Here is a 55,781-nt window from a genome sequence, read left to right on the forward strand (position 1 = left end):
CTTTGCCATTGATGCATTCGACGAGGTATTAACGTCGTCCATTCGAACCGACTGGGAGGCCATGCCGAAAATCCTACTAAGAGCGATTCGTAAGTGCTGGGCAGACGGGCACTCCATTCCCGGCGATCTAGTATTTAGCTATCGAATTATTCAGCTTGCCAAAAATTCAACGGAGATGGAAATGAGAGGTGATTCGAGCGATCCAATGCGACTCGAATTTCGTGTTATTTGATGACAGGCAATCATGAAAAGTAATCCACGCCGCTGGATCGGTGCAACGTTGGCCGTCATCGTGCCGATTCTGCTTACCGCGCTCTACAAGCTGTTTTTTTCGGGCAGCGAAGGCCCGCAATACCTGAGCGCCACCGTCTCCCGCGCCGACCTGGAAGACGCCGTCCTAGCCTCCGGCACGCTGCAGGCCTTCAAGCAAGTCGATGTCGGCGCGCAGGTGTCCGGCCAGTTGAAGTCACTCAAGGTGCAGCTCGGCGACACAGTCAAGAAGGACCAATGGCTCGCCGAGATCGATCCGGTCATCTCCGAGAACGCGCTGCGCCAAGCGGTGGCCAACGAAGCCGATCTCGCCGCGCAACGGCGCGCCACGGCCGCCCAGCTCACGCAGGCCGAGCTCGCCTTCAAGCGCCAGCAGCAGATGCTCCGCGACGACGCCGCCTCGCGGCAGGACTTCGAAGCCGCTCAGGCGCAGCTCGACGTGCAGCGCGCAACGCTCGCGTCGCTCGACGCGCAGATCCGCTCCGCCCGCATCCAGATCGAGACGGCGCGGGCGAACCTTGGCTACACGCGCATCGCCGCGCCGATGGAGGGCGTTGTGGTCGCGATCGTCACCCAGGAAGGCCAGACCGTGATCGCGCAACAGCAGGCCCCGGTGATCCTCAAGCTCGCCGATCTCGAAACGATGACCGTCAAGGCGCAGGTTTCCGAAGCGGACGTGATCCGCATTCATCCAGGCCAGAGCGCCTACTTCACGATCCTCGGCGACGCCGACAAGCGCTACTACGGCAAGCTGCGCGCGATCGAGCCCGCGCCGCAGAACTTCCTCGACATGCAGGGCGGCGCAGGCGGCATGGGCGGCGGCGCCTCGAAACCGAACACCGCTGTCTTCTACAACGCGCTTTTCGAGGTGCCGAACCCGGGACACCGGCTCCGCATCTCGATGACGGCGCAGGTCGGCATCGTGCTCGGCGCCGCGCAGCATGCGCTTGTCATCCCCGTGGCCGCGCTCGGGCCGAAGGACAAGAACGGCGCCTATCCCGTGCGCGTGCTCGGCAAGGACAACCGAGTCGATACGCGCAGGGTTCGCACGGGAATCAACAACAGTGTGAAAGTGGAAGTGCTGTCGGGCCTGAACGAAGGGGAAAGCGCAATCATCGGCGAGGCCGCGGACCACCCCGATGTCGATCCCGGCGCACCCGGCTCGGGAGCTTGACGATGCCGGAACCGCTCTTGCAACTGACGAACGTCACGCGCCGCTTTCCGGCGGGCGACAAGGACGTCGTCGTGCTCAAAAGTGTCGATCTGACGATTGAAGCGGGCGAGATCGTCGCAATCGTCGGCGCGTCCGGTTCGGGCAAATCGACGCTCATGAACATCCTCGGCTGCCTCGACCATCCGAGCTGGGGCAGCTACCGGATCGGAGGCCGCGAAACCAGTGAGCTTTCGAACGACGAACTCGCGCAACTGCGCCGCGAGCATTTCGGCTTCATCTTCCAGCGCTATCACCTGCTGCCGCACCTGAACGCGGCGGCCAATGTCGAAATGCCGGCCGTCTATGCGGGGAGCTCGCACGCCGAGCGGCACGAGCGTGCGGAGCGACTGCTCGCGAGCCTCGGGCTCGCCGAGCGCGCCGGGCATCGGCCGAGCCAGCTCTCCGGCGGCCAGCAGCAGCGCGTGAGTATCGCGCGGGCGCTCATGAACGGCGGCGAAGTGATCCTCGCCGATGAACCGACGGGCGCACTCGATACGAAAAGCGGCCAGGATGTGATCCGCGTTCTGCGCGAGCTGAACGCACTCGGCCACACCATCATCATCGTCACGCACGACAAGCACGTCGCAGCGCACGCGCACCGCATCGTCGAGATCAGCGACGGCGAAATCGTCGGCGACCATCGCAATCGCCAATACGGCGAAAGCGCCGCCAGCTTCGACAACGCCGGCAATGGCGCCCTGCCGCCCCGCGCGCCGCGCCTCGCCGCCGGAATCGGACGGTTTGCCGAGGCGTTCAAGATGGCGTGGGCCGCGCTGGTCTCGCACCGGCTGCGCACGCTGCTGACGATGCTCGGCATCATCATCGGCATCACGTCGGTGGTGTCGATCGTCGCGATCGGCGAAGGCGCCAAGCGCTACATGCTGAACGAGATCAGCAGCATCGGCACCAACACCATCGACGTCTATCCCGGCCGCGGCTGGGGAGACAGCCGCGCCGGCGATATTCAGACACTGGTGCCGGCCGATGTGACGGCGTTGAGCGAACAACTTTACGTCGACAGCGTCACGCCGATCACGGCCCGCAGCCTCATGCTTCGATACCGCAACGTCGACTTGAATGCGATGGTCAACGGCGTCGGCGAACGCTTCTTCCAGGTCACCGATCTCCCGCTCGGCGCCGGGATTGCCTTCAGCGCCGAAGACGTGCGCCGTCAGGCGCAAGTCGCCGTGATCGACCGGAACACACGGCGCAAGCTGTTCGGCGCGTCCGTCAATCCGCTCGGCCAGATCATCCTGATCGACAACCAGCCCTGCGTCGTGATCGGCGTCACGTCAGAGAAGAAAACGATGTTCGGCCCGACGAAAGACCTCAACGTCTGGGTGCCCTTCACCACCGCGAGCACCCGCTTATTCGGGCAGCCGTTTCTCGACAGTGTCCGAGTGAGGGTTCGCGACGGCCAGCCCAGCGCCGCAGCCGAGCGCAGCCTGACAACGCTTCTGCTTCAGCGGCATGGCCGCCAGGATTTCTATACGGACAACATGGACAGCGTCGTCAAGACCGTCGAGAACACGGGCCGGTCGCTGACGCTTCTGCTCTCGCTGATCGCGGTGATTTCTCTCGTCGTCGGCGGGATCGGCGTGATGAACATCATGCTCGTCTCCGTCAACGAGCGCACCCGCGAGATCGGCATCCGCATGGCAGTCGGCGCGCGCCGGGCCGACATCCTGCAGCAGTTCCTCGTCGAAGCCGTGATGGTGTGCCTGATAGGCGGCGCGATCGGAATCGTGTTGTCGTTTGCGATCAGTTTCGTGTTCTCCTTCTTTGTCGACCCATGGAAAATGGTGTTCTCGGCCAGCTCGATCGTCTCGGCGTTCCTGTGCTCGACGCTGATCGGCATCGTGTTCGGCTTCATGCCCGCGCTCAACGCATCGCGGCTCAATCCGATCGACGCGCTCGCGCGCGATTGACGGGGGGCCGGCCATGACTTCGATTGCACGTGTTCGTCGCCATGCCGTCGCATTGGTTACGGCCATCCTTCTGACCGGCTGCGCGAAATCGGGCAAGCCGCCGCTGCCCGCCGTCGACATGCCCGCGCACTGGGTCTCGCCCGCCGACGCGCAAGCCGAGCCCGTGCCAGCCCGGTGGTGGCAAGCCTTCAACGATCCGGTGCTGGACCGGCTGATCGGCGATGCCTTGCGCACGAACAACGATCTCGCTGCCGCGGCGATCCGCGTCTATCGCGCGCAACTGCAAGCCGGGCTTGCCGACACGACTCTCACGCCGGCCATTACGCTCGGGGCGAACGGCAGCATCACACGCGCGCTCGACACGCATCAGATGAGCCGAACTAGCGGCATCACCGGCTCGCTCGCGTACGAACTGGACCTCTGGGGCAAGCTGGCCGCCGAACGCGACGCTGCGCGCTGGGAAGCCGAAGCGACGCAAGCCGATCGTGACGCCGCGCAGCTGGCGCTGATCGGCACCACGGCCGCGCTTTACTGGCAAGTGAGCTACCTGAACCAGCAGATCGCACTCGGCGATGCCGACATCGCCTATGCCAACCAGACGCTCGCGCTCGTCAAATCGCGCTACGCAGCCGGAGCCGTCTCGGGCCTCGACGTCGCGCAGGCGGAGCAGAGCCTGTCCGAGCAGCGCGCGGCGCAAACGCAGTTGATCCAGCAGCGCACCGAGAACCGCAACGCGCTTGCGATTCTCTTCGACCGCCCGCCGCAGGCGCAGGCGCCCGAGCGCGATGTATTGCCGGATATGCCGCTGCCCGACGTGAGGGCCGGCGTGCCTGCCGAGCTGCTCGGGCGGCGCCCCGATCTGCGCGCGGCCGAGTTTCGTCTGCGCGAATCGCTCGCGAACGTCGACGTGACGCGCACGAGCTTCTACCCGGCGTTCACGCTGACCGGCAATCTCGGCACGACGAGCCAGAGCCTTGCGCGCGTCCTGCAGAACCCGGCGGCGACGCTCGGCGTCGGGCTCGCGCTGCCGTTCATTCAATGGAACGCGATGCAGTTGCGGATCAAGGTCTCGAAGAGCGAGTACGAGGAAGCCGTCGTGAACTTCCGGCAAACGCTCTATGGCGCGCTGGGTGAGGTCGAAAACGCGTTGTCGGCGCGGGTTCAGCTCGATAGCGAGGCGACGCAGCGCAGCTTGTCGCTCGCACAGGCGCAACGCGCGCAAACGCTAGCGAAAGCGCGCTTCCGAGCAGGCGCAACAGACGTCCAGCCCTGGCTCGACCAGCAGCAGCGCCTGCGGGACGCGCAAAGCGCTCAGGCGTTGAATCAATTGAGCCGCCTCAACAACCTGATGAACCTGTACAAGGCGCTCGGCGGCAGCGATGCCGCCTCATTCCCGCTGGCCGGCCCCGCTGTGGATTCCGTCGCGCTCGGCGAGCGGTAGTCGGCGGGCAACTGCCCTACTGCCCGAGATACCGCTCCACAAGCCGCGCCCAAAACGCCGCGCCGACCGGCAGATTGCGATCGTTGAAGTCGTAGTTCGGATTGTGGACCATGCACCCGTCCTCGCCCACGCCGTTGCCCAGCCGCAAGAACGTGCCAGGCCGCTTTTGCAGCATGAATGCGAAGTCCTCGCTGCCCATCAGGGTGTCCGCGCTCGCCACGACGTTCTCGCTGCCCACCAGCTCGCGCGCAACCTCGATGGCGAACTCCGTCTCCGCATCCGAGTTGACGACGACCGGATAGCCTTCGATGTACTCGACCAGGGCCTTCGCGCCGTAGCTCGCCGCCTGCGCCGCTACGAGTTCGTGCACACGGCGCTTGAGCAGTTCGCGCACCTCGGGGCTGAACGAGCGGATGCTCAGCTCCAGCTTCGCCGTGCTCGAAATCACGTTGTTCGCGGTGCCCGCATGCATCGAGCCGATCGTGACCACGGCTGGCTGCGCCGGGTCGACGTTGCGCGCGACGATGGTCTGCAGCGCCATCACGATGCTTGCGGCCACAACGACCGGGTCCACCGTCAGATGCGGCCGCGCCGCATGTCCGCCGACGCCTTCGATCGTGATGATCGCCTTGTCTCCCGCCGACATGAACGGGCCCTTGCGGAACAGGAACACGCCCGGCTCGGCGCCCGGGTGATTGTGCACGCCGAACACGGCGTCGCACGGAAAGCGCTCGAAGAGGCCGTCTTCGATCATCTTTTTCGCGCCGCTATCGACGCCGCTCTCCTCCGCCGGCTGGAAATACAGATGCACGGTGCCGGAAAAGCGCTTGGTTGCGGCGAGGTGCTGTGCGGCGCCGAGCAGCATCGTCGTGTGGCCGTCGTGGCCGCACGCGTGCATCTTGCCGTGCGTCGCGCTCGCGTACGGCAGGCCGGTTTGCTCGACGATCGGCAGGGCATCCATGTCGGCGCGAATGCCGATGCGGCGCGTGCCGTCGCCGGCCTTCAGCGTGCCGACCACGCCGGTTCGGCCGACGCCGCGCGTGACTTCCCAGCCCCATGCTTCCAGCTTGCTCGCGACGAGCGCGGCCGTATCGACTTCTTCGTAGGCGAGTTCGGGATGCTGGTGGATGTGGTGGCGGATGTCGCGCAGGCCGGGCGCTGCGGCTTCGAGATCTTCGACTTGTGTCAAACGGATGTGGCTCATGATTCGCTCCGGTGTTGTCGGAAGCACGCTGCGGCGCGGGCGGCTGCGATGGCCCTTCGCTACGCCTGCAAAAAGCGAGTCCGCAGCCCAAGGCCTTGCCGTCGTCCGCGCCTCGCGGCCTAGCCGCGCATCATGCCACGCAGCTCGCCGTTTGCGCGATTCCGCGCAGCACGTCGACGAACCGCTGCCCAGCCGTTTCGAGCGTTCCCGAATTGTCGATCGAAGCCAGCCGCACGCCTTCGGGCACCTGGAACGGCGCGTGCCGGGCAAGGCGCGCCGCGACCTGCTCGGCCGTCTCGCGCGCCCGCGCGCCGAGCCGCGCGGCGAGGATGTGCGGCGCCGCGTCGACATGGACGAGCTGTGCGAGCGGATAGCGCGCCAACACGTCGCGCAAATGCTGCCGCGAACCGTTGACGACCACCGCGCACCCGCGCGCGAGCCAAGCGTCGAGTTCGATGCCGATCCCGTAGCGCAATTCGTGGCTCGCCCATTCGAGCGCGAAGAGGCCGAGCTTCGAGCGGCCGGCGAATTCGCCGGCCGTCAGCGCGATGTGGTTTTCTCCATGGCCCACGGGCCGCGTGATGTAGCGATGCGCGAAGACGATCGGCTCGCCCGCGAGCGCGTTGCGCGCGTAGGCGAGCAGCGAGTCCTTGCCCGCGCCCGACGGTCCCATCACGTAGACGAGGCGGTTGCTCATCGTGCGCGCCTCGCCATTTCAGCGGCCTGCGCGCCATCGCTCGCCTGAGCCCCGCCTGCCGGGAACGGGAGCCGATGCCAGAGCACGAACGGCGCGCCCGGCGACGGCTCGACGAACAGCGCCGCGCCGTCGACCGGCAGCGGCCCCAGCCGCGCCGCCTCTGCGTGCCAATGACCGATGAGCGCGTCGCATTCGTCGTCGGCAGAAAGGGAATCGGAAAGCGTCATATGAAACCGGAACTCCTCGAACACGTACGGATAGCCCCACGCGAGCAGCAATTCGTGCTGCCGCTCCGTCAGCGGTGCGGCAAGGCGGCGCGCGATGTCGGCGGCTGCGGGCCGCGCTCGCAATGCGTCGAGCGTGCGCAAGGCATCGGCCGCGAGCGCGCGCAACGCGTCGCCGCCCGGGCCCGCAGCCGGGCGCAGCGCCACGAAGCGGCTCAAGAGCGCCGCTTCGACCGGCAGCCAAAATGACGTCTGGCGCCGCGCCCAGGCCAGCGCCGCTTCGAGCACGTCGCGCGGCGCGACGCCGTCTGCCAGCTTGAACGGAGCAACAAGCGTGCCGTGCCATCCATAGCGGCGCGGGGCCGCGGTCAGATCGCCGACTTTCCGGCGCAGGGCGGCAAGCGTGGGCGGTGTATGGGCGGTGCCGGTCTCGGGATCGCGCCCGAGCCATGCGCACCCGGCTTGCCACCAGCCGGATTCGCGCGGCGGCGCGTAATAGATCGCAAAGCGCGCCCCGGCCGGCCAAACCGCTGCCGAAGAATCGGCGAAATCCGCCGCCTGAGCTTCGTCGGTCAATGCTTGCGAGCGCATCGAATTGAGGGCGCTCATACGTCGTGCTCGATCATCAGTTGCACGCGGTCGGCCGCAAAATGCGTGATGCCGTACTTCACCGGCACGCCTTCCATGTCCGCGTCGACGTTCTCGACCCACAGCACCGGCTGCTGCCGGTTGATGTTCAGCCGCCGCGCGACTTCGGCCTCGGGCAGCACGCTGCCGATGCGGCTCCATTTGCGCACATAGTCGTGCACGCCGAATTCGGCGAGCGCCTTCGTGATGCTGTTCGTGCGCTGGAGCACGTCGGGCATGTCCGGAAAGCGCGCGGCCGGATACCAGTTGCGCGCGAAAGTGAGCGGCACGCCGTCCGATTCGTGGCGCGTTTCGATCTTGTAGACGAACGCCCCCGCACGAATGGCGAGCGCCTTGGCGACATTCGCGTCGGCCTTCACGCGGGCCGCCGAGAGCATCGTGCCGCTCGGCGCGTGATTCTGTCGCTGAAGGTTTTCGGTGAAGCGCGTGCGGCGGCCGATCGAATAGTCGATCGCGCCGGGCTGGACGAACGTGCCGCGCCCCTGCTCGACGCTCACGAGGCCCAATGCGGCCAGCCCGAGCATCGCGCGCCGCACGGTATGGCGGTTCACGTCGAAGCGCTTCGCCAGCTCGCCTTCGCTCGGCAGCCGCCCTTCGGCGCCGAAGCCGCTCGCCGCGATTTCCGCCGCGAGGATCTGCTCGATCTGCCGCCACACGGCGACGCCCGCGCCGCGCTCGACGACGGTTCCCGGACTCCCGCTGTCGTTCGATGCGTTCGATGTCATGGCGTTGTCATTCCCTTGAGTTCCAATTTCGTTTTGCGCATTGTAGTGCGGCCGGCGTGATGGAAATGTGAAAATCGCGCGGTGGCGCACGCCGGCCAAAAATTTTACATCTAAACGTCTAGACGTTTAGATGAATAGATGGTCAAATGTTTGCACTTTTGATCGCGTCGACAAGGAATTCCATGAGCGCAACCGAGGCCTCGTCCCCCAACTCCCGCCGGCAGGCGTGGCTCGCGGTGCTCGCCCGCGCGCCGCGCGCCGATCTGGAAGCCGCGCTTGCGCAAGCATGCGACGGCGCCGCACCGCCCGCGTATGAATGGCTGCGCGCGCCCGAGATCGGGCTCGCGATGGTGCGCGGCCGCATCGGCGGCACCGGCGATCCGTTCAATCTCGGCGAGGCCACGGTCACGCGCGCCACGCTGCGGCTGACGGGCGTCGCCGGCAGCGACGGCGCGGCGCCGGTCGGCGTCGCGTGGCATCTCGGGCGCGACAAGCGCCGCGCGGAACTCGCGGCGCTCGCCGATGCCATGCTGCAAGTGCCGGAGCGGCACGCCGCGCTCAACGCGCAACTGATCGAACCGCTCGCCGCGCGCATCGCGGCGCAACGCGAAGCGCGCCGGCAGGATGCGGCGTCGACGCGCGTCGAATTCTTCACGATGGTCCGAGGCGACTGATGCCCCCCTCAAAGATTGCACTTTCGAGCTTGACGCCGGGTTTCGCCGATCCGGTTCACGAGACGCAGGCCGTGTTCCGCACGCTGCTCGACGCGCTGGCGCGGCCCGGCACGATCGGCTCCGTCGACGCTGCGCTGCCCGCAGCCGTCGCGGGCCAACCGCACTCCGGGCACGCCGGCCGCGCAGCGTTCGCCACCCTGCTCGCGCTCGCCGACGACACCACGCCCATCTGGCTCGCCACGCCCGACGCGGCGCTCGGCTCCACGCTGCGCTTTCACACCGGCGCGACGTTGACGGATACGCCCTCGCGCGCCGCCTTCGCTTACCTACACGACGCCGAAGCGCTGCCGCCGCTCGACACCTTTGCGCTCGGCGAGCCCGAAACGCCGGAACAGTCCGCCACGCTCCTGATACGCGTCGACGCGTTCACAGGCGGCGCACAGGTCACGCTGAGCGGCCCCGGCATCGAAACGACGGCGTCGATCGCGCCGCGCGGCCTGCCCGAGCGCTTCTGGCACGAACGCGCCGAACTCGCCGTGCACTTTCCGTGCGGCATCGATTGCTATCTCGTCTGCGGCGACGCGCTCGTCGGCCTGCCGCGCACCACCCGAGCGGAGGTGAACTGATGTACGTAGCCGTCAAAGGGGGCGAGCGCGCGATCGAAGCGTCGTGGCGCCTCATCGATAAAGCCCGCCGCGGCGATACGCGGCTCGCCGAGCTGTCCATCGCGCAGATTCGCGAGCAGTTGCGCCTCGCGGTCGCGCGCGTGATGACCGAGGGCTCGGTGTACGACGAAGAGCTGGCCGCGCTCGCGATCAAGCAGGCCGCGGGCGATCTCGTCGAAGCGATCTTTCTGCTGCGCGCGTACCGCACGACGCTGCCGCGCTTCGGCTTCACCGAGCCGCTCGATACCGAAGCGATGCTCGCCGAGCGGCGCATTTCCGCGACGTTCAAGGACGTGCCGGGCGGTCAACTGCTTGGCCCGACCTACGATTACACGCAACGTTTGCTCGATTTCGCGCTGTTGGCCGAAGGCGATGACGCGGCGGCTTCGCAAGAGCCCTTTTCGCTGCGCGACAAGCGCGCGTCGCACAGTGCGGGCGCCAAGCCCGAGCCGATGCCCCGCGTCGTCAGCCTGCTCGACCAGGAAGGCCTGATCGAACAGGAGCGAGCGTCGGAACACGCCGCCGAGCCCGGCGACCTGTCGCGCGAGCCGCTCGCGTTCCCGGCGCACCGCACGACGCGCCTGCAGAATCTCGCGCGCGGCGACGAAGGCTTCCTGCTCGCGATGGGCTATGCGACGCAGCGCGGCTATGCCAACGCACACCCGTTCGCCGGCGAAATCCGCTATGGCCATGTCGCCGTCGAAATGGACCTGCCGGAGCTGGGCTTCGCCGTCGAGATCGGCGACGTCGACGTCACCGAATGCCAGATGGTCAACCAGTTCAAAGGCAGCGCAAAAGCCCCGCCCGCGTTCACGCAAGGCTACGGCCTCGTGTTCGGCCATTCGGAGCGCAAGGCGATGGCGATGGCGCTCGTCGACCGCGCGCTGCGCGCGCAGGAACTCGGCGAGACCGTCTCGTCGCCGACGCAAGACGTCGAGTTCATGCTGTCGCATAGCGACAGCGTCGAGGCGTCCGGTTTCGTCCAGCACTTGAAGCTGCCGCACTACGTCGACTTCCAGGCCGAGCTGGAACTCGTGAGACGGTTGCGCGCACAACATGATGGCCGCGAGCGCGGCGATGACGAGGAACAAGCCGCATGAACGCTCCCGATATGCAGGTCCTTTCCGATACCGATGCCGATGCCGATGCCGATGCCGATACCGCCCGGATCGCGGACGCCGCGGCCGAAGGCTACAACTTCGCCTATCTCGACGAGCAGACCAAGCGCATGATCCGCCGCGCGCTGCTCAAGGCCGTCGCGGTGCCGGGCCATCAGGTGCCGTTCGCGTCGCGCGAAATGCCGCTGCCGTTCGGCTGGGGCACAGGCGGCATTCAAGTGACGTCGGCGATCATCGGCCGCGACGATACGCTCAAAGTGATCGACCAGGGCTCCGACGAAACGACGAACGCCGTCAACATCCGCCGTTTCTTTGCGCGCACGGCGGGCGTCAAGACGACCCGCAAGACGGCGGAAGCGACCGTCATCCAGACGCGTCACCGCGTTCCCGAAACGCCGCTGACCGCGAACCAGATTCTCGTCTACCAGGTGCCGAACCCCGAGCCGCTCTTCAAGCTCGAACCGCGCATCGCCGAGTGCAAGAAGCTCCACTCGCTCGCCGACTACGGCCTGATCAGCGTGAAGCTCTACGAGGACATCGTGCGCCACGGCAGCATCGCGACGACCTACGACTACCCGGTGATCGTCAACGGCCGCTACCTGAGCTCGCCCTCGCCGATCCCCAAGTTCGACAACCCGAAAATGCACATGAACCCCGCGCTGCAATTGTTCGGCGCCGGCCGCGAGCGGCGCATCTACGCGATTCCGCCCTACACGTCCGTGCGCAGCCTCGACTTCGACGACCACCCGTTCGAAATCCAGCGCTGGGAGCATGCGTGCGCGCTGTGCGGCTCGCGCGAGAGCTTCCTCGACGAAATGATCGTCGACGATGCCGGCAAGCGGATGTTCGTCTGCTCCGACAGCGACTACTGTCACGACCGGCGCGAGGCGCAAGCGGAGCACGGCACGGATCAGCACGAAGGAGAACGTGCATGACGCCGCTTCTTTCCGCCCGCTCCGTCACGAAGCAATTCGGCGGCCGCAACGGCTGCGCCGATGTCACGTTCGATCTCTATCCCGGCGAAGTGCTGTGCATCGTCGGCGAATCGGGCTCGGGCAAGACGACGCTTTTGAACACGCTCGCCTTGCGCACCGAGGCCGATAGCGGCTCGCTCAGCTACACCCGCACGAACGGCGAGGCGATCGACCTGTTCGCGCTCAGCGAACCGCGGCGGCGTCTTCTGATGCGCACCGAATGGGGCTTCGTGCAGCAGAACTCGCGCGACGGCCTGCGCCTCGGCGTATCGGCGGGCGCGAACATCGGCGAGCCGCTGATGGCCGCCGGCGCGCGCCATTACGGGCAGATCCGCCGTACCGCCGCGCAATGGATGGAACGCGTCGAGCTGGACTCCGCGCGCATCGACGAGCTGCCCGCCGCATTTTCGGGCGGCATGCAGCAGCGCCTGCAGATCGCGCGCAATCTCGTCACCGGGCCGCGCCTCGTGTTCATGGACGAGCCCACGGCCGGCCTCGACGTCTCGGTGCAAGCGCGGCTGCTCGACTTGCTGCGCACGCTCACCACCACGCTGCATCTCTCCGTGCTGATCGTCACGCACGACATCGGCGTGGCGCGGCTGCTCGCGCACCGGCTCATGGTGATGCAAGGCGGCAAGGTCGTCGAAGCGGGCCTCACGGATCAAGTGCTCGACGATCCGCAACATCCGTACACGCAGACGCTCGTGTCGTCTGTGCTTCCCGTCTAAAGTCCAAAGGAATCGACGATGACGACAACCGCAACCAGCGCACCGGAAAGCGCCTTCATCCGCAACGGCGCGCTGATGCTGCGCGCGCAAGACGTCAGCAAGCGCTTCACGCTGCACACGCAAGGCGGCGCGACGATCGCCGCGCTCTGTGGCGTATCGCTCGACGTCGAGCGCGGCGAATGCGTCGTGCTCGCCGGGCCGTCGGGCGCGGGCAAGAGCACGTTCCTGCGCTGCCTGTACGGCAACTATCTCGCGACGGGCGGCACGATCGCGATCCGCGACGATTCGCGCGCCGAACGCCACGTGTGCATCACCGGCGCGGAACCGCACGACGTGATCGCGCTGCGCCGCTCAGTGGTGGGCTACGTGAGCCAGTTTCTGCGCGTGATCCCGCGCGTGCCGACGCTCACGCTCGTGGCCGAGCCGCTGGTCTCGCGCGGCGTCGACGAGAACGAAGCGCGCGAACGCGCGTCCGCGCTGCTCGCGCGCCTGAACGTGCCGCAGCGCTTGTGGCCGCTCGCACCCGCCACGTTTTCCGGCGGCGAGCAGCAGCGCGTGAACATCGCACGAGGCCTGATCGCCGAGCATCCGCTGCTGCTGCTCGACGAGCCCACTGCCTCACTCGATGCGCAAAACCGGGATATCGTGGCGGAATTGATCGAAGCAGCGCGCCAGCGCGGCGCGGCGATCGTCGGCATCTTCCACGACGAAGCGACGCGCGCGAACGTTGCGACGCGCCGCCTCGAATTGAGCGCCCCCGCTGCCGCTTTTCAAGTTCACTGACCAAACTCACTGACACGCGAACACCTAGGAGCCTGTCGATGTTGATCAAGAACGCTCGCATCGTGACGCGAGACGAAACATTCATCGGTGTCGTGCAGATCGAAGGCGGCACGATCCGCGAACTGGCGCACGGCACGACGTCGGCGCCCGAGGCGCAAGACTGGGACGGCGACTATCTGCTGCCGGGCCTGATCGAGCTGCACACCGATAACCTCGAAAAGCACCTGTCGCCCCGCCCCGGCGTGATCTGGAACACCGACGCCGCGTTCGTCATCCACGACGCGCAAGTCGCGGCAGCCGGCATCACGACCGTGTTCGACGCGCTCGCGATCGGCTCGATGAGCACCTCCAAGCTGCGCGGCCGCGACATCCAGACGTCCTGCGCGCAAGCGCTGCAGCGCTTCTCCGAGCGCAAGCTGCTGCGCGCCGAGCACTTCCTGCATCTGCGCTGCGAAATCGGCACGGCAGATGTCGTCGAGATTTTCGATTCGCTGTCTGCGCATCCATTGCTGCGGCTGGCGTCGGTGATGGATCACACGCCGGGGCAGCGCCAATGGCACGACAAGGAGCAATGGCGCCGCTACCACGAGCGCAACGGCAAGTGGACCGACGAGCACATGGCCGCCGCGCTCGCGGAACTGACCGATGACCAGGAGCGCTTCGCCATCGCGCACCGCCGCGAGATCGTCGCGCGCTGCAAGGCGCTGGGCCTGCCGGTCGCGAGCCACGACGACACCGTCGTCGAACACGTCGAGGAAGCCGCGGCAGAAGGCGTCGCGATCTCCGAGTTCCCGACCACGCACGCCGCCGCGGCCGCCGCTCGCCAGCTCGGCATCGCGACGGTCATGGGCGCGCCGAACATCGTGCGCGGCGGCTCGCACTCGGGCAACGTGTCGGCGCTCGAACTCGCACGCGCGGATTTGCTGGACATCCTGTCGTCCGACTACGTGCCGTCGAGTCTCCTCACCGCTGCGTTCGAGCTCGTCGACAAAGCAGGCTGGACGCTGCCTCGCGCGGTCGGCACGGTATCGGCGGAAGCGGCGCGCGCCGCGGGCCTCGACGACCGCGGCGCGATCGAGCCGGGCCTGCGCGCCGACTTCCTGCGCGTGACGATGCACGACACGCTGCCCGTGCCGCGCGCGACGTATCGCGAGGGGCAGCGGATCGTTTGACGACGGCAAAAGCGCGTAAATAAGCGCCCTTGCCGCGTGGAAAGGGCTTAGGCAACCGTCCTCGGAGGGTCTTTCGCCTAGAGGTTGCGCTCGGCCGCTATCCGGTGTTCTACTAGCGGCGCCATATTTTTGGCTTGGTATGCTGTGCGCGCGCTGCTAGCCGCCCGGCTGGCGGACGTAATAACTGAACTGTTCTGGCAACCCATTGCGCCGGAAAAGCCTCGTAAGCGGCACAACCGCATTCGAGGCCGAACGAAACCCTCCGAGGAGTAAAAGTGAAAAAACTGTTAGCCGCCTTGACCATCTCGCTGCTCGCCGTTTCCGCCGCGGGCGTCGCCCAAGCCAAAGACTGGACCACGATCCGTTTCGGTGTCGATGCGAGCTACCCCCCGTTCGAATCGAAGGGCTCCGACGGCAAGCTGGTCGGCTTCGATATCGACCTCGGCAATGAAATCTGCAAGCGCGTGAACGCGAAGTGCGTCTGGGTCGAAAACGACTTCGACGGCATGATCCCCGCACTGAAGGCGAAGAAGTTCGACGGCGTGCTGTCGTCGATGTCGATGACGCCGCAGCGCGAAGAGCAGATCGCATTCTCGGCGAAGCTCTTCAACACGCCGACGCGTCTTGTCGCGAAGAAGGGCTCGGGCATCATGCCGACGGCGGATTCGCTCAAGGGCAAGTCGGTCGGCGTCGAGCAGGGCACGATTCAGGAGACGTACGCGAAGGCTCACTGGGAGCCGAACGGCGTGAAGATCGTCCCGTACCAGAACCAGGACCAGGTCTATGCGGACTTGCTGTCGGGCCGTCTGGACGGGGCGCTGCAAGACGCCGTGCAAGCCGACATCGGCTTCCTGAAGACCCCGCGCGGCGCAGGTTTCAACTTCGCCGGCGGCGACCTGAACGATCCGAAGACGCTCGGCAACGGCGCCGGCATCGGTCTGCGCAAGGAAGACACCGACCTGAAGGCGAAGATCGACAAGGCGATCGCCGACATGATCAAGGACGGCACGTACAAGAAGATCGAAGCGAAGTACTTCACGTTCGACGTGTACGGCGGCTGATGGACGACGGCGCGGGACACCCCCGCGCCTTTCGTGGTCGGATGGGCAAGCGAAAAAGGCTCCGTGTGATGAACGCGGGGCCTTTTTTGTTTGTCCATCGAGGCTCGCCGTCTGCGCGTCAATGACACCCGAGCGGCCGCCCCCGCGCAGCCTGTCGCGAAGTACAATCGCCTGAGACCTCTTTCCCGTCATCGCGCCCGCATGACCTCCGGCGCGCAATCAAAATCATGCAAACACAGACCCATCCGTTGATTTCCCCCGCGCTCGGCACCGAGCGGCATCTGACGAGCTTCCACTACGGCCCCGCTGGCGGACAGAAGATCTACATCCAGTCGTCGCTGCATGCGGACGAATTGCCGGGCATGCTGGTGGCGTGGGCGCTGCGCAAACGTCTCGCCGCGCTCGAAGCCGCGGGCAAGCTGCGCGGCGAAATCGTCGTCGTGCCGGTGCCGAACCCGATCGGCCTCAATCAGCACCTGCTCGGCCAGATGCTCGGCCGCTTCGAAACGGGCACCGCGAGCAACTTCAACCGCAACTTCCAAGATCTGGCCGCACTCGTGATGCCGCGCATCGAAGGCCGTCTGACCGACGACGCGCAACAGAACCTCGTCGCGGTGCGCGATGCGATGCGCGAAGCGCTTAACCAGCAGACGCCGACTACCGAACTCGAATCGCAGCGCCTGGCGCTGCAGCGCCTGTCGTGCGATGCCGACGTCGTGCTCGATCTGCATTGCGACTTCGAAGCCGCGATGCACCTCTACACGAACCCCGATTTGTGGCCGGAAGTCGAGCCGCTCGCGTGTTACCTCGATGCGAAGGCGTCGCTGCTTGCGCTCAATTCGATCGGCAATCCGTTCGACGAGATCCACAGTTTCTGCTGGTCCGAGCTGCGCACGCGCTATGGCGAGCGCTATCCGATTCCGAACGGCTCGATCTCGGTCACGATCGAATTGCGCGGCCAAGGCGACGTGACCTACGCGTTCGCCGAGCGCGACGCGCACGCGATCGTCGAATACCTGACGCATCGCGGCGTGATCGACGGCACGCCCGCCCCGCTGCCCCAGCTCGAATTCGCAGCCACGCCGCTCGCCGGCACCGAGCCGCTGCTCGCGCCGATCTCGGGCGTGCTCGTGTTCCGCACGCCGGTGGGCGTGTGGGTCGAGCCCGGCCAGGAGATCGCCGATATCGTCGACCCGCTGACGGACCGCGTCGTCACGATCTCGAGCAGCATTTCGGGCGTGCTTTACGCGCGGCACCGCGCACGCTTTGCGACCGCCGGACTGGAGATCGCGCGCATCGCGGGCGCAACGCCTTACCGGACGGGCTCGCTGCTGTCGAACTAAGCGAGCGAGACGCGCGCAGAGCAGCGAAGCCGTTCTCCGCGCGTCTGCGTCCCAACCCGCGCCGCGCCGGCGCGCCATCCCGCCCGAACAAGCCGATTGTTGCAACTGCATAACTAATCTCTGCAATCAGCTTGCTGTCATACCAGAAAGCGCAACGCCCCGCGGATTTCTAAGCGGGACGTTGCGCTTCAAAGCATTCCTGCACGTGTCGGCAAAGCCTCGCAACAGCGCGGGTGAGTACGGGCGGCAAAGCGCCGGCTCGTTTTAAGTTTGGTTTAATTCTCGGCTGCGACCATGCAGCCCATACCACCCCTGTTCTGCCGCCGTAGCTTAGGCGGCATTTTTTTATCCCTCTCACGCAGCGCGCTGCGGCAGGCAGCGCCACACGCAAACGGGAGTGACCATGATCGAAGACACGGTATTCAAGCATCTGCGTACGATGCTCAAGAGCGAGCACGCGCTGCCGGTTCAAAGCTGCCGAGTGTCGATGCCCGTGCAACGTCCGTGGGGGCGGCCGTATCGCCTCGTCGAATGGACCACGCATGGCGGCGTGCCTTCCTACCGGTGCATCGTGCCGGCGGAAAGCACCGATACCGACATCGCCCGCGTCGTCGCGAGCCACGTGCCGGGACGCCTCTACACAAGCGAGCCGGTCTGACGCCGCATAGTCTGATACGCTGCGCGCTTTCCCCACAGCGGTTCTCTCGTCGATGGAAAACGCTTTTAACGAGCGCGGCGTCACGATCACGCGCAACGGACTCAGCGCCGCCGGACAAGTCTTCGCGCTGCGCGATATCCGCAGCACGCGGATCATGACCGTCCAGAAAAACAAGGCACTGCCGCTCACGCTTTCCCTCATCGGCCTAGCCGGCACCGTAGCCGGCGGCATTTTCCGTTCGGGCGCGGGACTGACGCTCGGCGTCATGATGATCGTCGTCGGCGTGCTCACGTGGTATACGCAGGACATCGCCCATCGGTTGATCGTCGACACGCCGGCTGGGGAACGCGAAGCCCTCTCCAGCCCGGACCTCGAATTCGTGCAGCGCGTGAACCAGGTTCTGCAGCAGGCGATCGAAAACCTGGCGGCGCGCATTTGATCTGTGCGAATACGCGAGGCGCTTGCGCGCGACGCCTGCCCATCGCCGCTTCGCACCGTCGCATTGATAAAAAATTAACTCGCCCGGGCGGAGCTTTTGCGCGCGGTTTAGCCGTGCGCGGCTACAGTGGATTCGTCACAACAACGACGCCGGCCCGTCTGGTGCCGGCGCTTAAGCCATGCTTCAGTCGTCTGACGAATACATTGCGCGTGCACCGCGTGACGTACGTCCGCGCCGCGCGCGAACGCCGGAACGGCTCGTCTCCTACGTGTCGATCGACGTCACGGTGCCCGGCAACTCGTCGAGCGCCGCGCGCCGCGCCTTGCATGCCGCGCTCGGCGACGATCTGCGCCTCTACGTCGTCACGATGGACAAGCTGCGCGATTGCGTGACCTTCCGCATCGAAGTCACATCGCGCCCGCTCGATGAAGTGATCGCCGCGCTCACCCGCACCCTCTCGCAGGCCACGCTGGGCCACGCGGTCACGACGAAGATCCGGGGGCCGGCCATCCGGGGGCCGTACCGCGGCTGATGCCGCGCCCATGCAACGCGCGGCATCGCGTGCTCCGCAGCCGCTTCGACCTGCGTCAGCCGACATCGACCGGCTTCACGTGCCAGATGCCGTGGGCATACTCCGCGATCGTGCGGTCCGACGAAAACTGCCCCATGCCCGCGACGTTTTCGATCGCGCTTTCGGTCCATAGACGCGTCTCGCGAAAGCGCGCGTCGACCGCGTCCTGCGCTTGCGCAAACGCCGCGAAGTCGGCGAGCACCATGTAGTGGTCGCCCCAATCGACTAGCGTGTGGAAGATGTCCGAGAAGCGACGCGGGTCGTCCGGCGAGAAGTAGCCGGTGCGGATCTGGTCGAGTGCGAGGCGCAGCTCCGGATTCTCCTCGTAGATCTGCCGCGGCCGATAGCCGGTCGCACGCAGATCGTCGACCTCGTCCGCCGTATGGCCGAAGATGAAAATGTGGTCGCGCCCTACCGCATCGCAGATTTCGATGTTCGCGCCGTCCATCGTGCCGATCGTCAACGCCCCATTCAGCGCGAGCTTCATGTTCCCGGTGCCCGACGCCTCCGTGCCCGCCATCGAGATCTGCTCCGACAGATCGGCCGCCGGAATCATCAGCTCGGCGACGCTCACGCCGTAGTTCGGCACGAACACGACCTTGAGGTTGTCGCCGACGAGCGGATCGTTGTTGACCTTCGCGCCGACGTCGTTGATCAGCTTGATGACGGTCTTCGCCATCTTGTACGCCGACGCCGCCTTGCCCGCAAAGATAACGACGCGCGGCACCCAATCGCGCTCGGGCTCGGCGCGGATGCGGTTATAGCGCACGATCACATGCAGCACGTTGAGCAGTTGCCGCTTGTACTCGTGAATGCGCTTGACCTGCAGATCGAACAGCGCATCCGGGTGCACCATGACGCCGGTATCGTGCATCAGCCGATGCGCGAGGCGAATCTTGTTGCGGCGTTTCGCGGCACGGAACTCCGATGAGAACGCCGGATCGCTCTTGAGCGCGCGCAGTTTGCTCAATTCGAACAAATCGGTGCGCCAGTGAGTGCCGAGGTGTTGGTCGATCAGCGCCGACAGCGGCGGGCTCGCCTGCGCGAGCCAACGCCGCGGCGTGATGCCGTTCGTCACGTTCGTGAAGCGCTCGGGGAACATGTGCGCGAAATCCTTGAAAAACTCGCGCGCCATCAGTTGCGAATGCAGCTTCGAGACGCCATTCACCTTCTGGCTCGCGACGATCGCCAGATGCGCCATCCGCACGCGGCGCTGGCCGTATTCGTCGACGAGCGACATGCGGCGGATCACATCGACGTCGTGGCCGAAGTGCGCGCTCGCGTCCTTCAGGAATTCGGCGTTGATGTCGAAGATGATTTCGAGGTGACGCGGCAAAAGGCGCGCGAGCATTTCGACGTCCCACGTTTCGAGCGCCTCGGGCATCAGCGTGTGATTCGTGTACGAGAACACCTGCTGAACGAGCTTCCAGGCGCGATCCCACGGCACGTGGTGAATATCGACTAGAAGCCGCATGAGCTCGGGAACCGCGAGCACGGGGTGAGTGTCGTTCAGGTGGATCGCCACCTTCTCGGCAAAGCGTCCGAACGTGCTGTGCGTGCGCTGATAGCGGCGAATCAGGTCCTGCATCGTCGCCGACACGAAGAAGTATTCCTGGCGCAGGCGCAGCTCGCGTCCGGCCGGCGTCGAATCGTCCGGGTACAGCAGGCGCGAAACGTTCTCCGAGGTTTCCTTCGCTTCGACGGCACGGCGGTAATCGCCCTGATTGAACGCAGACAGATCGAGTTCCTCCGTCGCGCGCGCGGACCACAGGCGCAGCGTGTTCGTCGCGCTCGTGGCGAAACCGGGAATCACCGTGTCGTAGGCCATCGCATTGACATGCTCGGTCTCGACCCACTCGACGTGACCGTCCCGCTCGATCGTTCGGCCTCCGAAGTGAACCATGTACTGCACTTCGGGGCGCGGAAACTCCCAAGGGTTGCCCGCGCGCAGCCAGTAGTCCGGCGTCTCGACCTGCTCCCCGTTGGCGATCTTCTGCCGGAACATGCCGTATTCGTAGCGGATGCCATAGCCGAAGCCCGGGATCGCGAGCGTCGCCATCGAGTCGAGAAAGCATGCGGCGAGCCTTCCTAAGCCGCCGTTGCCGAGCGCGGCGTCGGGTTCGAGTTCGGCGGCGGTGTCCATGTCGACACCGAGACTCGCGAGCGCCTCCTTCATCTGATCGTAGATGCCGAGCGCGAGCAAAGCGTTGGTAAACGTGCGGCCGATCAGAAACTCCATCGACAGGTAATACACGCGCTTGACGTCCTGCTCGTATTGCTGGCGCGTGGTTTTCATCCAGCGCGCGACGAGCCGGTCGCGCACGGCAAGCGCCGCAGCATTGAGCCAGTCTTGGGGACGGGCGGTGGCGGCGTCTTTGCCGACGCCGTACATGAGACGGTTGGAAATGGAGCGCCGTAGCGCATCGACGGTACTGTTGAGCTGGTCGAATTCCAGATCGACGGCTGTCATGCTGCCTCCTTGTAAGCGCTGCGGCGCGCGGTGAGGCGCGTGCCGCCCAGGCAAGGGAATAAGTTACGCCATTTTCCGCAGATTCGGCGACAGCGCCACGACACTTGCGCGCTGTTACATCGATGCGCCGCGCTGGTGCGTAGGGGTGCGAGCCGGCTGTCGATGCCTTCACTTCACGCCTAGTATAGAAGGGGGAAAGCGGCGCACTCGCGCGCAGGCGGGCGCCGCTGCCCGCCCGCCGACGGCATGACGCACGCGACACGTTCAATGGGAGGCCGGCATGAACACGCATTCGACGCTAGGCATGATTCACGCACAGGAACTGCTGATGATCTCGCTGATCCGCTCGCTGCCCCCGGACATGCGCCGCAAGGCCGCCGACGAATTCCAGGCACAGGTCGAATTGTCGGAGCTGCCGCATCTCAGTTCTTCAAGCGAGCGCGAAACGCTTGACGCGTTCAAGGCGCATGTTAGACATCTGTCGCTTCTGCTCGCCTCGTTTTCCTGATGGGGCCGTATGACTGGCGATGCCGCCGGTGCTCGCGGGGTGCCGGCGGGCTTGACCGTTAGTTGCGATTGAGCGTTTTTTGAGTCCGCCTGGGAATCGCCAAGCGGTCTTTCGTTTTGCTTTCCACTGCGGCAGTCTCTCCGAACCTAGAGCGTAGCGGTCACTCCGCCGTCGACCATCCCCTTCGCCAGCATCTTCACCGCTCCTTTGCCATTGACTCGATGACTTCCGATTCCGATTCTGCGTTAGCCGGCATGCCGATTCATTGCATGAGTTAGGCGGCGACCTTGTCGCCCATCGTCCGGATCGACTGGGCCGCTGCGGGCATCGGATTTTCCCTCAACAACCCGATGCTCATCATCTCCGGCTCGCTGGTCGGTTCGCGATTCCTCAAGAATTTGTACGGGATTCCGCCATCCGGGCCGTCTAGTGGTCGCATGGAAAGCGGCCTAAGCTACCCTCGAATCAGCGTGATTCGACAACCTTTTACGGGCGCTCGTCATCATCGAGTCTGCCCGTCATATAACGTCATGGTGCGAACTGAGCTGCGAATCGTGCTCGCAACGCTTGCGACCTTCGCTGTGCTGGCGGGCGTGGCGGTCTGCATCCACGGACTGCTATTCGACCGGACGCGTGCCATCTGGTCGGGCGTCGCGGTCATCGTGGCCGCGATCGCTATGTTCGTCGTCATGTTGAACCTGTGGCCGAAGGACGTTTCGAAAGACGATTCATGTACATGAGAGAACTGGAGATGTCTGTTGACCTTGAGCATCTAAGAGCGTTGGCGGAAACCCTGACCGGTGAGCCGGCGGATAGCCTTCGGCAAGCTGCCAGGGAGATTGAACTGCTTCGCAAGCAGCTAATCGAAGCCCATGCCGGCAACGCGGACAGCGAGCGCCTGAACTGGCTGAGTAGTCAGGTTCTTGACGATTACTGTCGCCCGACGCATCGCGCCTACTTCAAACTGCCGCGCATCCTGGCGACGAAGGATGGCGTGATCGCCACGACCTTGAGGGAGGCCATCGATCTCGTTCGCAAATATCGGTATCCTGAACTTTAGTTGCCGGCGGCGGTGTCACGTACCACCACGCTTGGGCCGCCGCGTGATGCTTCATCCCGGCCGGGCGCGTCAGCCGGAAAGCATGCGGAGCAACATTTCCTTGAATGACGCAACCTCCTCAGCGCTGAATCCGGTCAGCAAGTCGTTGTACACGTCGGAGAATATTCCGGGCATGCCGCCGGCAACACGCTGCCCTTGCGGCGTCAGCACAAGTCGAATCACCCGTCGATCTACCGTGCTCTGCGTTCGTGTCAGCAAGCCATCTCGAACCAGTCGATTGATCAGGCGCGTGACCGCAGTAGGGTCGACGTAACACCCGCGCGAGATCTCGGCCGCGTGCGAGAGCCCGTGCCTTTCCACCAGGTGCAGGAGGCGCCCTTGTGCGGCAGTGACGTTCAGATCATGTTGGGTGCGCAGCGAGATCGAATGCGCCAGAACAGCATGGGCACGAATAATCAGGTAGCCGAAATCGCTCTCGAGTCCGGTCTTATCGATATCGGTAGACACGACCATCATTCACCCATTCACGGGGATGTTCCTGAGCGGCACAAGTACCTGGAAAACGAGCGTGACAAGGCGTTCAGCCACCAGACCAGGCGCATGAGACACAGGTTCGCCGAGGCTTCTGACAAAAAAACCCATCAGGCACGAGTGAACGAATACTGCGAGATGGTCCACGTCGACGCCGTCGCGGAGTTGACGGTGCGACTGTGCTTCGTTCAACGCAACCGCGATGCGTTGCTCGGCCAAGCGGCGATCCGCATGCACCCTCTTCCAGATATTCCGCGTTTCTCTTGTGACTTCGCACCTTGAATAAATGACACTGTAGAGCCGGCGGGCCGCGCCGCCGGACAGGACCTCACCCAATAACCGTATCAGTTCCAGCTTGAGATGACCCAGCGGATCGTCCTGGTTGTCACGCCACTCCACCAGGAAAGGATCGGCAGGAAGTGCCGAAGATGCGAACGTCGCCTCGAAGAGCGCAGACTTGTTCTTGAAATGCCCATAGACGGCGCCCCGTGTCACGCCGGCAACGCCCGCAACGTCGGACAACGAAGCGCGGGAGAGTCCTCGCTGCAGAAACGTTCGCGTTGCCGCATCCAGTATCTTTTCGCGCGTGCGCAGCGCTTGCTCGGCTGTTCGCCTCATCGCTTGCTTCCTTTCTGTGTCGCAGTGCCCATGACAGTCGCTCGTCATCGAAGAGTCGAGCAGCTGTGTCCAGCATGAAAAAGCGCACCGTCACGTCCTTGAGCGATGATGCGAAAGCACTTCGGCCGGGGAGACCGAAGTCAGGGGAAGCGCGCGTCGCATACGGCGAACGCATTGGATAAAGCTCCGCAAGGCGCCATGATCGGATAGAGAGCCCCCGTGCCATCGCTCAGGCGCGTGTCGAGCGACAGTCTGATAGAAGCCTCTGCAAGTATCGTTTGGTCAATTTATCGGAGCCCGCCGGGTTCGACTAGTGGCCCAATCTGGATGGCTGAACTCCATCAAACGATGCAATGCGAAAGCCAGCAGAGAGCGCTCACTTTTCTTGCATGGCCGCCAGCTTGCCCTGGACGTATTCCACAAAAATGGTTGCAATTCGCCTGATGTGCCGATGGTTCGGGAAGACGGCGCAGAACTGCGTTTCGTCCGAGCGATATTGATCGAGCACGCCGACAAGACGCCCAGCCTCGATATCGGGCTTGACATGCAGTTCGGCAAGCAACGCAATGCCTAGGCCTTCTATCGCCGCTTGTCTGACCGGGTTGGAAGTGCTTGCGAGAAAGCGGCCGTGGACCTGAACCTCGGCACGCCCACCCGGGCCATTGAGATGCCACGTGACGGGTCCGGAGTGTCGGGAGAACAACAGGCAGTCGTGCTGGCTGAGCTCATCGAGGCATGTCGGTGTTCCGCGGGACTCGAGATATTTCGGCGCCGCAACGAGCCTCCAGCGCACGGAGGCCAGCACGCGGCGCGTCGCGTTCTCGTCCAGCAGGAATCCAGGACGAAACGCGAGATCCACACCGCTGGATATCAGATCGAGATAAGCATTGTCGACAACGAATTCGAGATTGATGCCTGGATAGCAAGCAAGAAAATCTGTCACCCAGGAAAAGGGAATGACCTCGAAGAAGTCAGGAGCGAGCGAGACGCGCAAGGGTCCAATGGGTTCCGGATGGGTATCGGCGGCCTGCTGACTCGCCAGCACCAGTCCTTCGATGTTTTGGACACATTGCTCATAGAAAGCTTGTCCGACAGCAGTGAGAGTCAATTTTCTCGTCGTACGAAGGATCAACCGGCTCTTCAATTCACTTTCCAGCCGCTGCACGTGACGGCTGATCGTATTCGCAGGCATGCCATGGCGCCGTGCGGCCTCGGCGAAGCTTCCGGCTCGGACCACCTCGACGAAAAAATAGATTTCGTTCAGGTCGAGCATGCATTCCTCACGATTATGGATGGGATCCCGCCATCCTGACCGTCTAGTTGCGCAGCGGATGGCGGTCTAAGCTACCTTCCAAACAGAGCGATTAGACCACTTTTTACGGGCGCTCGTGATCTCGCGGCAGGTCGGTCACTCATGCCTGCGATGCCTGCTCTGCAGTACTCATCGCTTCGTTATGTCGAGATGCGCCGAAACCGTCGAAAACTCACTCTTGTCTTCAGGCTCGTGAATGAACATTTCCATCAGGCCGGGGCGCGACGAAAGTGCTCGCCCCCGGATCAGTCGAATCGCTTTGCAAATGTGGTGCGCGGCTGTCATGGCGCTCGCCGCGGCAGGCTGCGCGGTGGGGCCGGACTACAAGAAGCCGGCTGTCGACATCCCGGCCAGCTTCAAGGAAGGCGTCGACTGGCAACGCGCCAACGCGAACCCGCAAGCGTCGCTGTCGAGTACATGGTGGATGGATTACCACGACGATACGCTGACCAGCCTGATCGAACAGGCGCAGAAGGCGAATCAGTCGATTGCGCAGGCCGAAGCGGCTTATCGGCTTGCGCAAGCCGCCGTGAAGGCGAGCGAGGCCAGCCTGTTTCCCACGATCGATGCGGGGATGTCAGGCTCGCGGTCGGGAACCGGAGTGGGTGCAGCAGGCGCGAATGGCACATCGACGGGCGTCCTGCAGCCTGGCACGCACAACTTTGTTGCAGCGGACGTCTCCGCCAGCTGGGAACTCGATTTGTGGGGTGGCATTCGCCGGCAAGTCGAGTCGAGCAAAGAGAGCGCCCAGGCAAGCGACGCGCAGCTGGCTGGAGAGCGCTTGTCGATTGCGGCGAGCGTCGCGACGGACTATTTCGAATTGCGCCGGGCCGATGTCGATATCGGCCTGCTCAAGCAACAACAGCAGATCGACACCGACGTGCTGGACATGACGCGAGTGAGCTACGCGCAAGGCGCGGTGTCGAACGACAGTGTGCTGGCCGCGCAGGACAACCTCGAACTGGTGATCGCCGATCTTCAGACAACGCAAACATCGCGCGAGCAGTATGAACACGCGCTGGCGGTGCTGACCGGCGTGCCTCCCGGCAAGTTTTCGATAGCGCCTGAGCCGCACTACGCGTTCGTCGCCCCTGCTGTTCCGCTGGCGTTGCCGTCGCAACTGCTCGAAAGGCGTTATGACGTCGTTAGCGCCGAGCGCTCGGCGGCAGCGGCGAACGCGAAGATCGGCGTGGCGGAGGCGGCTTTCTTCCCGACCCTGACGCTCTCGGCGCAAGGCGGATTCCAGCACAACGCTCTCGCCAATCTGTTCTCTGTGCCGAACCGCTTCTGGACGCTCGGCCCCGATCTGGCAGCAACGATTTTCGACGGCGGCGCGCGAACGGCCGCCATGCACGAGGCTCGCGCGGCTTACGACCAATACGCCGCGGCCTACCGGCAGACGGTGCTGACGGCGTTCCAGAGCGTCGAGGACAGCCTGTCCTCCTGGAACCATCTGATGCAACAGGAACAGGCCTTTGCGGATATCTATCAGCGCAACAAGCGACTCTTTGACAGCGAGCACGCACAGTTCGAGTTCGGCGCGGCGAGCGAGCAGAACCTTTTCACGCAGCAGCTCACGTTGTTGCTGGCTCAGCAGAATCTCGAGGACACGCAGGCGTTGCTGACGTTGAGCAGTGTGACGCTGATCCGGAACCTCGGTGGCGGCTGGCAATGGGACGACGCGAACGTGGCTCCTGTCGACGTCCTCTCGTCGTCCGCGAGCAAGCCGTGACAGCGTACCCCGCAAGCTCGCCCACGCTTCCATTTACCCCGTTCTTGCACCCCCATTCCAGATGAAGTCATCGCCTCTTCGCTTATCCCTCGTGTCCGTCGGCTTCGTGTTGCTTTTCGGTTGCAGCAAGAGCGATCCGCCGCCGGCGCCGCCTCCGCCCCAGGTAGGCGTCATGGAAGCTGAACCCAGGAACGTACCGCTTACCAGAAGCCTCGTTGGGCGTTTGTCGGCGTTTTACAGCGCCAATGTCACAGCCCGCGTTTCAGGTGTGCTGTTAAAGCGCCTCTATACGGAAGGCAGCGAGGTGAAGGCAGGCCAGGTGTTGTTCGAGATCGATCCCGCCTGGTACCGGACGGTGCTCGACAACGACCTCGCCACACTGGCCCAGGACCGGGCCGCCTACCAGAACGACCGCGTCACGGCCGAGCGCGATCACAAGCTGCTGCCGGTCGGCTCCGTATCGCAACAGACGGTGGACGATGCCGATGCGGCCGAACGCAGTGCAGCGGCAAAGGTCAAGGCAGACGAGGCGGCGGTGGAAGGGGCGCGCGTGAACCTTGGCTATACGAAGGTCACTTCGCCGATCACGGGAATTGCCGGCCAGCAACAGGAGACAGCGGGCGCGGTGGTGGGCAACAGCACGACCGATGCAGGCTCCGGCGGCACGTTGCTCACAACCGTCGAACAGATCGATCCCGTCTACGTGAACTTCACGATCAGCGCCGCCGACCTGATTACCCTGCGGCAGGCGCAGAGCAAAGGCGATGTCGCGCTCGCCCGGCAGGACAAGACCACCGTTCAGATCGTGCTGCCCAACGGCACGGCATACGATCAGCTCGGGACGCTGGACTTTTCCGATGTGGCAGTGAACGCGATCACCGGCGCGGTCAACTTGCGAGCACGCGTACCCAACCCGCAGCATCAATTGCTGCCCGGCATGTACGTGTCGCTCAATGTCGATCTCGGGCAGCGCAACGACGTATTCGTGATTCCCCAGCAGGCCATCCAGCGCGACACCGCCGGACCCTACGCGATGGTGGTGGGCCCGGACAGCAAGGTGGTGCGCAAGGACGTCGATGTCACCGACAGCTACCACAACGACTGGATCGTCACAGGCGGGCTGCACACTGGCGACCGCGTGATCGTCACAGACCTGCAGACCGTCCATGAACGGATGCTCGCGCGGGCCACGCCCTGGGGTAAGCCCAACGAAGGCACGCGACTGTCGCAGACCGGTCCGGCTCCGGCATCGGGCAGCCAGGCTGCCGGCAACAAGTCGTAGGGAGGCTGTCTCATGCCACGCTTTTTTATCGACCGGCCCGTCTTCGCCTGGGTGATCCCGATTCTCATCTGCCTGTTCGGCGCGATCTCGCTGATGCGCCTCGGTGTCGACTCGTATCCGGATATCGCCCCGCCCCAGGTCACGGTGACGGCGACTTATCCGGGCGCCAGTGCCGCCACGATGGAATCCACGGTCACGCAGGTGATCGAGCAGCAGCTCACCGGCATCGACAACCTGCTGTATTTCAGCTCGGTCTCGAATTCGAGCGGAACGGCAACGATTACGCTGACCTTCGCGACCGGCACAAACGCGGACATTGCCGAAGTGCAAGTGCAGAACAAGGTCGCGCTCGCGCAGCCGCTGCTGCCGCCCGCTGTCACGCAGCAAGGCGTCGTGGTCGCGAAGGCGAGTCCCGACATCCTGCTGTTCATCGGGCTGCAGTCGAACAACGCCTCTGTCGACACCGGGCGCCTGAGCGATATCATCGCTTCGCAGATCCAGCCCGTCATCGGCCGAATCAACGGCGTGGGCAATACCTTCATGCTGGGCTCGGAATACGCGGTGCGCATCTGGCTCGACCCCGACAAACTGCAAGGCTACGGCCTGTCGAACACTCAGGTGCTCAACGCCATTCAGGCGCAGAACGCGGAGTTCGCGACCGGCTCCCTCGGCGCAGACCCGGCCGTCACCGGGCAAGTTTTCACCGCGACCGTGTCGGGCGATACCTTGTTTTCATCGATTCAGCAGTTTCACGACATCATCCTGCGGACCGACAACGACGGCAGCGTGGTTCGTCTTGGCGATGTAGCGCGCATCGGTTTCGGCGCGCAAAGCTATGGCACGGCTGCCGCGTATCAGGGTAAGGCAGCGGGCGGCCTCGGCGTGTATCTCCTTCCCGGCGCGAACGCGCTCGACGTGGCCAAAGCCGTCAAGGACAAGATGGCGATACTCGCGCACAACTTACCGCAGGGCGTGACATGGAACGTGCCGTACGATACGACGCCGTTCATTTCCGCTTCGATTACCGATGTGGTGCATACGCTGATCGCAGCGATCGTCGTCGTGTTCTTCGTGATGCTGATCTTCTTGCAGAACATTCGCGCAACCATCATTCCGACACTGGTGATTCCTGTCGCATTGCTCGGAACGGCCATCGGCATGTCGGCGCTGCATTTCACGCTCAATCAGCTCGACCTGTTCGGCATGGTGCTCGCCATCGGTATCGTGGTGGACGACGCGATCGTCGTGATCGAGAACGTCGAGCGCATCATGCGCGAGGAGGGTCTGGCGCCGAAGGAAGCGACACGCAAGGCGATGGGTCAGATTTCCGGTGCGATCGTCGCGATCACGGTGGTGCTGGCCGCGGTGTTCGTGCCGTCCGCGATGCAGCCCGGCGCGACGGGTATCATCTATTCGCAGTTCGCGCTGACCATCGCCGTATCGATGGTCTTCTCCGCATTTCTTGCGTTGTCCTTCACGCCATCGCTTTGCGCGTCCATTCTCAAGCCCTCGCATCATGGGAACGGGAATATCGTGTTTCGAGGGTTCAATCGCGGCTTCGACCGGTTGGGCAACACGTACGTCGGCCAGGTCGGCCGCGCCGTGCGGCGTGCGCCGCGCTGGATGGTCGTCTTCGTGACCCTTGCCGCGCTGGCTGGCGTTCTGTACACGCATCTGCCCACCTCGTTCGTGCCGGACGAAGATCAAGGCTTCATGCTGGCGATCGTGAACCTGCCTTCGGGAGCCACGCTGTCGCGTACGGACGAGATCCTGAAGAAAATCGGCGACAAGCTCCAGCACAGCCCGATCGGCAAGGATATCGACGGCGTCTTCGACGTGGAGGGCTTCAGCTTCGTTGGCCAGAGCGAAAACGTCGGCATGGCCTTCATCAAGCTCACCGACTGGAGCAAACGCTCCACAAGCGCGATGCAGCTGATTCCGCAGGCCAACAAGATACTGAAAGGCATCGGCGAGGCGCAAATCTTCGTCACCAACCTGCCCACCATCCGCGGACTGAGCCAGTTCGCCGGCGTGGACATGTACCTGCAGGCGCGCGAAGGCCAGTCGAGGGCCGAGCTCACACAGGCGCAATCGAAGCTGCTCACCCAAGCGAGCCACGATCCGAGACTCTTCAACGTTCGGCCCAACTCGCTGCCGCAGGCGGCGGCGCTCCAGCTGTCCGTGGATCGGGTTCAGGCGCAATCGATGGGGCTGTCGCTCCCCGATGTCTACAACACCATCCAGATGGACCTCGCACCGGTCTACGTCAATGAATTCACGTATGGAGGCCGCGTGAAGCGCGTTTTCCTGCAGGCTGATGCACCGTACCGGATGGGGCTCGACGCGCTGCAGCACATGTATACGCCGAGCGGCGTGACAGGCCCCTCGTCCGGCGGCACCGGCGGCACCGGCAGCACAGGCAGCAGTGCAGACAGCATGAGCAGCACGGGGACTTCAGCCAGTGGTGCGCTGGGCCCGGTCAATCCCTCTGTCAGCAACGGCGCCATCAGCCCGTACAACATGGTGCCGTTGTCGAGCGTAGTAAAGGCGAACTGGGGTGTCGGCCCGCAGGCGCTGCCGCGCTATAACGGCTATTCGGCGGTCGAGATCGTCGGCATGCCCGCACCCGGGTACTCCACCGGTCAGGCCATGCAGGTCCTGCAGAACATCGTCGACACAGCGCTGCCCGCGGGCTTTGCCTCAGACTGGACCGGGCAGTCCTACCAGGAAATCCTCGCGGGAGACTCGGCGACGGTGCTCCTCGCGTTGTCTATCGTGGTCGTGTTCCTGTGCCTCGCGGCACTGTACGAGAGCTGGTCGATACCGGTTGCCGTACTGCTGGCCGTGCCGCTCGGCTTGCTGGGCATGGCGGCGTTCTGCCATCTGTTCCACGTGCCCAACGATATCTACTTCAAGATCGGCATGGTGACGGTGATCGGGCTGGCAGCCAAGAACGCGATTCTGATCGTCGAGTTCGCGGTTGCCGGGCAGGCGCAGGGCATGACGCTCTTCGAGGCGGTCGTAGACGCGGCAAAGCTGCGCTTCCGGCCAATCCTGATGACGTCGATGGCGTTCATTGTCGGCGCCGTGCCGCTGGTGACGTCGACAGGAGCCGGTTCCGCGTCGCGTCACGAGATTGGGACAGGCGTGATCGGCGGCATGTTGTTCGCCACCGTCTTCGGCCTGTTGCTCATACCGGTGTTCTATGTCGCGTTGCGGCGCGTGCTGGGCGACAAGCTCGATGAAGTCACGCGCAAGCTGCCTGATGAGGGAGGCGCCGACACCCAGGCCAACGCCTGATCAGAGTGGGCACAGTGCGCGCGTCGGCGAGCAGGAGGAACGAGAGGCACCGAAATGGAGCAGATGTCGAAGCCCCATGGATCCCTCGCTGATTGCCGTGCCTCACAGGCATGCCCACCAGCCTATAAAGTCTTTTTACTTTTCGCAATCGACCACTAGATTAGCGAACAAGAGGCGACGCGGCGCCTACCAGCAGCCCGCGTTCTCGGCCTCGTCGATCAGGCCGTTTCCAATGCCGTCGAGAATCCACATTAATAAGGTATCCGAATTTATACGAAGCATCAAAAAGGACGATTCAAATGGCAATCGATACACCCATACTGTATGAATCCAAGGGCTCCCCTAACGCGCGCCGTGTGCGCATCTTCATCGCCGAGAAGGGAATCGACATCCCGACGAAGCCTGTCGACCTGGGCGTCAAGGAACAGTTTTCCGATGCCTACCGCGCAATCAACCCGCGCAGCCAGGTGCCGGCTTTAGCGCTCGCCGAGGGTCCCGTCATCGCAGAAGTGCTCGCCATCTGGCGTTATCTGGAAGAAGCGTATCCGCAGATCCCATTGCTGGGCACCACGGCTGCGTCGAAGGCACGGGTCACGATGTGGGAACGCCGCGCGGAGCTGGACGGCTTCGCGCCGGTCATGGAAGGCGTGCGTAACGCGGTCGCCGGACTGAAAGGTCGTGCGCTGTCAGGTCCGCATGCCTATGACCAGATTCCCGAACTGATCGAGCGAAGCAAACAGCGCGTTACCCATTTTTTCGCCGACTTCAATCAGCGGCTCGAGACAGTCCGGTTTGTCGCCGGCGATGAATTCTCCGCAGCGGACATCACGACGCTCGTGACGGTCGACTTCGCAGCCAACGCGCTGAAGATGCCGATTCCGGTCGCACACACCGCGTTTCGGCGATGGTACGACAAGGTATCGGCTCGGCCGGGCGCTGCCGCGTAACGCATTGCTCCGGCGCTGACTGGCTGGTGCGGACGGACGCGCCGGCAACGCATTTCCCCACTTACGCCGGGGCAAACGCAAACCAGTGCGCCGGACCGTCGCCAGCCAATTGACAAAGCGCGTCAGTACAGCTTCCGTGGCGGAAGCGAGCGCCGGATCTGTTTGCGCAATCGCGCCACCGCGGCCGCTTTCTTCCGCTTGCGCTCGGTGGTTGGCTTCTCATACGCCGTGCGTGCGCGCAGCTCCTTGATCAACCCGGTGTTTTCGATCGAACGGCGGAAACGCCGGAGCGCAACCTCGACGGGCTCATTGGGTTTGGGGATAACAGTGGTCAGATCGTGCCTTGAAGTGGATTGAGGAAAAAAGCGAAGCGCATTCGCGATCGCAACATCCGATGCGGTTGGCAGGCAGATCGTTCACATGTCGACGACCGTGGCACCCGCCACCTTGCCGTCGACGATGTCCTCGCCTTGCTGACGAGCAGCGCGTCGAGCCATACCGAAGTCCGAAATCGCGTTCTGCCGTTCCAGCCTGAAAACACGGCTCGCGCCGGCGGCGCCCGCCGCGCTTGGACGGCAAATGCGCACCGCAATGTCGTAACCTTCGGCGTTGCGCGAATGCCCGTCGAAGCGATTGAAAGTGCGCGCGAAAACGAGGGGATGAAGTTCAAAGCCCTTGTAAAGAAGAGGCAGGTGTGCCGACATGGTCGTTCCTCAGCAAGGGATAGTTCACTATACACGTGAATTCCCGAGCAGGTCCCGCTTTTTACTTGCACATCGTTTTGACGGGCGTTCGCGCGGCACATGCCCCCTATGCCGCCTTGCCCGCATCAGAAGGGCTCAAATCGTGCGATCCAGCCCTTGGCAAGATCGGTCGAGCTGAATTTCGAAACCACGCAGACTGTTACCAGAAATGCCTTGACCGCGTACAGCGTAGTGCGTATGTTGAGCAGCGAAACTCAAGAAGTTCGATTGCTGCTCATCAATCAGCCGCCGTTGGCGCGGTATTCGTTGTCCTCTCCCTCCTTGAATCTTCCTTTCTGTTCCTCACAGGAACAGCCGCAAGATCTGCTATGTCTGCTGTAACACGCTTATGCGTTGGCACAGAACGTCGAACGATTGCTAAGGCGGTTCAGCGATCGGCACACAAGTGATGCCAGACTCCCCCTATCGATGCATCCCTGACGCAAACGCTCGACCCGCAGCGATTGCTAGGTGAGTGCCTGCGTCGAATTGAGGATGGCGGGCAAATCCCGCGATCGACAAATGCGGGTTTCGCGGTTACGCGGCAGCCGGCAGATCAATCAGCAGACGCCGTGTTTCGCGATCTGGCCCATGTGCGCGCGCTGATATCCGAAAAGCGAGCGCTCCCGCGCCGAACGACGGTTTAGCTGTACATCGGCACCAGAGCGCGTAGCATGGGATGATGCTTCCGCATGCTGTATTCAGCGTGCCCGCGGCATTTGCCGCCACATGCTCTCCTTTTTTAGCTCACCTCTCTGGTGGTGTGCGCCTTCCTTGGGAAGCTGTCGCCTCAAGCGCGTCCGAACATCGAGTGGACCCGCACATATCAAAATCGGCCGCATGCTGCGGCCATAGGAGTACAAAATGACAACAACCTCTCGCTTTTATCGGGGCCTCGAGATTCATTTGCTCGTTTATCCGCATCGCGCCACCCAAACGGGATTCGGCCACAACTATGACGAAGGCTTCGACGCGTCGGTTCGCATCTGCGAGCCGGACACCGCGGCGGACGGTCCTCGGAGCCGCGTTTTCCGCGTACCGGGAACGAGGCCATTCCAGAACGCCGGCGATGCACGACGGGCGTCTGCCGTCTACGCCGAACTGTTGATCGACGGCGGCGGGCCTGGGCGGACAATCTGGGACCGGCCATAGTCGCAGCCTCTCCCGGCCTGCTGCTGACGGCGCCCGCCGGATTCATTTTTCTATATGCAGCCAGTTCGCCTGGCTAAACGATTCCCAGAGGTCAACATGGAAAAGCATGAGTATCGCGGCTATGAAATCGCAATCCAGGTCGAGCGTCTGGCCTCTGGGCGCTTCGTCGTGGACTCGCGCGTGACGGCGAAATCGGACGAAGAAAGGGCCCACAAGTCCAATACACCTTGGCTCGGCTCGAAACAACTGCATTCCACGAGTCAGGAGCAGGCTGTATCCCGCGCATTGAACTCGTCCAAGCAGAGGATCGACCTCCTCATAGCAAACAGGAGCGCAATCGTATCGATGTAGCGGATGGCAACCCGGCTTGCCGCCGGCGCGCCCCGAGTGAAACAGGTAGAACGTTCCTGTGTCATCGGCACGGGCGAAGAAGCCGGCGACCTGATCGCCTTCGATTCGTCGCAGCCAGCACGTAATCACATGCACTCCTTAGTATTCTCGATTGAACGGACGCGGCGTCTAGCCTCAAGCGGCGCTGCCCGGCCGGTTGCCGCCGTCGAATACAGCTCATATCCGTGAGTTCCGGCGCGAACGCAACGGGCAAAGCAAGCGCGCCGCGCTCGCTGTAAGCCAATCCACAACCCGCCACAAGCCAATTGGAACCCGCCCGCTGCACGTTTTCCTCGACTCTGTGACAATCGCTCGATGCGCTGCAACATGCCTTCGGGCAGCGCGAGCCTGTCCACGCCCCGAAAAGCCCACACGTGCAGAACAACCTCCCTCCCAATGCCGCGTCGAACGCGGCCCGCCCGGCTGCCAGCCTTCCTGTCGACATGCCGATGAGCGCGCGCGACCGTCGCGCGGTCGTCGCGATCATGCTCGCGGTCGCGCTCGCCACCCTCGATACCGCGATCGCCAACACGGCATTGCCGACGATCGCCACCGATCTTCACGCCGCCCCCGCCGCATCGGTCTGGATCGTCAACGCCTATCAGCTCGCGATGGTCGCCACCTTGCTGCCGCTTGCGGCACTGGGCGACATCGTCGGCCATCGGCGCATCTATATCGCGGGCGTCGCGATCTTCACGGGGGCGTCGCTCGTCTGCGGCCTTGCCTCGTCGCTGCCGACGCTCGCCGGCGCGCGCGTCCTGCAAGGGCTCGGCGCAAGCGCGATCATGAGCGTCAATATCGCGCTGATCCGCTTCATCTATCCTCCGCACCGGCTCGGGCGCGGCGTCGGGATGAATGCGCTCATCGTCGGCGTCGCGTTCGCCGTGGGGCCGACGGTGGCGTCGCTGATCCTGTCGGTCGCCAATTGGCCTTGGCTCTTCGCCGTGAACGTGCCGATCGGGCTCGCCGCGCTCGCGTTCGCGCTGCCGTCGCTGCCGCAGACGCAGCGCGGCAAGCACCATTTCGACCTCGGCGCGGCACTGTTGAACGTCGTCACGTTTGCGGCGCTGATCCTCGCGCTCGGCGGCGCCGCGCAGCGCGCGGACACGCGCTTCGTGCTCGCGGCCGCCGCGGCCACGCTCGGGTTCGGCTGGATGCTGATCCGGCGCGAAGCGGGACACCCCGCGCCGATGCTGCCCGTCGACTTGTTCAAGCGGCCGGTGTTCACGCTGTCGGCGCTCACCGCGGTCTGTTCGTTTGCCGCGCAGGGGCTCGCGTTCGTTTCGCTGCCGTTCTATTTCGAGGGCATCCTGCATCGGACCCAGGTCGAGACCGGTTTCCTGATGACGCCGTGGCCGGTCATCGTCGCGCTGGCCGCGCCGATTGCGGGGCGTCTGTCCGACCGCTATCCGCCGGGGCTGCTCGGCGGAATCGGGCTGGCAATCTTGTCGGTGGGGATGGCGTCGCTTGCGCTGCTGCCTGCGCATCCGCCCGTGATCGACATCGTCACGCGGATGGCCATTTGCGGCGCGGGCTTCGGCTTCTTTCAGTCGCCGAATCTCAAAGCACTGATGGCGAGCGCGCCGCCCGAGCGCAGCGGCGGCGCGAGCGGCATCATCGCGACGGCGCGCCTCATCGGACAGGCGACGGGCGCGGCGCTCGTTGCGTTGAGCTTCGGCATTGCGGGCCGGCACGGCCCCACGCTTGCGCTCGCGACGGGCGCCGTCTTCTCAGGCGTGGCCAGCGTGGCGAGCAGCTTGCGTCTCTTTGCGGCGGACCATCGCGCGGGACGGCAAGCGCGATAGCAGCGCTCACTGCCCGCTCACTGCGCAAAATAGCCCTTCACTGCCGCGATAAACGTATCGATATCGTCGCGCGTCACATCGCGATGCGTGACGAAACGCGACGCATACAGCATCTGCGTGAGGATGCCGCGCTCCTTGAGCCACGCCTCGAGCGGCGCGCAATGCGCTTGCGGGATCTGCGCGAACACCATATTGGTAGCCTGCGATTGCACGCGGACCGGCTCGATCTGCGCAAGCCCGCGCGCCAGATGCTCGGCGTTCGCGTGGTCGTCGGCGAGACGCTCGACGTTGTGCTCCAGCGCGTACAGACACGCTGCCGCCAGCACGCCCGACTGACGCATGCCGCCGCCGAGCATCTTGCGCCAGCGGCGCGCGCGCTCGACCAACGCGCGGCTCGCCACGAGCACCGAGCCGACCGGCGCGGCCAATCCCTTTGAAAAGCAGATCGAAATCGAATCGAACGGCGTGCACAACTCGGCGACGGGCCGCCCCGACGCGACCGCCGCGTTGAACACGCGCGCGCCGTCCAGATGCGTCGCGAGTCCGCGGCTCTTCGCGAACGCGGTGGCCTCCGCGACGTAGCCGGCCAGCAGCACCTTGCCGCCGATCGTATTCTCGAGCGCGAGCAGACGCGTGCGCGCGAAGTGATCGTCGATCGGCTTGATCGCGGCGGCGATCTTGTCGAGCGGCAGCGAGCCGTCAAGCGCGTTCTCGATCGGCTGCGGCTGGATGCTGCCGAGCACCGCTGCGCCGCCGCCTTCGTATTTGTACGTGTGGGCGAGTTGGCCGACGATGTACTCGTCGCCGCGTTCGCAATGCGACATCAGCGCCGCGAGATTGCTTTGCGTGCCGCTCGGGAAGAAGAGGCCCGCTTCCTTGCCCGTACGCTCGGCAAGCTCCGCCTGCAGGCGGATGACAGTCGGGTCGTCGCCCCAGACGTCGTCGCCGGTTTCGGCGGCGCTCATCGCGGCAAGCATGGCGGAACTGGGACGAGTAACGGTATCGCTGCGTAGGTCGATCATGGGGGACTTCCTGTGGATGGCGACGGGCGGCGGCATCGGCGGCGCAGCGGCGCGGAGGACCGCTGCGCATCTGTATGCACGCAAGCTAGCAAGTGTACGCAATTTCGCGCGGCGCGTTTTGCCGCCACGATTCCCCGCGAAGAGGCGCGCGCCGCGCCCGGGACGCGTCAGCCGCCCGCGCGCGGCAAGTAATTGAGCGGATCGACCGGCGTGCCGTCGCGGCGGATTTCGAACTCGATGGTGCCGCGGCCGTTCGCGTCGGTGGCCATCTCCGCGATCTGCTGCCCGGCCCTCACCGCGTCGCCTTCGTTCACGAGCAGCTTGCCCGCATGTCCGTAGGCGGAGACGAGATTGTCGTTGTGCTTGATGACGATGAGCGCCCCGTACTCCTTGATCGCCGTGCCGACATAGACGACCCGCCCGTCCGCCGCCGCGGTCACCGCTTCGCCCGGCGCGCCCGCGATCACGATCCCTTTCGACTTGCCCGCCTCGAACGGCACGATGACCGCGCCGCGCGCGGGCCAGGCGAAGTGGATCGGCGCGGTCCCGGCAAACGCCGCGCCGCCCGCGGCCGGCGCGGCAACCGGCGGCGCCACCCGCAGCACCTGGCCGGGCACAACCGGCGCGTTCACCGGCATGCGGTTCCAGTTCGCGAGGTCCTGAGGACGCTGGCCGTAGGCAGCGGCGATGCTCGCGAGCGTGTCACCGGCATTCACGCGGTAGTAGCCCGCCGCGACGCCCGCGGCCGCAGGACGCGGGGCGAACGCGCCGTTCCACGAGGTCGTCGTGCAGCCGCCGATCGCTGCCGCGCCCGCGAGAAGCAGCGCCGCTGGTAGAAGCGTGCGGTGTCCGCTCGCGAAGAAGCTTGTCGTTTGCATGATTGCCCCCTATCGATACGATGAAATCGTGCCGGCGGCGCCGATCCGGCGCGCGGCGTGCAAGCGAATCCAATGAATGCTCGCATCGCCGCCGGCATTGCGCGCTCGCCCGGGCTCCGTCAAACGCTCCCTTGCGTTTCGACGACGAGAATGCGCGCCTCGCCTATCGGATGCGCCACATGCTCGGTGCCCGCCGATGCGTGAAATACGTCGCCGGTTTCGAGGATCGTAGAGTGTTCGCCGCCATCGATCCGATAGCGCATCTCGACGCGCCCATCGAGCACCGCGAACACTTCTTCTCCGTCGTTGACATGCCACTTGTACGGCTGATCGGTCCAATGCAGCCGCGTCGTGATGCCGTTCATGTTGGCGATATCGAGCGCGCCCCAGGGACGCGCTGCAGTAAACGTCTTGCTGCGAATGATTTTCATGGCGTCAGCTCCGTGACCGTGCGCCGAGTATGGTAACCGCCCGGCGCGTTTGCGCTGGCACGTTTGCTTCGCCGCTTCTTGTGGAACCCGAGGCGTCTGCCCAAAGCCGCCGTGGCGCGGGCCGATGCATGAAAGACACCTCGCGCGCCGGTTGGTTCGAGGGCCTGCGCCAGGCCGCCCCGGCAGACCGCCGCGCATACTCCCAGCGGTTTGGTATTGTGTCGCTACGCGGGATCGGCAAGCGGGCTCGGGCGCGCAAAGAGAATTTCGGCGCCCCAAATGGAAAACTGGCTCGCGCTTCTTCCCGTGCGGGAGAGCGGCGAGCCAGTGGGCCGGCTGACTGCTTCGTACAGCTTACGGATTACTTACGGCACACCCGCCTTTCAACTGCATGACAAGCACCGATTAACGGCCGAAGTACAGCGGATGGATGCCGTCGACATTCGTCGGACGTGCGATGGCGCCCGATTGCGTCGCACCGCCGGCGTTGCCGCCGTAACCGCTGGTGTCCGCCGCCGCGGCGACCGCGCCGTTTTGCGAGCTCACGCGGGCTTCCGCAGCCTGGATGTCGGCCGGATACGTGATGTTGTCTTGGTTCGGGTTGTAGCCCGCTTGCTCGACCTTGACGAGGTCGGCGCGAACTTCGGCGCGGGTCACGGGTTGTTGGTTCGATTGAGCGAACGAGGCGAGCGGAGCAGCGAGGATCGAAGCGGCGACGACGGCATAAACGAGCGATTTCATGACATACCTCCAAGATTTTTTGATGCACCGCAAACAACATGTCTGCAGCCATTGACGAAAGTCTAGTCATTGGATCGCCTAGGGAAAACCCCAATTTTACAGATTCAGTTTTCCGAATTCCGCAACAATTGAGATATCAGCATCCTCCTTCACGTCATCGTGATACGCAATCGACACCCGGTTTCGCGGGTGCCGTCAAATAAAACGCGGGGCGGACCCGCCAGCCGGCCGGTCCGCCCCGCGTTGTCCGCCCTTTCGTGCTGCGCCGCCGCAGATCAGGACCAGTTGGCGTGGAAGCTCCCCGCGCGGTCGATGCGCTCGAACGTGTGGGCGCCGAAGAAGTCGCGCTGCGCCTGAACCAGATTCGCCGGCAGGCGTTCCGAGCGATAGCCGTCGAAATACGCGATCGCCGACGCAAACGCCGGCACCGGCACCCCGGCCGTCACCGCCGCCGTCACCACGTCGCGCAACGCGGACTGATAATTCGCCGCGATGTCGCTGAAGTACGGATCGAGCAGCAGGTTCGCGAGCGCCGGATCTTTCGCGTAGGCATCCGTGATCTTTTGCAGGAAGCGCGCGCGGATGATGCAGCCTGCACGGAAGATCTTCGCGATCGTGCCGAAATCGAGTTTCCAGTTGTATTCCGTCGACGCTGCGCGCAGCTGCGCAAAGCCCTGCGCGTACGAGATCACCTTGCTGAAATAGAGCGCGCGCCGCACCGCTTCGATGAACGCGGCGCGATCGCCGGCGAACGGTTTCGCGGCGGGCCCGGCGAGCACCTTGCTCGCCGCGACGCGCTCGGTCTTGAGCGACGACAGCACGCGCGCGAACACCGATTCGGTAATCAGCGGCAGCGGCACGCCGAGATCGAGCGCGTTCTGGCTCGTCCACTTGCCGGTGCCTTTTTGCGCGGCGCGGTCGAGGATCACATCGACGAGATCCTGGCCGGTCTCTTCATCCTTCTTGCTGAAAATCTTCGACGTGATTTCGATCAAGTAGCTGTCGAGCTCGCCCTGGTTCCACTCGGTATAGACCTTGCCGAGCTCCGCGTTCGACAGCCCAAGCACGTGCTTCAGCACCGAGTAGCTCTCGGCGATCAATTGCATGTCGCCGTATTCGATGCCGTTGTGGACCATCTTCACGAAGTGGCCCGCGCCGTCCGGGCCCATGTACGCGACGCACGGCTCGCCGTCGGGCGCCTTCGCGGCGATTTCGGTGAGGATCGGCGCGACGAGGTCATAGGCGTCGCGCGGGCCGCCGGGCATGATCGACGGACCTTTCAACGCCCCCTCTTCGCCGCCCGATACGCCCGTGCCGATGAAATGCAGCTTCGATTTCGCGAGATCCTGATTGCGGCGGATCGTATCGGTGAAGTGCGTGTTGCCGCCGTCGATCAGGATGTCGCCTTCGTCGAGCAGCGGCTTGAGCGCGGCAATCGTCGCGTCGGTCGGCTCGCCCGCCTTCACCATCAGCAGAATGCGGCGCGGCTTTTCGAGCGATTCGACGAATTCCTCGAGCGTGTACGCCGGCACGAGCTTGCGCTCGGGAAACTCGGCGATCAGTTCGTCGGTTTTCGTGCTGCTGCGGTTGTAGACGGACACGGCGTGCCCGCGACTCTCGATGTTCAGCGCCAAGTTGCGGCCCATGACCGCCAGACCGACTACGCCGATTGCTTGTTTGCCCATTGTCGAATTCTCCTGTCGAATGGAGTGAGTGCTTCAGCACTGACTCCAGCCCCATGCAAAGCCGAAGAAACCCATGCCGCGCAGGTACGCACACGGCGCAGCGACCAGGATAAAAGAAATGTGCCGCCGATGCGGTGCGGACAAGCGCGGCGCACGCAGAACCGCTTGCGTCGCACTTAGTTGCCGTACGCCTCCTTGCGAAACACGACGCTGAAATTGTTCGCGGGCATCGCGACCACATCGCTCACCGTGAAGCCCTCCTGCGCCGCGAGATCGGCGACGGCCTCCATGTCGCGCACGCCCCATTCGGGGTTGCGGCTTTTCAATTGCCTGTCGAACAGGTCGTTCGACTCCGCGGTATGCGCGCCGTTGCGGCGATACGGCCCGTAGAGATACAGCACGCCGCCCGCACCGAGCGCGCGCCCTGCCCCCGCCATCAGCGCCTGCGCCGCGGCCCACGGCGCGATGTGAATCATGTTGATGCAGACGACCGCATCCGCCGCCACGATCGGCCACGGCTTGCGCGTCACGTCGAGATCGAGCGGTGCGCGCAGATTCGGCAGCGCGGCCTGTGCACGCCATGCGTCGATCGATGCGCGCGCGTCCGGCGCCGCGTCGCTTGGCTGCCATTCGAGTTCGGGCAATGCCGCGGCGAAATGCACCGCGTGCTGGCCCGTGCCGCTCGCGATCTCGAGCACGAGACCGCTCGGCGGCAAGACGCGCCGCAGCACGGCGAGGATCGGTTCGCGATTGCGCTGGGCGGCGGGTGCGCTTTGGGGAGATGTCGAGAGGGAATCGTCTGGCACAGTGGTTGTCCTGCGTTCGAAGGTGGGCGGCGTTGCTATGCGTGCGCAGCGACGCGGGTTGCCAATTCAGTCAGCACTTCGCCGCACGACGCCGATACCTTCAACCTCAGCAAAGCGTCCGCGCGCGTGTGCCCAAGGTTCACGGCCGCGATCGGCTTGCCCATCTTTTCGGCCCACACGCAAAAGCGATACCCCGAGTACACCATCAGCGACGAGCCGACGACCAGCATCGCATCCGCGGCTTCCAGCGACGCCGCTGCCGCATCGACGCGCTCGCGCGGCACGCTCTCGCCGAAGAACACGACAGAGGGCTTGAGCATGCCGCCGCAATGCGGACACGCGGGAATGCGGAAGGTATCGAGGTCGTGCCATTCGAGGTGGGCGTCGCCATCGGCGGCGGGCGCGGCGATGGCGTCGACGAGCGCGGGATTGTCGGCTTCGAGCCGCGGCTGAATCGCCGCACGCGTGTGCTCGGCGCCGCAGTCGAGGCATGCCACGCGGCCGATGCTGCCGTGCAGTTCGATCACATCGGCGCTGCCCGCGCGCTGATGCAGGCCGTCGACGTTCTGCGTGACGAGGCGCCCGACATGCCCCGCCTTTTCGAGCTTCGCGAGCGCGTGATGCGCCGCGTTCGGCTGCGCCTTGCCGACCACGGGCCAGCCGACCATGCTGCGCGCCCAATAGCGGCGGCGCGCAGGCTCGGAGCCGAGAAACTCCTGCAGTTGAATCGGTTGAGAGCGCATCCATCGGCCGTGCTCGTCGCGATAGCCGGGAATGCCGGAATCGGTGCTGATGCCGGCGCCGGTCAGCACGAACAGGCGCGGATGGCGGCGCATGAAGTCGTGCAATGCCTCGAGCGAATGGGGCGCGGCGGCGACGGAAAGCGAATCGGACATGACGTGGCGGACCCGGTAAATCGTGCCGCCGAACGGCGCGGCGGCGAGCTTGCCGATGGCGGCCCCGCCGATTTTACGCCGCTTGCCACGTTCACGGGTTGGTTGTGTCGATCTGCGCAAGCGCGATTCGCACCGCCTTGCGGACCTCCGGGTCTAGCGCTTCGACTGCCGGTACCGCACCTTCTTGATGTCGTGGCCTTCCGGCATCGGCAGCACCTACGAGCCCATGTGGTGCACTTTCTTCACCGCGTAGTCGCCCGTGCCGTCCTTCTCGAACTTCACGCCCCAGCGATCGAGCTCTTCGATCGTCTTGAAGCTGTGCTTCGCGCAGGCATAGACGGCGCGCTGATCGACGATGCCGTCGTTCGCGATCGTGATTTCCTTCGTGAAATGCGTCGCCGCGGAAATACAAGTGCTCGCAGTCGATCGACATGTCCGCGTGGCCGAGCGGCACGCCGCAATCGCGGCGCTATAGGGCCGCGCACATGGCGCGGTTTCCGTCAGCCTAAAAGCGCCAGCAAATGCTTCGCGCCGGCCGTCGAGGAAGCCGGATTCTGCCCCGTCACCAAGCGGCCATCGGTGATCGCAAAACTTTGCCAATCCGCGGCCCTCTCGAACATGCCGCCGAGTCGCTTCAGCTCGTCCTCCAAGAGAAACGGGACGACATTCGTCAGTTGCACAGCCTCTTCTTCCGTATTCGTGAAGCCAGTGACGCGCCGGTTCTTGACAATCGGCTGGCCGTCGACCACGGCGTGGCGCAACACGCATGGGCCGTGGCAAACCGCGCCTACCGGTTTTTTGGACTTGAAGAAGGCCTCGATCAATGCGATCGAGTGTTTGTCTTCGGCCAAGTCCCACATCGGACCATGGCCTCCTGGATAGAAGATTGCGTCATGGTCTCCCGCCTTCACGTCAGCGAGCTTGACCGTGTTTGCCAAGGCTTTCTGAGCGGCGGGGTCCGACTTGAATCGCCTTGTCATGTCCGTCTCGCCCTCAGGGGTGTCGCTCTTGGGGTCGATCGGAGGCTGGCCGCCCTTGGGAGAGGCAATCGTGACGTGCGCTCCTGCATCGAGGAATGTGTAGTAAGGAGCGGCGAACTCTTCGAGCCAGAATCCGGTTTTCTTGCCGGTATTTCCCAACAGATCGTGGGAGGTCATGATCATCAACATCTTCATTGTCGTGCTCCATAGAGTCAAACTGGATTTCCAGCATAGGACGATTTGCCATCGCAGGAGCAGCCAGCAACGCACCCCAACCCGCCGCGTTTGATCGGACTAAAAGCGCCCAGGTTGAGCCATTCGACTTGAGTTCCAGATCGTTGACCTTCCCTTTGCCGAAGTCGACGTGTTAGCTAACTGTTGAACGAAAATGACTCGTCCGATTCACCGCTGCGGCCTGCGCTGCCCGTCAGTTCACAGCCGGCTCTCCTTGCGGTACAGGGCTAGCCGTGACGCTATCGCCTACACTGAAATGACGCCTGAACAGCGCCGCCCCGCAACAACGGCTTGCCCCTCGGTTACCCGAACGGGACACTCCCGGCTCTCGCACGGATCGCCCGGCACGAACTCCCGGCAGACCCGGCCATCTCTTTCGAGGAAGACATCATGGCTACGGCATGGAGAATGAAAGGCGACTATCTCAAGAACTGCAACTGCATTGCCACCTGCCCATGCGACACGGTCGGTGTGCCCTATCCCGACAAGGGGTGCGAAGGGATAGCGGCCATGCGAATCATCGAGGGGTCCTTCGGAGACATCCGTCTGGACGGCTTGGTCTGGGTGGCCACCTACCATTGGCCCGGCGCGCTGCACGAGGGCAACGGTACGATGCAGCCGCTTATCGATGAACGTGCCACCGGGGAACAGCGCGACGCGCTGCTGCAAATCCTCAGCGCCCAACACGGCGGCACCTTCTTCGAAATCCTCGCGTCGATCGTCACCACCTTCCTCGAGCCGCAGTTCGTTCCCATCGCGTTCGAGTTCGATCAGGAAAATCGCAAGGCTCACGTGCTGGTGCCCGGCATCGTGGAAACCGAGTCGGCACCCCTCGTCGTGCCCGCCACCGGTGAAGAACATCGGGTTGTCGTACGGATTCCCAATGGCTTCGAATACAGGGAGATGGAAGTTGCCCGGACCGTCACGCTAATCGGGACCGGCGCGATCAAGTTCAACCACACGGGTACGCACAGCTCGCTGGCTCAGGTCGAGCAAACGCCGACCGGACTGGCCGCCTGATTTCGAACCTGTCCATTGGGGTGTGGCTGTGGCGAGCAACAAGCCGCCGGAAGCCGGGCCGGCCACCGAGCGTCGAATCGTTCTCGCCGGACTCCTCGGCACGTGCACGCTAGCGTGGTTGTACGTGCTTTATTTGGGGTGGGGCATGAAGCACATGGACGCGGGCGCGGACATGGCGATCATGCCTGGCATGGCAGCGTGGAACGGCGTCGACCTGTTCCTCGTCTTCGCGATGTGGGCCATCATGATGGTCGCCATGATGTTGCCTTCCGCCACACCGATGATCCTGTTGTTTGCACTCGTCAACCAACGTCGGCGCGCCCAATCGGAGCCTTACGTCCACCCCGCTGCTTTCGTCGCCGGCTACATCGCCGTCTGGACGGCTTTCAGCGCAACCGCCACCCTTGCCCAATGGGGTCTTCTCGAAGCGCGGCTTGTCTCGCCGATGATGGTGAGCACGAGTCCCGCTCTAGGAGGAGGACTTCTCATCTGTGCGGGCGCGTATCAGTTCACGCCCTTGAAACATGCCTGCCTCTCCAGGTGCCGTTCGCCACTCTCGTTCATCATGACCGAGTGGCGGGCCGGGGTTCGTGGCGCGTTTGTCATGGGCCTGCGCCATGGCCTCTATTGCACGGGCTGCTGTTGGCTGCTGATGGCGCTGCTTTTCGTCGTCGGCGTGATGAATCTGCTGTGGATCGCCGCGCTCTCGGCGGCGATTCTGCTGGAGAAAACGCTGCCGAAGGTACGCTGGATATCTACCGCGATCGGACTTTTGCTGATCGGGTGGGGAATCGGAGTGCTGCGGCAGGCTTTCTGAGACTGTCAGTCGCGCCGCCGGGGGCCCAGTCCTGACTCAAAGCGACCTTGAACAAGACATGCCACAATGGCGCGCCCTTAAAAGTCCGTTCCCCAAAGGAGACTGCACGTGGTACAGGGAATCGCCCGCTTTTTTACACAAATAGTCCATCGTGTTCTGCCCGACCCACTGATCTTCGCGATCCTGCTGACGGTGGCGACGTTCGCGATGGCGTTCGGCCTGACGCCGAAAACACCTGCCGAACTTGTTCTGATGTGGGGCTCAGGCTTCTGGAACCTGCTCGCCTTTTCAATGCAGATGGCCATGATCCTGGTGACGGGCCATGCACTCGCCAGTTCCGCCTCGGTCAAGCGGGGCCTGGCAGCACTTGCCGGCTCAGCGCGCACGCCTGCACAAGGCACCATGCTCGTCGCGTTGCTGAGCGGACTCGCCTGCGCCATCAATTGGGGCTTCGGGCTCGTGCTCGGCGCGATGTTCGCCCGTGAGGTCGCACGCCGGGTCAAGGGGACCGACTACCGGCTGCTCGTCGCCTCGGCGTATATGGGGTTTCTGACGTGGCACGGCGGGCTGTCCGGCTCAGTGCCGCTGGTCGCGGCGACCAAGGGCAATCCGATGGAAAAGGTCATCGGACTGATCCCGGTGTCCCAGACATTGTTCACTGGCTACAACCTCTTTATCACGGTCGGACTGATCGTCATGCTGCCGTTTCTCGCGCGTGCGATGATGCCTCCCTCCGGCCAAGTCGTTTCGGTCGACCCCGCGCTGCTGATCGATGAACCCGTCGAGGAACGCGTACTCGGGCCCGATTCGACTTTTGCCGAACAGATCGAAGAAAGCCGCTTGCTGTCGGCTCTCGTTGCGCTGCTGATCGCCGGCTATCTCGTCATTCGCTTCGCGACCAAAGGCTTCAGCCTGGACATCGACACCGTCAATATTGCGTTCCTTGCGATAGGCATCGTGCTGCACAAGACGCCAATGGCCTACGCGCGCGCTATCGCGAAAGCAGCGCGTGGCACGGCCGGAATCATGATTCAGTTTCCGTTCTATGCGGGAATCCAGGCAACGATGGATCACTCAGGGCTGGCCGGCATCATCACCAACTGGTTCATAGAAATCGCCAACGTGCACACGTTTCCGTTACTGGTCTTTCTTAGCTCGTCCGTCGTCAATTTTGCAGTGCCCTCCGGCGGCGGTCACTGGGTCGTGCAGGGGCCATTCGTGATGCCGGCGGCCAAGGCGCTTGGAGCCGATCTGGGTAAGTCGGCTATGGCCATCGCCTACGGTGAAGCGTGGACCAACATGGCCCAACCGTTCTGGGCGCTGCCGGCGCTTGCAATCGCCGGACTGGGTGTACGCGACATCATGGGGTATTGCGTCACCGCGCTGCTGTTTTCGGGGATCGTGTTTGTCGCGGGCATGTATTTGTTTTGACCAAAATCGAGTTCTGAATCAGGAGCAATGCATGACACCGGCGTCTTGCGACCGCGTGCGGCCTACAGCGACGGAATCACGTTCGGAAACACCAAGTGGCTCTCCACGCGCTTGACGCCGGGCACACTCTCGGCAGCGATGCGAATCGCGCGCTTTTCCTCCTCGGACTCGATTACGCCCCATAAATGCGCGACGCCGTCCTTGACGAGCACGCCTTGTTTCGGCAACCCCCAGCGCTGCCCGTGCATTTCCTGGACTATCGCGTCGCGCAGGCTCGCATCGTCGTGCGAAACCGAGTCCACGGCCGGCGCGACGCTCGCGAGTGCGCGGATCAGGTTCGAGCGGCTCACGATTCCGACCAGCTTGCCGTCCTTCAGCACCGGCACGCGTTTGAGATGCCGGCGCTCCATGAGGTCCGCGATCTGCTGGAGCGGCATGTTCTCGGAAATCGAAATCACCTGGTCGCACATCACGTCGCCGACCACATGCCCGTGCTCCTTCACATACCTCGCGGCCTGCTCGCGGGGCGACGACAACAGGAATTCGAGCCACAACGGGCGCTTCCCGCGGCCGGTGCCGGTCTCCACGCGATGCAGCAGGTCGCCCTGGCTGACGATGCCGACGACCTGTCCGTTTGCGTCGACGACCGGCATGCCGCTGATACGGTTGTCGACGAACAGTCTTGCCGCGTCGTGGATCGTCATGTCCGGCGTGGCGGTGACGACGGACGGAGTCATGATGTCGAGTGCGCGCATGGTTGCTCCCTCAGCGTGTTGCGACGGGTCCCCATCTGTTGCTCCCGTCGCACGATTTCGGCAAACGCACCGGCGGCGAAGCGCGCGGCGCTGGGGCGCCGTCTGGTTCACGAGGCTGATGCCGCGAATCGCGACCTGAATGGAAAAACACGAACGACGCGATTCCCCATCCGTGGGGCATACATCTGAAAGCGGCAGCAGATCTGTCTACTCGAATCGTAAAGGGCTTTCAAAAGCCTGGCGGCAGCGATCTGGTTACGCGGACCATGCTTGTCAGGCTCTTCGGCGAGCCGCCGGCGGTGACTTCGCTGACTTGCCCGATGGGCAGGTTCTGCGCCCAATACGCTTCAATCTTCCCGACCAAGTCCGGCGGCGGGGTGCCGTAATTCAGCGGCTGCCTCTTCCCGGCCCTCATTGAGAGCCCACCGGAAGAACGCCAGCGCAGCGGTCGAGCCAGCCTTGTTCTCGGCTTTCAGCAAGATGAATACGACGCCAGGAATCGGCCAGGCTCGATCGCCCGGCGGATCGGCGACGAGCTGGTAGAAATCATCCGCGCGGCCCCAAGCCACTGTTTCCACCGCAGCCTTGAAACTCGCGGCCGATGGCTCGATAAACGCGCCAGTTTTATTCTGAACGGTCGCATAGGCGAGGGGCGCAAGGCCCGTGTAGGCCAGTTCGACATAGCCGATCGCGCCCGTGATCCGCTTGACATAGGTAGCGACGAGCTGGCTGCTCGAGGCGTTGAGCCCCACGGGCCATTTGACCGTCACGCCGCTGCCCACCTGCTCGCGCCATTGCGCACTCACGGCGCACAGGTACCTCGTCCAGTTGAAGGTCGACCCGGACCGATCACCGCGATGAACCACGACGATTTTCAGATCAGGGAGCGCGAGCCCGGGATTGACCGCCTTGATGGCCGGGTCGTTCCAGTCCGTGATCTTGCCCAGGTAGATGTCCGCCAGCAGCGCACCCGTCAAGCGAAGCTGTCCCGGCGCAATGCCATCGAGGTGGACCACCGGCACGAGGCCGCCGGCCGCCACCGGAAACTGGATGAGTCCCGAAGTGCGCAATTCGTCTGGTTTCAGCGGCATGTCCGAGGCACTAAAACTCACCGTAGCCGCTTTCAACTGATCAATGCCGTTCCCGGAACCAATGGGATGAAAACTCACCTGCTGGCCGGTTTTGTCGTAATAGGAGGCGGCCCACTTCTGCACCAGGGGATCGAAGAAGCTCGAGCCGGCGCCCGTGATCCCTCCTGCGGCCTGCGCTGCGAGCGCATGACTCGCGACGAGGCATGCAACCGCGATACAACGAAACACCTGCCGCAGGTCGCGGGCCGTTCCAGCAATGAGTGCGGAGACGGGAACGACAACAGTTCGCTGGAATCTGGCGTTCATGGCGGCGACCCCCATCGAGATTTTGGGCTACGCCTGCCTACCCCGCCCAAGGATTGCCCTGCCTACGCCGCCCAAGGATTGCGGCACGCCGGCAGGTGTGCCTGCACTGTATGCCCTGACCGCATGCGCATGAATAAGGCGCCGTTGCTAAAAGAGGCTAGAGGATTGCCCGATTCAGCGGTCGGGCTCCGCCCTATTGGCTCTCGATCCACTGAATGGCGAAGCGCATCAGCTCCTTGCCGCTACGGATATGCAGCTTTTCTTTGATGTTGGCCTGATGCGCCTCGATGGTCTTCACGCTCCGATTCAGTTTCTCGGCGATTTCGCGAGTGCTGAAACCGAGTCCGATCAGGTGCAGGACCTCGAATTCCCGTTCCGAAAGGCTCGCGATTGGGCCCTCCGGCTTTTTTCGGGGGGCTGCAAGGGCCCGCGCCAGCTTTTCGTGCATGGCGGCGCTCAAATAAATATTGCCTGCCAGCACTTCGCGGATCGCGCTCACGACATGCTCTGTGGCCTCGAGTTTCATCAGATACCCGTTGGCCCCGGACCGTAGTGCGCGTTCGGCAAACAGGCTTTCGTCGTGCATGCTGAGGACGAGGATGGCCAGATCCAGGTAGCGGTGGCGGAGCGTCTTGACAAGGTCGAGGCCGGAATCCGATTTCAGACTGATGTCCACAATGACCATGTCGGGCTGGCAAGCCATCGCCGCCAGCGCTTCTTCGGCGCTGCCGACCGCACAGCAGACGTGCAGATCCCCTTGCAGATTCAGCAAGTGCGTCATCCCGTCCCGGATGATGGGGTGATCATCCACGATCAGGATTTGAGTCGCCCGGTCTGGGCTAGACGATTTTCCGTGCACGGCCCGGTCCCTCCGGTAGCGGATAGCCGATGGCGACGGTGGTGCCCCCGAAAGCATTGCGGGTCACCGTGCAAGAGCCGCCCAGAAGGCTTGCCCGGTGACGGAGGTTATGAAGTCCCAGTCCCGAGGCACGCTCCATTTCTTCCTGGTCGACGCCCGCCCCGTCGTCGCTGATTGAAAGCGTCTGCATACCGCCTGCCTGTTCCAGGTCGATCCAAATGCGGCGGCCGTGGCTATATTTCAGCGCGTTGTTGACTGCTTCCTGTGCCGCACGATAGAGGTTGATCTGCATCAGCGGATCCAGCAAGTCCACATCTGGCGCGATCCGCAGCATGCAATCTACGCCATTGAGCGTGCGAGCCGTCTCCGCCAGCCCCTGCAATGCGGCCACGAGGCCACCATGTTCCATGGCGACCGGGTCCAGGCCATGGGCAATCCGGCGGGTCATCAAGGACGCCTGCTTCACCAAGCCGACGACGGTAGCGGCGTCGGCGGCGGCCGAGTGGCCCTGCGCCTGCAGTTTCTGATTCAAGGCGGCGCAGTACAGACCCAGACTGGTCAGCTGTTGTCCAAGCCCGTCATGCAGTTCCCGGCCGATGAGTCTTTGCTGCTGATCGCCGATCCGGATCAGTTCTCCTTCCAACAGACGGCGTTGCGCCATCTCCTCCTTGAGTTCATTGTTTGTCTTCTGCAGGTCTTCGGTTCGCTCCGCCACGCGCCGTTCCAATTCGAGGTGAGATGCTCGCAGCAGGCTATGGACGCGCTGCTCCTGAGCACGTGCCGCCACCAGTAGCAGTCCGGTTGCCGCCACGACGTTCGCGAAGGTGCACCACCTCACGAGGCTATCCACCGGAGATTCGGCAGCGAAGGGCCCCGTGCCGTGGGTGGTACCCCAGATGGCCACGACCGAGACCATCAAGGTCGTGATGCTGATGCCCAAGTGATCGAAGCGCAGAGCCGCCCAGATAATGAACGGAAAGACCGCCAAGGCTGCAGGATAGTAGCCGTGCCCGGCAAGTTGCGGGGCGCCGAAGATGAGGTAGCTCACCCAGAAGGTCGAAACGGCCAGTCCGCACGCCTCCACGGTCTGCTGCGCGGAGCGGACAGGGTTCGAATACGTGAGCAAGCTGAACAGGGGTGGGGCCACGACCAGGATCCCCATCATGTCACCGAGCCACCATTTCAGAAAGGCCGCGCCGTACTCGGTGGGCGGCACCAGGCCCGCTCCAAGCAGGGCGGAAATGCCAATCAGCGCACTGACTGCCGTGCTCACCACCGCAGCCAGGCCGATGAAGGCCAGCACGTCATGGATGCGGTCGAGGGTGATCTGGAATCGGGCCGCGCGGGTCAGCAATGTTGCTGCCGTCAATGCTCCAATCATGGAGCCGGTGCCGATCAACGCGGCCACGCCTACGGGCACGCCGCCCGACAGGTTGGCGAGGAAGGAGCCAATGGCAATTCCTGGGGCAACTGCAAAGCCCAGAGCGAGCAGCGCAACCAGGGCGATGCCGCTGGAAGGCCACACCAGAGAGATTGCGCCGCCCACTACCGCATAGGCAAGTCCTAGCCTTGCACCTGCGTAATACGCCAATGCAACAATCCCGGTGTACAGGAAGAGGCTGATCCTGGAATTGACCCGAGTGGCAACCATGATTCGCTTCAAATCCTGAAGGACAGGTTCTTGTCGGCGTCAAGACGTTCTTTCGTCAGACGTCGGTCTTGTACCAATTGACCATCTGTTCGAAGCGGCGAGTGCGGTAGACGACATGCGCGATTTTGAAAGGCCGGATGCGATCCGTAAATGTGCTCCGTAAAATTCGGGATGTGGTGTGAACGGCCGAAATTTCAGATTAACAGTCGTGGGGCAACGGTCCAGAATAAGTCGTGAATTTTCTGGCGCAAAGCCGACCGATTCCCCAAACGTTAGGTAACGCACATATGAGCGATGACCGCAGTGTCCAGCGGATTCAACCGGTCATTCACCGATTAGCACGTTGGTTGTCCCGGAACGGTCCCGCTCTGCGGCACCAGCCGCTTGGCACATCGCTGCTGCTGCAGCAGTTGTGCGAGTTGATTCTGCTGCGCCCCATGCTTCCTGTCGTTGAAGAGATTGGTGAGCTCCATGGGGTCATCGGTAACGTTGTACATCTCATATTCGTCGCCGCGCGGCGTTGACTTGACCGTGACAGTGTAGGCAATCGGTTGCGGACCCACGTCCGGACCGGGATACGGGGGCGGCTCGGGGGTCTTTGCCACCTGGCGCAACACCACGTCTTCGACGGTCGGCGAGTTTGGATCGCTAGGATCGCCAGGGGGGATACCGGGAGTGCCCCAGAACTGCGGATTGTCGAAGTAATGCGTGTATTTCCAGACCTTGCCGTCCGCCAGGCGAGCGATTACCGTTTCCAGGTGATTCGGCTGCAAGACGGAGTTGTATCCGATGCCGGTCCAGTTGTCCTGGTTGAGCCCGCGGCTCGGATCATCATCGGTCATGAAATAAAGCGGGTCGTCGACGCTTGCCGGGGAAACCTCGCCCAGCACGAGCGGCGCAAGATTACGACCCACTAACGGCAGCGCATCGGAGTGATCTTTGGCGAGTTGCTGACGAATGGGCTCAGGGTCGATTCCCGCGAGGCCCAGCAGCGTCGGCAGAAGATCCACGTGACTGGTCAGCGAGTCGACTGACCGTGGATTCGGAAACAGCGTCGGGCTGTAGATGATCAGCGGGACGCGGATCGCCTCGTCGTAGGCCGTGTACCACTTCTGATGCATGTTGGAATGCGAACCGAGAAGATCGCCGTGGTCGGAGGTGAAGAGGACGATCGTGTTGTCGGCGAACCTTGAGGCGAGCAGCGCCTGAAAGACGGTCATCATCTGATCGTCGACGTTCTTCTGCAACTGGTAGTAATAGCGGAAGTACTTCTCGAGCGTCACCGGGTCGCTCAAGATAGGCTGCATCCACTTCCCGTAGCTTTCCTGATAGGACGCCTGCGCCGAGGGCTTCGTCGACAGATCGTCGCGCTGCGTCTGGTTGAATCGCACGGGGTCGAACAGCACGACTGGCACGTAGGGTTCAACGGGGAAATAGAATTCTCCGGCCGCCCTCCCCAACGTGTTCACCCATAGCCCCCAGAGCGTGATGTCGTGCGGGTTGACGAACGAAGCCATGATGAACCACGGGTCCGTGCTACTGTCGCGGTCGAGTTGCTGGATCAGGTCCCTGGTCTGCCGCGCGAAACCGATGTCGCGCCCCTGTTCACCGGGTGGCACCGAAGAACCGCTATTGAGCGGTGATTTGCCGTGCGGCTCGGGACCGATCCAACCGCTGAAACCAAAGCGATCGAGGCGATCGGCGTTGCTGTAGAGCGCTTCAGCGGCGATGTCGGGGGCGCCATTCTTTGCGTTGTAGCTCAAGAGCTGGGTGTGCGTGGCCGGGACCAGCATGTCGGCGTCCGAGGCGTGCCACTTGCCGCGCCAGTACGTCGCGTAGCCTGCGGCGCGAAAGTAATCCCCGAGCGTCGGTACGCTGTTGGGGTCGAGCCAGAACATGTCCGGATCGAAGGATTCCTTGGCCGCGCCGGTGGTCTGGCTGACGCCGTGCAGCGAGGGATACTGTCCTGTGTAGATCGACGTGCGGCTGGGTGAGCACGCTACCGACGCCGCGTAGTGCCGTTGAAAGTCGACCCCATTCCGGCGCAGCAGGTTCTGCGTACTGAGATAGGTTTGACGGAAAGCTTGGGTCTGTCGCGACTCGTAGCTCGGCGGAAAGCGGTCTTCGTCGCACATCAGGATCAGGAAGTTCGGCCGCTTGCCGCGGGGTGGGGCGGTGGACACAGTTGCGGCAAGTGCGTCGGCAACAGCGCCGCCGGCGGGAAAGACCAGCGCCCCAGCGCCCGCCGCGACGCTGTTGCGGAGGAAGCGGCGACGCGAGGCGTCGCTCACATTCTCGGACGCCGATGATTCAGATTCGTCGTTATCCTTCATAGGGCCTCCGCCCCCGCCTATAGCGGTTGGAATTCTCGGGATGTAAATAGAAAAAGCTTAGACGACCAGGCCGCTCACCTCGCGGTGATTTGTGGCTGGACGCACATGGACTCAAGCGCAACACCGCGAGAGCGGGCCGGATCGGCGTAGAACGTATGGTTTGGACGCGGGTCAAACAGAAACCGCACGCGTTAACGATATTCCCGTCATTTTTGCAGCGTGCGCGGGTTTTGACGTAGGGTGAAGGTCGGAACACACGAGCGCCTTCCGCATGGTCCGGAGCTGGCGTGCGCCGCCTGATCCGCGGTGTCATCCATGAGCCATACCAGTTCGACTCTTCACGTGCCCGATGTGGCCGCTGTGCCGCGGCACATCGCCATCATCATGGACGGCAACGGACGCTGGGCGACCCAGCGCAAGCTGCCGCGTGTGGCCGGGCACACCAAAGGCATCGAGGCGGTACGAGCGGTCGTTAAGGCCTGTGCGCGACGCGGTGTCGAATACCTGACGCTGTTTGCGTTCAGCTCGGAGAACTGGCGCCGTCCCAGCGACGAGGTGTCGTTCCTGATGCGGCTCTTCGTGTCGGCGCTCGAACGCGAAACGGCGCGGTTGCACAAGAATGGCATTCGGTTGCGCGTCGTCGGTGACCTGTCGATGTTTGATGCACGCATCCAGGCACTCGTGAGGCGTGGCGAAGCCCAAACCGCCGGCAATACGCGCATGACGCTGACGATCGCCGCAAACTACGGCGGTCGCTGGGACATTCTCCAGGCCGCCCGTCAACTCGTCGCGCAGACCATGGCTGACGGACATCCCGCGCCAGTCGACGAATCCAGCTTCGCGCAACATCTGGCAATGGCCTTCGCGCCGGAACCCGATCTCTTGATCCGTACGGGCGGCGAACAGCGCGTCAGCAACTTTCTCCTATGGCAGCTCGCTTACACCGAGCTCTACTTCACAGACACATTCTGGCCGGACTTCGACGATGCTGCGCTCGATGCCGCGCTCGCGTCGTACCGGGCGCGCGAGCGTCGCTTTGGCCGCACGGGTGCGTGATGACATTGGGTGTCAGGTTGCCGAACTTGAGGCGAAGCGGCACCGTCACGAGCCTCGCGCCGCTGAAGGCGCTGTCGGCTGCGATCCGTTCGCGCAATGCGGACAACCTCGATCCGATCGACATGCGACATTTCTTGACGGTGAAAGCCGAAGCCGAGATGCTGCGTATCCTCATCGACAACCTGATCGATAACGCTATCAAGTACGGGCGCAACAACGGGCGCGTCGAGGTGCGGATGCGCCGTGCAAGAGCCTCGGCGTGCCTGACGGTGCGCGACGATGGCCCAGGCGTGTCCGTTGAGGACCGGGCTCGACTGACCGACCGGTTCTTTCGCGAGGCCGGCAACGGCGAGAGCGGCAGCGGGCTCGGGCTGTCGATCGTTGCGCGGATTGCGGTGTGTTT

General features: G+C 63.8%; 54 protein-coding genes and 1 pseudogene (2 of these 55 only partly in view). 31 read left to right on the top strand and 24 right to left on the bottom strand.

The annotated features are described in order from the left end of the window. The 4 genes in view from J3489_RS01750 to J3489_RS01765 are tightly spaced (at most 13 nt apart) and all read left to right on the top strand, a layout consistent with a single transcriptional unit that may run on beyond the window. Positions 1-232: the final stretch of a DUF3658 domain-containing protein gene (locus J3489_RS01750; RefSeq protein ID WP_206995539.1), read on the top strand. 584 nt of this gene lie to the left of the window's left edge; only the last 232 of its 816 coding nucleotides appear in the window; its start codon lies beyond the left edge, outside the window; its stop codon occupies positions 230-232. Between the two features lie 12 nt (positions 233-244). Further along, positions 245-1,444 carry a macrolide transporter subunit MacA gene (gene macA, locus J3489_RS01755; RefSeq protein WP_206995540.1) on the top strand — a complete coding sequence of 400 codons (1,200 nt, stop codon included), beginning with the start codon at positions 245-247 and terminating at the stop codon, positions 1,442-1,444. A gap of 2 nt (positions 1,445-1,446) precedes the next feature. After that, entirely contained in the window at positions 1,447-3,411 is a 1,965-nt protein-coding gene (locus tag J3489_RS01760; RefSeq protein ID WP_206995543.1) for a MacB family efflux pump subunit, read from the top strand. Positions 3,412-3,424: 13 nt separating this feature from the next. Further along, entirely contained in the window at positions 3,425-4,852 is a 1,428-nt protein-coding gene (locus tag J3489_RS01765) for an efflux transporter outer membrane subunit (RefSeq protein ID WP_206995545.1), read from the top strand. Positions 4,853-4,868: 16 nt separating this feature from the next. Here the strand turns inward: J3489_RS01765 and J3489_RS01770 are convergent, their stop codons facing one another. The 4 genes from J3489_RS01770 to phnF form a co-directional block, all read right to left on the bottom strand. Further along, on the bottom strand, positions 4,869-6,056 hold the full coding sequence (locus tag J3489_RS01770; protein ID WP_206995547.1) for a M20 aminoacylase family protein: 1,188 nt from the start codon (positions 6,054-6,056) through the stop codon (positions 4,869-4,871). Positions 6,057-6,186: 130 nt separating this feature from the next. Beyond that, on the bottom strand, positions 6,187-6,753 hold the full coding sequence (gene phnN, locus J3489_RS01775) for a phosphonate metabolism protein/1,5-bisphosphokinase (PRPP-forming) PhnN (RefSeq protein ID WP_206995548.1): 567 nt from the start codon (positions 6,751-6,753) through the stop codon (positions 6,187-6,189). Next, the gene (locus tag J3489_RS01780; RefSeq protein WP_206996036.1) at positions 6,750-7,568 is read right to left on the bottom strand and encodes a DUF1045 domain-containing protein; all 819 of its coding nucleotides are present in this window, start codon (positions 7,566-7,568) and stop codon (positions 6,750-6,752) included. Before J3489_RS01780 ends, phnN begins: the two co-directional genes overlap by 4 nt. A 14-nt stretch (positions 7,569-7,582) precedes the next feature. Next, complete coding sequence (phnF, locus tag J3489_RS01785) at positions 7,583-8,350, bottom strand: phosphonate metabolism transcriptional regulator PhnF (protein WP_206995550.1); 768 nt, start codon at positions 8,348-8,350, stop codon at positions 7,583-7,585. A gap of 182 nt (positions 8,351-8,532) precedes the next feature. Between phnF and phnG the strand changes: the two genes are divergently transcribed. From phnG to J3489_RS01845, 12 genes are all read left to right on the top strand, one after another. Continuing rightward, on the top strand, positions 8,533-9,024 hold the full coding sequence (gene phnG / locus J3489_RS01790) for a phosphonate C-P lyase system protein PhnG (protein WP_206995552.1): 492 nt from the start codon (positions 8,533-8,535) through the stop codon (positions 9,022-9,024). After that, the gene (phnH, locus tag J3489_RS01795) at positions 9,024-9,650 is read left to right on the top strand and encodes a phosphonate C-P lyase system protein PhnH (protein WP_206995554.1); all 627 of its coding nucleotides are present in this window, start codon (positions 9,024-9,026) and stop codon (positions 9,648-9,650) included. The genes phnG and phnH overlap by 1 nt, the downstream gene beginning before the upstream one ends. Continuing rightward, positions 9,650-10,789: a carbon-phosphorus lyase complex subunit gene (locus J3489_RS01800; RefSeq protein WP_206995556.1), complete on the top strand. Its 1,140-nt coding sequence runs from the start codon at positions 9,650-9,652 to the stop codon at positions 10,787-10,789. The genes phnH and J3489_RS01800 overlap by 1 nt, the downstream gene beginning before the upstream one ends. Next, positions 10,786-11,742: an alpha-D-ribose 1-methylphosphonate 5-phosphate C-P-lyase PhnJ gene (locus J3489_RS01805; protein ID WP_255554870.1), complete on the top strand. Its 957-nt coding sequence runs from the start codon at positions 10,786-10,788 to the stop codon at positions 11,740-11,742. Before J3489_RS01800 ends, J3489_RS01805 begins: the two co-directional genes overlap by 4 nt. Next, entirely contained in the window at positions 11,739-12,509 is a 771-nt protein-coding gene (phnK, locus tag J3489_RS01810) for a phosphonate C-P lyase system protein PhnK (RefSeq protein ID WP_206995557.1), read from the top strand. The genes J3489_RS01805 and phnK overlap by 4 nt, the downstream gene beginning before the upstream one ends. Positions 12,510-12,527: 18 nt before the next feature. Further along, positions 12,528-13,292: a phosphonate C-P lyase system protein PhnL gene (gene phnL / locus J3489_RS01815; RefSeq protein WP_206995559.1), complete on the top strand. Its 765-nt coding sequence runs from the start codon at positions 12,528-12,530 to the stop codon at positions 13,290-13,292. Between the two features lie 38 nt (positions 13,293-13,330). Continuing rightward, positions 13,331-14,464 carry an alpha-D-ribose 1-methylphosphonate 5-triphosphate diphosphatase gene (locus J3489_RS01820; RefSeq protein WP_206995561.1) on the top strand — a complete coding sequence of 378 codons (1,134 nt, stop codon included), beginning with the start codon at positions 13,331-13,333 and terminating at the stop codon, positions 14,462-14,464. A gap of 275 nt (positions 14,465-14,739) precedes the next feature. Then, positions 14,740-15,525 (top strand): ABC transporter substrate-binding protein, encoded by a 786-nt coding sequence (locus tag J3489_RS01825; RefSeq protein WP_206995563.1) that lies wholly within the window; start codon positions 14,740-14,742, stop codon positions 15,523-15,525. Positions 15,526-15,752: 227 nt separating this feature from the next. After that, entirely contained in the window at positions 15,753-16,868 is a 1,116-nt protein-coding gene (locus J3489_RS01830; RefSeq protein ID WP_206995565.1) for a succinylglutamate desuccinylase/aspartoacylase family protein, read from the top strand. 403 nt (positions 16,869-17,271) lie between these two features. Further along, positions 17,272-17,526 (top strand): DUF2866 domain-containing protein, encoded by a 255-nt coding sequence (locus tag J3489_RS01835; protein WP_206995567.1) that lies wholly within the window; start codon positions 17,272-17,274, stop codon positions 17,524-17,526. Between the two features lie 52 nt (positions 17,527-17,578). Beyond that, positions 17,579-17,965, top strand: a complete 387-nt coding sequence (locus J3489_RS01840; protein ID WP_206995569.1) for a DUF6232 family protein — start codon at positions 17,579-17,581, stop codon at positions 17,963-17,965. Positions 17,966-18,143: 178 nt separating this feature from the next. Further along, positions 18,144-18,497, top strand: coding sequence for a hypothetical protein (locus tag J3489_RS01845; RefSeq protein WP_206995570.1), 354 nt, complete (start codon positions 18,144-18,146; stop codon positions 18,495-18,497). Between the two features lie 55 nt (positions 18,498-18,552). Here J3489_RS01845 and J3489_RS01850 read toward each other — a convergent pair whose 3' ends face one another. Then, positions 18,553-21,006, bottom strand: a complete 2,454-nt coding sequence (locus J3489_RS01850; protein WP_206995572.1) for a glycogen/starch/alpha-glucan phosphorylase — start codon at positions 21,004-21,006, stop codon at positions 18,553-18,555. Positions 21,007-21,286: 280 nt separating this feature from the next. Here J3489_RS01850 and J3489_RS01855 point away from each other — a divergent pair, with 280 nt between their 5' ends. The 3 genes from J3489_RS01855 (at position 21,287) to J3489_RS01870 (ending at position 22,574) form a co-directional block, all read left to right on the top strand. Continuing rightward, positions 21,287-21,514 (top strand): hypothetical protein, encoded by a 228-nt coding sequence (locus J3489_RS01855; protein WP_206995574.1) that lies wholly within the window; start codon positions 21,287-21,289, stop codon positions 21,512-21,514. 530 nt (positions 21,515-22,044) lie between these two features. Next, the gene (locus J3489_RS01865; protein WP_206996040.1) at positions 22,045-22,254 is read left to right on the top strand and encodes a DUF2964 family protein; all 210 of its coding nucleotides are present in this window, start codon (positions 22,045-22,047) and stop codon (positions 22,252-22,254) included. Further along, complete coding sequence (locus J3489_RS01870) at positions 22,251-22,574, top strand: hypothetical protein (RefSeq protein WP_206995577.1); 324 nt, start codon at positions 22,251-22,253, stop codon at positions 22,572-22,574. The genes J3489_RS01865 and J3489_RS01870 overlap by 4 nt, the downstream gene beginning before the upstream one ends. A gap of 69 nt (positions 22,575-22,643) precedes the next feature. Here J3489_RS01870 and J3489_RS01875 read toward each other — a convergent pair whose 3' ends face one another. From J3489_RS01875 to J3489_RS01885, 3 genes are all read right to left on the bottom strand, one after another. Continuing rightward, positions 22,644-23,090, bottom strand: a complete 447-nt coding sequence (locus J3489_RS01875) for a MarR family winged helix-turn-helix transcriptional regulator (RefSeq protein ID WP_206995579.1) — start codon at positions 23,088-23,090, stop codon at positions 22,644-22,646. Beyond that, on the bottom strand, positions 23,091-23,723 hold the full coding sequence (locus tag J3489_RS01880; protein ID WP_206995581.1) for a TetR family transcriptional regulator: 633 nt from the start codon (positions 23,721-23,723) through the stop codon (positions 23,091-23,093). A 376-nt stretch (positions 23,724-24,099) separates the two neighbouring features. Next, positions 24,100-24,996 (bottom strand): LysR family transcriptional regulator, encoded by an 897-nt coding sequence (locus tag J3489_RS01885; protein WP_206995583.1) that lies wholly within the window; start codon positions 24,994-24,996, stop codon positions 24,100-24,102. A gap of 322 nt (positions 24,997-25,318) precedes the next feature. Here J3489_RS01885 and J3489_RS01890 point away from each other — a divergent pair, with 322 nt between their 5' ends. The 4 genes from J3489_RS01890 (at position 25,319) to J3489_RS01905 (ending at position 32,296) form a co-directional block, all read left to right on the top strand. Beyond that, positions 25,319-26,767, top strand: a complete 1,449-nt coding sequence (locus J3489_RS01890) for an efflux transporter outer membrane subunit (protein WP_242539696.1) — start codon at positions 25,319-25,321, stop codon at positions 26,765-26,767. Positions 26,768-26,939: 172 nt separating this feature from the next. Beyond that, positions 26,940-28,049: an efflux RND transporter periplasmic adaptor subunit gene (locus tag J3489_RS01895; protein ID WP_242539697.1), complete on the top strand. Its 1,110-nt coding sequence runs from the start codon at positions 26,940-26,942 to the stop codon at positions 28,047-28,049. Between the two features lie 12 nt (positions 28,050-28,061). Then, positions 28,062-31,349 carry an efflux RND transporter permease subunit gene (locus J3489_RS01900; RefSeq protein ID WP_206995588.1) on the top strand — a complete coding sequence of 1,096 codons (3,288 nt, stop codon included), beginning with the start codon at positions 28,062-28,064 and terminating at the stop codon, positions 31,347-31,349. Between the two features lie 299 nt (positions 31,350-31,648). Then, positions 31,649-32,296: a glutathione S-transferase family protein gene (locus J3489_RS01905; RefSeq protein ID WP_206995590.1), complete on the top strand. Its 648-nt coding sequence runs from the start codon at positions 31,649-31,651 to the stop codon at positions 32,294-32,296. Between the two features lie 122 nt (positions 32,297-32,418). On the opposite strand, the gene rpsU is transcribed toward J3489_RS01905, so the two are convergent. Both rpsU and J3489_RS01915 read right to left on the bottom strand, forming a co-directional pair. After that, positions 32,419-32,631 (bottom strand): 30S ribosomal protein S21, encoded by a 213-nt coding sequence (rpsU, locus tag J3489_RS01910; protein ID WP_206996042.1) that lies wholly within the window; start codon positions 32,629-32,631, stop codon positions 32,419-32,421. Positions 32,632-32,712: 81 nt separating this feature from the next. Next, a complete protein-coding gene (locus tag J3489_RS01915; RefSeq protein ID WP_206995591.1) occupies positions 32,713-33,000 on the bottom strand; it encodes a hypothetical protein in 288 nt (95 codons plus the stop codon). A 903-nt stretch (positions 33,001-33,903) separates the two neighbouring features. Here J3489_RS01915 and J3489_RS01920 point away from each other — a divergent pair. The 3 genes from J3489_RS01920 to J3489_RS01930 all read left to right on the top strand — a co-directional run bounded on the left by J3489_RS01920 (position 33,904) and on the right by J3489_RS01930 (position 36,386). Continuing rightward, positions 33,904-34,191 carry a hypothetical protein gene (locus J3489_RS01920; protein ID WP_206995594.1) on the top strand — a complete coding sequence of 96 codons (288 nt, stop codon included), beginning with the start codon at positions 33,904-33,906 and terminating at the stop codon, positions 34,189-34,191. Positions 34,192-34,287: 96 nt separating this feature from the next. After that, a complete protein-coding gene (locus tag J3489_RS01925) occupies positions 34,288-34,542 on the top strand; it encodes a hypothetical protein (protein WP_206995596.1) in 255 nt (84 codons plus the stop codon). 488 nt (positions 34,543-35,030) lie between these two features. After that, a complete protein-coding gene (locus J3489_RS01930) occupies positions 35,031-36,386 on the top strand; it encodes an MFS transporter (RefSeq protein WP_206996044.1) in 1,356 nt (451 codons plus the stop codon). A gap of 17 nt (positions 36,387-36,403) precedes the next feature. Here the strand turns inward: J3489_RS01930 and ltaE are convergent, their stop codons facing one another. From ltaE to J3489_RS01975, 9 genes and pseudogenes are all read right to left on the bottom strand, one after another. After that, complete coding sequence (gene ltaE / locus J3489_RS01935; RefSeq protein ID WP_206995598.1) at positions 36,404-37,408, bottom strand: low-specificity L-threonine aldolase; 1,005 nt, start codon at positions 37,406-37,408, stop codon at positions 36,404-36,406. Between the two features lie 167 nt (positions 37,409-37,575). Next, the gene (locus J3489_RS01940) at positions 37,576-38,286 is read right to left on the bottom strand and encodes a peptidoglycan DD-metalloendopeptidase family protein (RefSeq protein WP_206995601.1); all 711 of its coding nucleotides are present in this window, start codon (positions 38,284-38,286) and stop codon (positions 37,576-37,578) included. Positions 38,287-38,405: 119 nt separating this feature from the next. Beyond that, positions 38,406-38,717, bottom strand: coding sequence for a cupin domain-containing protein (locus tag J3489_RS01945; protein WP_206995603.1), 312 nt, complete (start codon positions 38,715-38,717; stop codon positions 38,406-38,408). 405 nt (positions 38,718-39,122) lie between these two features. Then, on the bottom strand, positions 39,123-39,458 hold the full coding sequence (locus J3489_RS01950) for a DUF4148 domain-containing protein (protein ID WP_206995605.1): 336 nt from the start codon (positions 39,456-39,458) through the stop codon (positions 39,123-39,125). Between the two features lie 275 nt (positions 39,459-39,733). Continuing rightward, positions 39,734-41,143 (bottom strand): NADP-dependent phosphogluconate dehydrogenase, encoded by a 1,410-nt coding sequence (gene gnd, locus J3489_RS01955; RefSeq protein WP_206995606.1) that lies wholly within the window; start codon positions 41,141-41,143, stop codon positions 39,734-39,736. 176 nt (positions 41,144-41,319) lie between these two features. Then, entirely contained in the window at positions 41,320-41,949 is a 630-nt protein-coding gene (locus tag J3489_RS01960) for a DUF938 domain-containing protein (RefSeq protein ID WP_206995608.1), read from the bottom strand. Between the two features lie 35 nt (positions 41,950-41,984). Continuing rightward, positions 41,985-42,965: an NAD-dependent protein deacetylase gene (locus tag J3489_RS01965; RefSeq protein ID WP_374193416.1), complete on the bottom strand. Its 981-nt coding sequence runs from the start codon at positions 42,963-42,965 to the stop codon at positions 41,985-41,987. A gap of 36 nt (positions 42,966-43,001) precedes the next feature. Beyond that, positions 43,002-43,235, bottom strand: a pseudogene (locus tag J3489_RS01970) (fumarate reductase/succinate dehydrogenase flavoprotein subunit); the annotation flags it as partial. 110 nt (positions 43,236-43,345) lie between these two features. Then, positions 43,346-44,020: a type 1 glutamine amidotransferase domain-containing protein gene (locus tag J3489_RS01975; protein WP_206995610.1), complete on the bottom strand. Its 675-nt coding sequence runs from the start codon at positions 44,018-44,020 to the stop codon at positions 43,346-43,348. Positions 44,021-44,449: 429 nt separating this feature from the next. Between J3489_RS01975 and J3489_RS01980 the strand changes: the two genes are divergently transcribed. The 3 genes from J3489_RS01980 (at position 44,450) to J3489_RS01990 (ending at position 47,327) form a co-directional block, all read left to right on the top strand. Next, positions 44,450-45,079, top strand: a complete 630-nt coding sequence (locus J3489_RS01980) for a DUF1326 domain-containing protein (RefSeq protein ID WP_206995612.1) — start codon at positions 44,450-44,452, stop codon at positions 45,077-45,079. Between the two features lie 172 nt (positions 45,080-45,251). Beyond that, complete coding sequence (locus J3489_RS01985; protein ID WP_242539698.1) at positions 45,252-45,896, top strand: DUF2182 domain-containing protein; 645 nt, start codon at positions 45,252-45,254, stop codon at positions 45,894-45,896. 108 nt (positions 45,897-46,004) lie between these two features. Beyond that, on the top strand, positions 46,005-47,327 hold the full coding sequence (locus tag J3489_RS01990) for a TIGR00366 family protein (RefSeq protein ID WP_206995614.1): 1,323 nt from the start codon (positions 46,005-46,007) through the stop codon (positions 47,325-47,327). A 62-nt stretch (positions 47,328-47,389) separates the two neighbouring features. Here J3489_RS01990 and J3489_RS01995 read toward each other — a convergent pair whose 3' ends face one another. From J3489_RS01995 to J3489_RS02015, 5 genes are all read right to left on the bottom strand, one after another. Continuing rightward, positions 47,390-48,082: a CBS domain-containing protein gene (locus tag J3489_RS01995; RefSeq protein ID WP_206995622.1), complete on the bottom strand. Its 693-nt coding sequence runs from the start codon at positions 48,080-48,082 to the stop codon at positions 47,390-47,392. A gap of 347 nt (positions 48,083-48,429) precedes the next feature. After that, a complete protein-coding gene (gene pstS, locus J3489_RS02000) occupies positions 48,430-49,479 on the bottom strand; it encodes a phosphate ABC transporter substrate-binding protein PstS (protein WP_242539699.1) in 1,050 nt (349 codons plus the stop codon). Between the two features lie 193 nt (positions 49,480-49,672). Further along, on the bottom strand, positions 49,673-50,395 hold the full coding sequence (locus tag J3489_RS02005) for a response regulator (RefSeq protein WP_206995624.1): 723 nt from the start codon (positions 50,393-50,395) through the stop codon (positions 49,673-49,675). Beyond that, positions 50,319-51,989: an MASE1 domain-containing protein gene (locus J3489_RS02010; RefSeq protein WP_206995626.1), complete on the bottom strand. Its 1,671-nt coding sequence runs from the start codon at positions 51,987-51,989 to the stop codon at positions 50,319-50,321. The genes J3489_RS02005 and J3489_RS02010 overlap by 77 nt, the downstream gene beginning before the upstream one ends. Positions 51,990-52,324: 335 nt before the next feature. Further along, positions 52,325-54,322: a sulfatase family protein gene (locus J3489_RS02015; RefSeq protein WP_206995628.1), complete on the bottom strand. Its 1,998-nt coding sequence runs from the start codon at positions 54,320-54,322 to the stop codon at positions 52,325-52,327. 315 nt (positions 54,323-54,637) lie between these two features. On the opposite strand from J3489_RS02015, the gene uppS reads away from it, so the two are divergent. Both uppS and J3489_RS02025 read left to right on the top strand, forming a co-directional pair. Beyond that, the gene (gene uppS, locus J3489_RS02020; RefSeq protein ID WP_206995630.1) at positions 54,638-55,378 is read left to right on the top strand and encodes a polyprenyl diphosphate synthase; all 741 of its coding nucleotides are present in this window, start codon (positions 54,638-54,640) and stop codon (positions 55,376-55,378) included. Continuing rightward, positions 55,378-55,781: the 5' portion of a sensor histidine kinase gene (locus tag J3489_RS02025; RefSeq protein ID WP_206995632.1), read on the top strand. The gene runs 76 nt beyond the window's last position; 404 of the gene's 480 nt are visible here — the first part of the coding sequence; its start codon is at positions 55,378-55,380; the stop codon falls past the right edge of the window. Before uppS ends, J3489_RS02025 begins: the two co-directional genes overlap by 1 nt.

The sequence above is a fragment of the Trinickia mobilis genome, assembly GCF_017315705.1.
Lineage (GTDB): Bacteria > Pseudomonadota > Gammaproteobacteria > Burkholderiales > Burkholderiaceae > Trinickia_A > Trinickia_A mobilis.

Bases quoted from the DNA above. Each gene is read 5' to 3' on its own strand.
- macA (WP_206995540.1), top strand. From the start codon at position 245: ATGAAAAGTAATCCACGCCGCTGGATCGGTGCAACGTTGGCCGTCATC.
- J3489_RS01760 (WP_206995543.1), top strand. From the start codon at position 1,447: ATGCCGGAACCGCTCTTGCAACTGACGAACGTCACGCGCCGCTTTCCG.
- J3489_RS01765 (WP_206995545.1), top strand. From the start codon at position 3,425: ATGACTTCGATTGCACGTGTTCGTCGCCATGCCGTCGCATTGGTTACG.
- J3489_RS01770 (WP_206995547.1), bottom strand. From the start codon at position 6,056: ATGAGCCACATCCGTTTGACACAAGTCGAAGATCTCGAAGCCGCAGCG.
- phnN (WP_206995548.1), bottom strand. From the start codon at position 6,753: ATGAGCAACCGCCTCGTCTACGTGATGGGACCGTCGGGCGCGGGCAAG.
- J3489_RS01780 (WP_206996036.1), bottom strand. From the start codon at position 7,568: ATGCGCTCGCAAGCATTGACCGACGAAGCTCAGGCGGCGGATTTCGCC.
- phnF (WP_206995550.1), bottom strand. From the start codon at position 8,350: ATGACATCGAACGCATCGAACGACAGCGGGAGTCCGGGAACCGTCGTC.
- phnG (WP_206995552.1), top strand. From the start codon at position 8,533: ATGAGCGCAACCGAGGCCTCGTCCCCCAACTCCCGCCGGCAGGCGTGG.
- phnH (WP_206995554.1), top strand. From the start codon at position 9,024: ATGCCCCCCTCAAAGATTGCACTTTCGAGCTTGACGCCGGGTTTCGCC.
- J3489_RS01800 (WP_206995556.1), top strand. From the start codon at position 9,650: ATGTACGTAGCCGTCAAAGGGGGCGAGCGCGCGATCGAAGCGTCGTGG.
- J3489_RS01805 (WP_255554870.1), top strand. From the start codon at position 10,786: ATGAACGCTCCCGATATGCAGGTCCTTTCCGATACCGATGCCGATGCC.
- phnK (WP_206995557.1), top strand. From the start codon at position 11,739: ATGACGCCGCTTCTTTCCGCCCGCTCCGTCACGAAGCAATTCGGCGGC.
- phnL (WP_206995559.1), top strand. From the start codon at position 12,528: ATGACGACAACCGCAACCAGCGCACCGGAAAGCGCCTTCATCCGCAAC.
- J3489_RS01820 (WP_206995561.1), top strand. From the start codon at position 13,331: ATGTTGATCAAGAACGCTCGCATCGTGACGCGAGACGAAACATTCATC.
- J3489_RS01830 (WP_206995565.1), top strand. From the start codon at position 15,753: ATGCAAACACAGACCCATCCGTTGATTTCCCCCGCGCTCGGCACCGAG.
- J3489_RS01835 (WP_206995567.1), top strand. From the start codon at position 17,272: ATGATCGAAGACACGGTATTCAAGCATCTGCGTACGATGCTCAAGAGC.
- J3489_RS01840 (WP_206995569.1), top strand. From the start codon at position 17,579: ATGGAAAACGCTTTTAACGAGCGCGGCGTCACGATCACGCGCAACGGA.
- J3489_RS01845 (WP_206995570.1), top strand. From the start codon at position 18,144: ATGCTTCAGTCGTCTGACGAATACATTGCGCGTGCACCGCGTGACGTA.
- J3489_RS01850 (WP_206995572.1), bottom strand. From the start codon at position 21,006: ATGACAGCCGTCGATCTGGAATTCGACCAGCTCAACAGTACCGTCGAT.
- J3489_RS01855 (WP_206995574.1), top strand. From the start codon at position 21,287: ATGAACACGCATTCGACGCTAGGCATGATTCACGCACAGGAACTGCTG.
- J3489_RS01865 (WP_206996040.1), top strand. From the start codon at position 22,045: ATGGTGCGAACTGAGCTGCGAATCGTGCTCGCAACGCTTGCGACCTTC.
- J3489_RS01870 (WP_206995577.1), top strand. From the start codon at position 22,251: ATGAGAGAACTGGAGATGTCTGTTGACCTTGAGCATCTAAGAGCGTTG.
- J3489_RS01875 (WP_206995579.1), bottom strand. From the start codon at position 23,090: ATGATGGTCGTGTCTACCGATATCGATAAGACCGGACTCGAGAGCGAT.
- J3489_RS01880 (WP_206995581.1), bottom strand. From the start codon at position 23,723: ATGAGGCGAACAGCCGAGCAAGCGCTGCGCACGCGCGAAAAGATACTG.
- J3489_RS01885 (WP_206995583.1), bottom strand. From the start codon at position 24,996: ATGCTCGACCTGAACGAAATCTATTTTTTCGTCGAGGTGGTCCGAGCC.
- J3489_RS01890 (WP_242539696.1), top strand. From the start codon at position 25,319: ATGGCGCTCGCCGCGGCAGGCTGCGCGGTGGGGCCGGACTACAAGAAG.
- J3489_RS01895 (WP_242539697.1), top strand. From the start codon at position 26,940: ATGGAAGCTGAACCCAGGAACGTACCGCTTACCAGAAGCCTCGTTGGG.
- J3489_RS01900 (WP_206995588.1), top strand. From the start codon at position 28,062: ATGCCACGCTTTTTTATCGACCGGCCCGTCTTCGCCTGGGTGATCCCG.
- J3489_RS01905 (WP_206995590.1), top strand. From the start codon at position 31,649: ATGGCAATCGATACACCCATACTGTATGAATCCAAGGGCTCCCCTAAC.
- J3489_RS01915 (WP_206995591.1), bottom strand. From the start codon at position 33,000: ATGTCGGCACACCTGCCTCTTCTTTACAAGGGCTTTGAACTTCATCCC.
- J3489_RS01920 (WP_206995594.1), top strand. From the start codon at position 33,904: ATGACAACAACCTCTCGCTTTTATCGGGGCCTCGAGATTCATTTGCTC.
- J3489_RS01925 (WP_206995596.1), top strand. From the start codon at position 34,288: ATGGAAAAGCATGAGTATCGCGGCTATGAAATCGCAATCCAGGTCGAG.
- J3489_RS01930 (WP_206996044.1), top strand. From the start codon at position 35,031: ATGAGCGCGCGCGACCGTCGCGCGGTCGTCGCGATCATGCTCGCGGTC.
- ltaE (WP_206995598.1), bottom strand. From the start codon at position 37,408: ATGATCGACCTACGCAGCGATACCGTTACTCGTCCCAGTTCCGCCATG.
- J3489_RS01940 (WP_206995601.1), bottom strand. From the start codon at position 38,286: ATGCAAACGACAAGCTTCTTCGCGAGCGGACACCGCACGCTTCTACCA.
- J3489_RS01945 (WP_206995603.1), bottom strand. From the start codon at position 38,717: ATGAAAATCATTCGCAGCAAGACGTTTACTGCAGCGCGTCCCTGGGGC.
- J3489_RS01950 (WP_206995605.1), bottom strand. From the start codon at position 39,458: ATGAAATCGCTCGTTTATGCCGTCGTCGCCGCTTCGATCCTCGCTGCT.
- gnd (WP_206995606.1), bottom strand. From the start codon at position 41,143: ATGGGCAAACAAGCAATCGGCGTAGTCGGTCTGGCGGTCATGGGCCGC.
- J3489_RS01975 (WP_206995610.1), bottom strand. From the start codon at position 44,020: ATGAAGATGTTGATGATCATGACCTCCCACGATCTGTTGGGAAATACC.
- J3489_RS01980 (WP_206995612.1), top strand. From the start codon at position 44,450: ATGGCTACGGCATGGAGAATGAAAGGCGACTATCTCAAGAACTGCAAC.
- J3489_RS01985 (WP_242539698.1), top strand. From the start codon at position 45,252: ATGGCGATCATGCCTGGCATGGCAGCGTGGAACGGCGTCGACCTGTTC.
- J3489_RS01995 (WP_206995622.1), bottom strand. From the start codon at position 48,082: ATGCGCGCACTCGACATCATGACTCCGTCCGTCGTCACCGCCACGCCG.
- pstS (WP_242539699.1), bottom strand. From the start codon at position 49,479: ATGAACGCCAGATTCCAGCGAACTGTTGTCGTTCCCGTCTCCGCACTC.
- J3489_RS02005 (WP_206995624.1), bottom strand. From the start codon at position 50,395: ATGCTTTCGGGGGCACCACCGTCGCCATCGGCTATCCGCTACCGGAGG.
- J3489_RS02010 (WP_206995626.1), bottom strand. From the start codon at position 51,989: ATGGTTGCCACTCGGGTCAATTCCAGGATCAGCCTCTTCCTGTACACC.
- J3489_RS02015 (WP_206995628.1), bottom strand. From the start codon at position 54,322: ATGAAGGATAACGACGAATCTGAATCATCGGCGTCCGAGAATGTGAGC.
- uppS (WP_206995630.1), top strand. From the start codon at position 54,638: ATGAGCCATACCAGTTCGACTCTTCACGTGCCCGATGTGGCCGCTGTG.